A 57,671-nucleotide genomic window follows, 5' to 3' on the forward strand; every position below is an offset into this window, starting at 1 on the left:
GGATTCGCAGCCGGGCGAGCGCGCAACGGTTGATTCGGCGCAGCGCGGCGCGGCCAGGGCGGTCGACTACGCGCCGGGCGTGCGGATCGACTTTCGCGTGCCGAAGGTGGAGATCGCGTGTGAAGTGATCCTGCGTGAAGGCCCGCTGGAATTGTTCGCCTACAGCAAGGCCCCCGTGCCGAAGGAACACGAAAGCATTCTCAAGACGACCGCGCCGTGCAGCACGATTTACCAGGCACTCGGACTGATCGGCCTGCGACCGGGCCATACGGCGCGGTACTTCCCAGAGACCCGCACCGAGCGCGCTGCCAGCGGCGACCCGGTCGAAGTGCGTGTCCGTTACGAGCTGAATGGCCGCATGGTTGAACAGTCGGCGTGCGACTGGATGATTGACGTGGCGGCGGGGAGGCAGATGGTGCCGCGGGCGTGGGTGTTCTCCGGTTCGGAGCGCGATCAGGCGAATCGCCTGGCGGCGGACGAGGAGGGCACGCTGGTGACGGTGGTGGATTTCCCAAGTTCGCTGCTTTCGCTGGCCACGTCGCATTCGTCCAGCGACACGGATTTGTGGCTAAAGGCCAACACGGAAGCGATTCCGCCGCTTGGCACCGCGGTGACGTTGATCTTCCAGTCTGCAAAGAAATGACTACAAGCTGTTTCAAAACTCCCTCTCCCTTCCAGGGAGAGGGTTGGGGTGAGGGTGAATCAATTCGTTTGAACCACTTTTCCCCCTCACCCAACCTCTCCCCCCAAGGGGGAGAGGAGTTTTGAAACCGGTTCTACAACGGCTCGATGGTCGCCGATTCCATGATTTGCGGGGCGCTCGCGTCGAAGTCGCGCAGCGCCGTCCATCCGGCTTCCTGCGGCACGACCGCTTCGATCATCGCATGGCGCATCCACCGCATCGCCGCGTCGAAACACGGTTCGGGGAACCGCACCACCAGGGCGACGGGCGGGATGTGATCGGGGACGCGCGCGAATCGCACCTCCAGCCTGCACGGTGGTGACGCGCGACGATCCGCACGCACGCCTACGCCGTTCTCGCGATTGATTAGTGATTCATATGCGGCACGACCCACGCGCACATCTTCGAACCAGAAGACCGCGGCACTGGACCGTGACAGCGCCGCCGGCTCCACGCCGATCAGCGCCATCGTCCCGCGATCGCCGACGTGGTGAATGAGCAGCAGCGCACTGGTCGTGCCGGCGGGCGAAGCGGAAAGGAGTTCCATCGCCTCATGCGCCGTCAATCCAATGTGTCGAACCCCGTCGCACTCCACGACGAAGCGACCAGCCAGTTCTTCCGGGGAACTGCGTCCTGCGGCGGGCAATTCGCGCTGTGAATTGTCGTGATTATCCGGTGTCATGGTGCCTCGTCCCGTGCCCTTCCGCGCTCCAAATCCCTGCTCTCCGGGGTCTGACGAACCGCGTTTGGCTTGGCTTGCTTCGCAGCTTATAATAGAAAAACGGTATGCACGAGGATTGGAACCGTTGCGGCTTCAAAGTCGTAACGGTTTGGGCGCGGTTGTGGGGGGAGTCCGAAAAAATCAATCCCGGGAACTGGCTGGGCAGTGTGGTTGTATCAATCCCTGAAACCGTTGGGAACGGATGCCGACGGGACACGATAATAAACAAACAGGCCGTTCGGCGGCCGAAAGAGAATTGGCGACAAGACCTCGTCAAGGCTGGTGGCAAGGTCGTTGCTGAATAGGCTGGACAGGGTGTACATGGTCTTGGGACGAAGATTCCTGACGCTTGGGCTGCTGGGCATGGTCCTGATCTGGACGTCGGGCTGTGCCGTGCCGCAGCCGCGCGGACAGGGCATTTATCAGTATGTGACCGAACCGACGACCAAGGCGGGGTATCACCTTTACCTGCCGATGGACTACGTCCGCAACAACGGTCGGCATCCGAACCCGCGGATGAAGGGCTGGCCGCTGGTGATGACGTTCCACGGGATGAAGCCGTACGACAACGCGCTGCCGCAGGAGCGGGAGTGGGAGAAGGAAGCGGACATCTACGGGTACGTGGTGTGCGCGCCGGAACTGAACACAAGCGATTCGTTCATGGAGTATCCGCTGACGCGCGAGCACAGCTATGTGCTGCGCGACAAGGAGAACGTGATCGCCATCATGGAGCACGTGTTCCAGACGACGAACACGGATCGCAAGAAAGTTCTGGCGACGAGCTGGTCCTGCGGCGGCTACCTCGCACACTATTTTCCAAATCGCTTTCCCGATCGGTTCGCGTGCATAGCAGTGCGTTTGTCTAATTTCTCGGCGGCCCTGATGACCGAGGCGACGGTGCCGTTGTACAAGGACCGCGTGCCGGTGGCCATCTTCATCGGCGATGGTGATTTCCCCGCCTGCAAGACCGAGTCGCAGGACGCCGTCGCATGGTACGAGGCGCGCAAGTTCAAGACCGTCCGCGGAAAAATGATCGACAACATGGGCCACTCGCGCATTCCGCAGACGGCCGCCGCGTTCTTCGCCGAGCAGATCGGTCTGGAACCGTTGCATCCCGAAGATGCCGCGCGAACGGTCGCGCAAGTACAGATGACGGACTACTACCCGCCGCCGGCGCTGCTCGCGCAATTCGCGCCGCCGTCGACGCTCGGTCGGCCGCCGACTGCTCTCGCTTACAATGAGCCGGCCTCGCGCCGCAACTCACCGACGACGCCACCGGCGCCACCGAAGACGACGCCACCCGCCGCGCCCGGTCGCTCCGATTCAGCGGCGGCCCAGTCGGCATTCACCGGATCGAGCGCGGGCCGTGATTACCCGACCGGCCGCATGCCGACTTACGAGATCGTGGCCGCGCGAAATCGAACCGACCCACCCGCATCGCCGTCGGCGCGCCCGGAGCGACCCGCTCCCCAGCCGACCGCGAAGCCTTCGGCTCCGCAGGCAGCGCCGGTCCCGTCTCAAAAGCCGCGCAGCGAACCGCAACAGCCGACCCAATTGGCGTCGATCGCGCGCGAGTCCAAACCGACGCTGACGCCTGCACCCCGACACAATCCTCCGCCCTCCGCTGCGGCCGCCGTGAAGCCCGTCGCGCAGAAGGAAGTTTCGGCGAAGTCGCCTCCAGTGGAAACGCCGAAGCCGCCGTGGAAGGCTTCCGAACCGCCGATGTACGCAGCGCGTCCGGTGAGCCGAAACGAAGCTGCGAAGAACGCCGCCGCCGCGGAGGCATCGCGGAACGCCGCAGCACGGCAGGCGAATCAACGCGAAGCGGTCGCTCGTTCGACCAAGCAATACGGCGTCACGCCGTCATCAGGACGCATGCCGGGAACCGCCGCCGCGCGCCCGAGCCAACCGGCCAGCGCGTCGCGCGCGTTTTCAAATCAGACGCGAGTCAATCGCGTCAACGTACAATTAAACGGCCAGGCCGTCGGCACCAGCCCGCATTTCATTCAATATAGTGTTGAGCTTCCGAGGGAGAAGCTGGAAGGCGCGGACATCCTCTGGCAGGATAACGGCGTCTGGCTCAACGACGAGCCGAGCGGGCGCAAGATTCTCACCGCGCCGGGGCATCACAACATCTCGGTCATTGTCGTCACGCGCGATGACGTGGAGTATCGCGGCAACGCGACGGTGCAGGTGCTCGAACCGGGACCGGGTTCCGCGGCGTACTGATGTTGCTTGCCCGTCGGGCGGCGTGCCTGACAAATCTTCTTTGTCCATTCAACGCTGCGCGATCCGACGAGTGCGACCGGCCGCATGGTGGTGCAGGCCGTCCCCTTCGGCCATAATGGCGGCGTACGACACGGAGTCATTCCATGAGCGACACCCCGGCGACCATTTCATTTGACGATTTCGCGAAGATCGACTTGCGCGTGGCGAAGGTGCTGGAGGCGCGGCCGCATCCGAACGCAGATCGGTTGCTGGTGCTGAAGGTGGACGTCGGGAGCGAACAGCGGCAGATCGTCGCGGGCATTCGGCAGTTCTACGATCCGGAAAGCCTCGTCGGCAAGTTGATCGTCGTCGTGAAGAATCTTGCGCCGCGGGCGATGCGCGGCGAGGAGAGCCAGGGCATGCTGCTGGCCGCCTCGAACGAGGACAAATCGCAGGTCATCGTGATTTCGCCGTCATCCGAGATCGCACCGGGCGCTCGCGTATCCTAGAAGCTGTTTCAATACGCCCTCTTCCTTCCAGGGAGAGTGGTTCAGCGAAACCGAATCAGTGCTTCGAGTTTGGCGGCGGCTCGGCCGGAGTCGATGGACTCCGCGGCGAGTTGGATCCCTTCACGCAGGGAGTTCGCGCGCCCGGCGACAACCAGCGCCGCGCCGGCGTTCAGCAGCGTGTGATGGCGTGCGGGTCCGGACCGGCCCGATAGAACAGCACGAATGACGTCCGCGCTCGCGTCCGGGCTGTCGACCATCAGGTCGGCTGGATGGGTCCGCGGCAGTCCCGCTTCCTCCGGTGTGATCGCGTGCTCCGTCAAGCGTCCGTCGCGCACTTCAATGTAGCGGCTTGTCGTCGTCGTGGTCAGGTCGCAGAGGCCGTCGTCGCCGTGGACGACCCAGGCTTGGACCGCGCCGAGTCGGCGCAGGGCCTCGGCGATGCGCGGGAGCAGCTCGTCACGCGGGACGCCGACGATCTGCCGCGTGACGGCGGCGGGGTTCGTGAGCGGGCCGAGGTAGTTGAAGATCGTGGGCGTGCCGATGGCTCGGCGTACCGGCGCAACAATCGCCATCGCGGGATGCAGCCGTGCGGCGTGGAGAAAGGCGATGCCGATTTCGCGCAGGCACGCGCCCAGGCGCGGCGGCGGCAAGTCCGTGGGCACGCCCAGGGCTTCGAGCACGTCGGCCGATCCGCTGCGCCGGGAATGCGTTCGATTGCCGTGCTTGGCGACGGTTGCGCCGGCACCGGCGGCGACGAGCGCCGCGGCGGTCGAGACGTTGAACGTGCTGATGCCGTCTCCGCCGGTGCCGCAGGTGTCGATGGCATTGGGGTCGTCGCAGGACACGGACGCGACATGACGGCGCAGGACGCGGGCCGCGCCGACGATTTCGTCAACGGTCTCCCCGCGCGCCGCCAGCGCGCGAAGAAATCGCTCGACCGCGTCGGGCGCGAACTGCCCGGCCATGAGCGCCGAGAAGAGGGAATCGGTCCGCTCTGTCGAGAGCGTCTCGCCGTCTGCGACGCGGCGCGTGGCGTTGTCGATCTCCGTTGCCATACCGGGGATTGTACTCGCTTCGCAGCGCAGGCAGACGTCGTCCAGCCGTGGGACGGCGGCATTGCGCCGGATGGTTTGACCCCGATCGGGCGCGGGCGGATAATGCAGTGAATCGGTCACGCCCGCCGGGCCGCGGGCACATCAGGCGGAGGTGACCCATGCCGGTGCCGCTCCTGATTGATACAGATGTCGGAATTGACGACGCGGCGGCGATCGCGCTCGCCCTGGCGAGCGACGCCGTTGAGCTGCGCGCCCTGTGCGGCGTGGGGGGCAATGTGCCGCTGTCGCAGGTCATGACGAACATCGGCCGCCTTCTCACCGCCCTCGCGCCGCCGACGATGCCGATGATCGGTCGTGGCCTGGACCCGCCGCCGGCGCTGGGGCACGCATTGGCCGACCGGCGCGACATCTTCGGGGAGGACGGCCTGGGCGAGTGCGATCTGCCGGGAGCCGCGCCGGCCGCGCGAGACTTTCGCGTGGTCTATCACGAAGCGATCGAGTCGGCCGAAGGGGAGATCGTACTCGCGTGCCTCGGGCCGCTCACGAACTTGGCGGCGCTTTGGCGCGAGTCGCCCGAGCTGCTCCGGGCGGCGAGGCAGATTTATGTCACCGGCGGCGCGGTGTGGGCGCGCGGCGGGGCGGAGAAGGGCGTTGAGTTCAACTTCCATCGCGATCCGGCGGCGGCCGAATTGATGCTCGCGTCGGGCCTGCCGATCACGGTCTCGCCGCTCGACGTGACGTGCCTTGTTTGCTTCGATGAGTCGAACGTTGCGCGGATGGCGGCGAGCGGCTATCGCACCGGCGAGGTGCTCGCGCGCATGCTGCCGTTCCCGGTCGAGCACGATCCCGCCGGCGGCCCGGGGCGCACGGTATTGCCCGATCTCGTGACGCTTGGCAGCCTGATCTGGCCCGCGTTGTATCTCAAAACGCGAGCTCGACTGGAAGTTGCCACAAGCGGGACGGACGCGGGGCGTTGCAAGCCGGTCTTGGGCGGCGATCCCTCCCAGCGCGTCGATCTGCTGACGGCGGTCAACGCCGTCGATTTCCTCGAGAACGTGCTAGAATCGCTCTGCCACGAGGCGTTTGTCGTGTGAACGACCGCTCGGTTGAGTCCGCATGAGCGTCACCCTTCGCATCTCCGGCATGCATTGTGCAGGTTGCGTCTCCAGCGTGGAGCAGGCGCTGCGCGCCGTGCCCGGCGTGCGCGAGGTCTCGGTGCAGCTTCTCACCGAATCGGCCGACGTGCGCGGCGATCTGCCGCCCGAACGATCGTCGCAGCTTGTCGCGGCGGTGCGTGCGGCGGGCTACGAGGCGCAGCTGCTGACCTCGCCATCGGCCGCGACGCAGGCGCTGGTGAATGATTCCGCGGCGCGCGAACGGCTTCGACGGCATCGTCAGGCGCTTGTGCAGGCGATCGGTCTGACGCTGCCCATTCTGTTCCTCGAACACTTTCACCATGCGATGTGGCCTGATACGCGCATCAGCCAGATGCTCTTTCGGTTCACCGAGGGCGTGCTGATGGTCATGCTGATGGTCAGCCCGGCGGGCGCGCCAATCCTGGCGAGCGGGTTGCGCGCGGCGTGGCAGCACACAGGCAGCATGGATCTGCTGATCACGCTCGGCGTGCTGGCGGCTGCGACGGGGAGTGTGTACGGGTCGCTGGTGAACGACGCGGCGTACATTCATTTTCACGCAGCGGCCATGATTCTGGCACTGGTCTGCACGGGGCGATACCTGGAGCAGCGGGCGCGGGATCGGGCGGCGGCGGCCATCGCGTCGCTGGCGCAGCGTGCGCCGCGGACGGCGCTGGTGCGGCGCGGGGCGGCGCTGGTCAGCGTGTCCGTGGAAGAAATCACCGTGGGCGACGCGGTGAGCGTGCCGGCGCACACGGCGATCCCCACCGACGGCGAAGTCATCGAGGGCGAGGCGGCGGTCGATGAGAGCCTGATGACCGGAGAGCCGATGCCGGTGTCCAAACGGCCGGGGTCGACGGTGCTGGGCGGCACGCTGGTGACGGAAGGGATGATTCTCTACCGCGCGACGAGCGTGGGCCGGGCGTCGGCCATCGGGCGCATTCTGGAACTGGTCACGAAGGCGCAATCCGGTAAAACGCCGATGCAGCGCGCGGCGGATCGGATCGCGGCGGTGTTCACGCCGCTGGTGCTGGCGGCGGCAGCGCTGACGTTCATCGGCTGGTGGGCCTGGGGCGGATCGGCGTCGATGGCGGCGCGATCAGCGATCGCGGTGATGGTGGTGGCTTGCCCGTGTGCGCTGGGGCTGGCGACGCCGGTGGTGGTGATGGTGGCGTCGGGTACGGCGGCGCTGCGGGGGATTCTGGTGCGCGATGCGTCGATGCTCGAGGCCATGGGTGGGATTGATACAGTCGTCTGGGACAAGACCGGCACGCTGACCCAGGGCGCGCCGGAGGTGGAGGCATTCGAAGCGATCGGAGGATTTCCGGCATCGGAGGTGTTGCGTCTGGCCGCGTCGGTCGAGCAGCTCTCGACGCATCCCTTGGCGCAGGCGCTGGTTCGGCATGCTCGGCGCGGAGGCGTGTCGTTGGCTTCGCCGAGCACGTTTGAGAGTCGGCCTGGTCAGGGCGTCCGGGCGTCAGTGGAAGGCCGCGAGGTGTGCGTCGGATCCGCGGCGTTCCTGGCCGAGTGCGGCGTAAGCGGGAGTTCGCCAGAGCCATCGAGCGCCGAAGCTCCGAAGGCAGTTGGGCCTCGGGTGTTCATCGCGCTGGACGGAAAGCCAGCCGGATTGGTGTCATTTCGTGACACGGTTCGTCCGTCGTCGGCGTCGGCGGTGGCGCGGTTGCGGTCGCGGGGCATTGCGCAGGAGATGCTCACGGGCGATGAGGCAAGCACGGCTCGGTCCGTGGCGGATGCCGTTGGCATCGAGCGGGTCAGCAGCGCAATAAGCCCGGCGGGCAAGCAGGCGCGCGTGGAAGAACTGGTGCGCTCCGGCCGGCGCGTGGCGATGGTGGGGGATGGCGTGAACGACGCGGCGGCGCTGGCCAGCGCGACGGTGGGCGTGGCGTTCGCGGGCGGGGCCGACGTGACGGGCGAGTCGGCCGGGATACACCTGATCGGATCAACGCCGCATCTCGTGGCGGACGCGGTGGATCTGGCGCGCGTGGCGCGGCGCGTGATCCGGCAGAACCTGTTCTGGGCATTCGTTTACAATGCGCTGATGATTCCATTCGCGGCGACGGGGCGATTGCCCCCGGCGGCGGCGGCTGCGGCGATGGCGGCCAGTTCGCTCACGGTCGTCTTGAATGCCCTGCGCCTGCCGCGTGCGGTGGGCTGGCGACGTGCCGAAGCGGCGGCTGGAATCCGATCGGAAGAATCGGCATGAGGGTCTATCGAGGCGTCGCCGGGATTGATGACGCGCTGCGCGGCGCGGTGCTGACCGTCGGCAACTTCGATGGCGTGCATCTCGGGCATCAGCGCATTCTGCGCACGGCGCGGGCGCTGGCGCACGTGTCGTCGTCGGCGGTGGTGGCGATGACGTTCGAGCCGCTGCCGCTGGCGATCCTGCGGCCCGATGCGGCGCCGCCGCGATTGACTCCGTGGGACGAAAAGCTGGCACAGCTTCAGCGGGCCGGCGCCGACGCGGTCGTTCGACTCGATGCCGATTGGCCGCTGCTGTCGCTCTCGGCGGAGGATTTCGTGCGCGAGATTCTGGTAAAACGGATCCACCCGTCGTACATCGTGGAAGGCCCGAATTTTGGATTCGGCCGCGGGCGAACCGGGAACGTGGATACGCTGCGCACGCTGGCCTCGCGCGGCGGCTATCAGGTACGCGACGTGGAGCCGTACCGTCTTGAACTGCCCGGCGATGGACTGGTCGCGGTCTCCAGCACGTTGATTCGTCGATTGGTGGCCGCCGGCCGCGTCGAAGATGCGGCCAAGTGCATGGGTCGGTCGTACGCGCTGGTGGGGCAGGTTGTTCACGGCGCGGGCGAAGGGCGCAAGATGGGATATCCGACGATCAATCTGGAAGTGCCCGGGCAGTTGATCCCGGCGGAAGGGGTTTATGCCGGCTGGGCCGAGGTCGCAGGCATGCATCGTCCGGCGGCGATCAGCATCGGCACGCGGCCGACGCTGGGCGGCGGTGCGCTGGTGGTGGAGGCGTTTGTGCTGGAGGAATCCGGCGATTGGTACGCGTCGTCAGCGCGGCTGGAGTTCGTCAGGCGGCTTCGCGATCAGCGGAAGTTCGCGTCGCGCGAGGAGCTGACGAGGCAGATCACGCAGGACATTGAACAGGTGCGAGCGCTGACCGCGCGGGAGCCGATCGCCTGAATGAACCGACCAATCCTGATCGACGTGTCGCAAGTCGTCGCACGGCTGGAAGCCGCGCCGCGCGTGATCATTACAACGCACACGCGCGCCGACGGCGACGCAATCGGGAGTGCCGCTGGTTTGGCAAGGTTGCTGGCAGCGCGCGGGGCGTCGGTTGCGGTGATGTTGCACGAGCCGGCTCTGGAGCGGTATGCGTTCCTGACGGCGACCCAGCCGTGCGAGGTGTGGGAAGAATCGGGCATCGCGGCACGATTGAAGGCGTGCGATCTGCTCGTGATCGTGGACACGTGCGCGACGATGCAACTGGGGATGCTGCCGGCGGCGCTGGCCGAGGCGCGGGTAGCGACGGTTGCGATGGATCATCACGTGACGCGCGACCCGGTCGCCAACGAAGCGTGGATCGATGAGCGTGCGGCGGCTTGCGCGCAGATGATCGCGGAATTGTGCGACGCGGCCGGGTGGGCGATGCCTCCGGACGTGGCGACGCTGCTGTTCAGCGGGCTGGCGACGGACACGGGCTGGTATCGCTTTTCCAATGCGGATGCGCGAGTGTTTGAGACGGCGGCGCGGCTGGTGGCGCGCGGGGCGCGGCCGAGCGAGTTGTACGAGCGATTGTATTTGAACGAGCCGATGGCGCGGGCGCGGCTGCTGGGTGAGGTGTTATCGAGTTTTGAGCTGCTGGCGGGAGGGCGGCTGGCGGTGATTCGCGTGACGCAGGCGATGTTGCAGCGGAGCGGCGCGACGCGTGCGATGACGGAGGACCTGATCAACGAGCCGCAGCGCGTCGGCAGCGTCGTGGCGTGTGTGCTGGCGGTGGAGCCGGCGCCGGGTGAGCCGGTGCGCGTGAGCCTTCGCAGCAAGCGTGACGTAAATGTGGCGACGATCGCGGCGCGGTTCGGCGGCGGGGGGCACGAACGGGCGGCGGGCGTGCGCATGGAGGGTCCTTTTGAGGAGGTCATCGAGCAGGTGACCAATGCGGTTTGCCGAGCGCTGGAAGCGACGGCGACAGCGGGAGAGAGCGCATGAACCGGCCGGTGAGTTGGTCGCAGCTTGGCGGCGGGCTGGGTCGGCTTCCGGCGGGGCTTCGCCTGATGATCGGCACGTTTGTCGTAATCATCGGGCTGGGGTATCTGGCGGCGGTTGCCAACGTCTATTACAGCCATCGGCTGGCGGACGGGGCCGAGGGGTTGGGTCTGGGCGACATCCGGGCGGTGTATGGCGGGCTTCGCGCGGGAGATGCGAAGGCCGGCGGCGCGGCAACATCGCGCATGCTGACGATGGTTCGCGGTGCGATGCGGCAATACTTCGACTCCGACGAGGACTACGCGATTCTGGAGAAGTGGTTGGTCGCCGGCGCCGATCCCGCCGGGCTGGATGCGGGTGAGGGCCGGCAGACGCCACGTCGCGTATTGATTCGCAGCTGTCTGCGGTGTCATGCCGTCAGCACGGGCTCGGAGATCGCGCGGAAGGCGCCGTTCGGACAGGATGAATTCGACGCCGATGCGGCGATGCTCGCGCGGTTCACCGGGTCTGGCGGCAAGAGCGACGGGAGCACAGGCGTTGAGGCTGGCGAGTCGTCTAACAAGACGGGCACCTTCGCGCCGCCGCAGTACGACGTGCCGCGCCTGCTGCTGATCAGCCATCAACACATGCTTGCGATTCCGATTTTCACGATTCTCCTCGGGGGGTTGTTTGCTTTGACGCGGTGGCCTGCGAGGTTTCGGGCGGTCCTCGTGCCGTTGCCGATGCTGGCGACGCTGCTCGATTTTTCGGGCTGGTATCTGGCGCGGGTCTGGAGCGGCGGGGCTTGGCTGATCGCCGTCATGGGCGGCGTTTTCGGGCTGGCGTTTGGCGTGCAAATCCTCGCGATTCTGATTGATTTGGCGCGGCCGGCGAGCCGCGAGCCAAGCGCGTAAGGTGGGCAGAATCAGCCGTGGGAGTCGGGTCGTTTTGCGGGCCGGAATCAGCTTATAATGAGTTACGCACCGCCAGGTCATGCCGCAGCGGTGCGGGAGATGCCGATGACGGCTGCGTCGCACACCCATCCCGACGAGTTGCTGGAAAAACTCCAGTCGCTTCGCGCGAATATCGAGTCGGTGTTCATCGGCAAGAGCGAGGCGGTCACGCAATTGCTGATCGGTCTGATCGCGCGTGGCCACGTTCTGATCGACGACGTGCCCGGCGTGGGGAAGACGGTGCTCGCGCGAGCCGTCGCGCGGAGCATTGACTGCCGGTTTTCGCGGATTCAGTTGACACCGGATCTGCTGCCGTCCGACATCCTCGGCGTGAGCATTTACAACGACAAGACGGGGATGTTCGAGTTTAAGCGCGGTCCGGTCTTCACCAACATTCTGCTCGCGGACGAGATCAACCGCACGACGCCACGCACGCAGTCGGCCCTGCTCGAAGTCATGAACGAAACGCAGGTCAGCATCGACGGCCAGACGATGCGCCTGGATCAGCCGTTCATGGTCATCGCGACGCAGAATCCGTTCGAGTTCGAGGGAACGTACTTCCTGCCCGAGAATCAGCTCGATCGGTTCATTCTGCGTATACGGATTGGCTACCCCGCGCGGGAAGATGAGCGGTTGATTCTCCGCCAGCAGCCGGAGCGTGCCCCGCTGGAGAGCCTGACGCCGGTGATGCAGGCGGCGGATGTAATGCGATTGCAGGAACTGGCGGATCAGGTGCGCGTGGACGATGCCCTGATGGATTACCTTCAGGACCTGGTGGATGCGACGCGCCGGCACGATGCGTTTGAGATCGGCGTTTCGCCGCGCGGAGCGCTGGCGCTGCTGCGTGCGGCGCGGGCGTCGGCGCTGCTGGCCGGACGGAACTACACCGTGCCGGATGATTTCAAGACGCTGGCCGCGCCGGTGTTCGCGCACCGGGTCGTCAACAAGTCGTATTTGCGCGACGGGCATGCTGCGTCGAGCGATCAGATTCTGCGCGACTTGATCGAACAGGTGCGCGTACCGGTGTGACGCGCGGCGACCGAGAGGGCCGGCGCCGCGGCGGCGATGCCGGATGGTGCCCATGTTTCATCATGTATCACGCTGGCTTGCCGGGGTGCGACTTCTGCCCGTGCATCGGCTGGGGCTGGGTCGCGGGGGATTCTTTTTCATCGTCGGCACCGCGATGGTCGGAGCCGCCGGCCTGGATGCCGACGCCAATCTGCTCTTGATTCTGTTCGGTCTCTGCTGCGGCGGGATCGTCTTGAGTTTTTTCGCCGGCTGGCGGGGCTTGCGCGGTTTGCAGGTTGAGCGTGTGGCGCCCGAGACGGTCGTGCAGGGTCAACCGTTTGAGATCCGTTATACGCTGGTCAATCGGCGGGTCTGGGGTTGCGCAAGGGGGATTCAGCTTCAGGACATCAGCGCATCGCGCCATCGGCTGACCGTGGCGCAGGCATTGGTGCCGGCGCTCCGGCCGGCCGAGCAGATCACGCTGACGGTCCCCGCCGTCGCGACGATGCGCGGCCGAGTCAAACTCTCGCACTTGCGTTTGAGCACGCGCTTTCCGTTTTCGATTTTCACAAAGAGCCTGATCCTCCCGCGGCCGCAGGAGATCATCGCCTTTCCACGGTTGTGCCGGATCGCATTGCCGATTCGTCAGATCAGTCAATCGGCCGATTCGGCTTCAAGCGGGTTGCTGACGTCCCGCACGCGAGGCGACGATGAGTATTACGGGATTCGTGAATACCGATCGGGCGACAACCCGCGGCGGATTCACTGGCGGCAGAGCGCTCGCACCGGACAACTCATGATCCGAGAGATGTCGCGCTTTCAGGATCACCGCATCTGGTGCATCGTCCACACGCGCGTGGACCGGGGCGATGTGAATCAATCGGAGAACCTGGAGCGGGCGATTAGCGCCGCGGCAACGGTCTTGTGCGATGCGCTGGAGCAGGGAGCGCGCGTCGGGCTGATCTGCGACGGCCAGCCGTTCTGCGTCATGCCGCCGGGGGCAAGCCGCGCCTATCGGCCGCGCCTGCTGCGCGAGCTGGCGCTGCGCGCGGGCAGTCCGAACGCCGAGTTGGCCGAGCCGTTGCGCCGATTGGCGTGGCCGGCGCGGTGGCGTGGTCCGTGCTTGTTGTTCGCGGCGCGGGTGGATGACGATCTTCGAGCGGCGGCGGACTGGCTGGGGCGGCGTGCGGGGCCGACGGTGCTGCTGGCGCCGGGGACGCCGGCGTTTGAGACGCATTTTTGTTTTGAGGACAGGCCGGACTCTTCTGTTCCGCGGCGCCGCGGATCCAGACCTGCTTCGCGCAGTGACGCGATCATTCGGGGAGGTCGCGGATGATCGCACCCCGCTCGCTGATGCACGTCGGTCTGCTGGTGCTGTCGCTGGTCAACATGCTGCCGGCGCTGGAGGCCGAGGACGCGTGGTGGTATCTCGCGCTGGCGTCCGGCGCGGCGATGGTCAGTTTCGCGCTGTCGGGATCGAAATGGACTGATTCGGTGCGCCCGTCCATGATCACCGCGGGCGTGCTGTGTGCGGTTATTTATACCGTGTATGAAATGTTCCTGCGCACGGACGAAGCGCCGGTGTACATCCTGAACCTCGCGCACTTCATCATCCTGCTATGCTGCTGCAAGTTCTTCGAATTGCGCACGGCGCGCGACGCTGGCATCATCGTGCTCATGGCCTTTCTGCTGCTTATCATTGGCGCGTTTGTCAGCGCCAGCCTGTTGTTTGCCGTGGTGATCCTTATTGATCTTACATTCGGCGTCGCATGGCTGCTGGAGTTTCACACCCGATGTGAGGTTCAGCGTGTCGCCGCATCGGCCGCACAAATCCGTTCGATCGCTCGTCCGTCGCAAGAGGATGACATCGAAACACCGTTCACCCTGCGAACCCGACTCACCGGGGCATTGGGAAGCTCGCTCGGCCTCGCGGTTGTCGCCCTGGTGATCTTCATTGCCATTCCGCGCGGCTGGAGCACGGGATTGTTCGGGCGGATGCATCGGATGGTGCCCACCGCCGTCAGCGGGTTTACGGATGAAATCACGCTGCGCGACGCGGCGATCTTTGAGGATCCGACGCCGGTCATGCGGGTCCGATTCACGCAGGCCGGGCGCGTTCTGACCGATGAGGACATTCGCCCGTTGATGCGCGGCAGCACGATGGATCGCTATGTGCGCGGGCGATGGGAGCGGACGCACAGCTACGCACCCGCGCGGCGGCACGCGCAGCGCGGGATCAGCGTTGAGCCGCTCTTCAACGTTTCGACGCGCTACGTGCCCACCGATCTGATGGAGCAGGACATCACGCTGTTTCAGCCGACGCGCGGGAACCTGTTCGCGGCGTACCCCCCGGTCTACTTCGGCTCGAACGATTTCTCGTTCCTCCAGCAGGATCCGGTCGATCTGTGCCTGCACACGCCGCAGGTGCCGCGGCGCGACGTGCGCTATTATGTCTATTCTCTTCGCCCGGATCGCCCCGTTTTCAATCGGCGGATCGAGTTCTCGCCGCGGACGTATTACCGCCGGGACGAAATCTCCGTCATCGCGCCGCGGGTCATCGATTTCGCCGTGGAGCTATGCCGCGACTTCGGCAACGCACTGGACCCCCTTCAGCGCGAAACGATCGTGGCGCAGATCGAGCGCCATTTCGCCCAGGGGCCCTACACCTACACCCTCTCGCGCGGGCGGCCGCCGCACGGCGTTGATCCCGTCGAGGATTTTCTGTACACCTCACGAAAAGGACACTGCGAGTACTTCGCTTCGGCGATGGCCGTCGTCTGTCAGGCAGCCGGCATTCCTGCCCGCCTGGTCACCGGTTTCGCCGGTGGCGAGTTCGATCCGGCGTCGGGCACGTTTCAGTTTCGGCAGAAAGATGCCCACGCATGGGTGGAGGTGTTCATTCCTGAAAAGGGCTGGTTGCCCTTCGATCCGACGCCCGCTGTCGGCGCGCGGGAGATCAACCGCGGGGGTGGATTGTTGGCACGGATAGTTCACTGGGTTGATCTGTTGCGCGCGCAGTGGTCCTCGTCCGTGGTGTTGTTTGACGCGAACCGCCGCGGTGGACTGTTGGCGCGCTTCGGCGACTGGTTCAGGACGCTGGGCGCCGCCGGGCAGGACGGCTCGGCGATCGGAACGATCAAGGCGCTTCTCATGGGGCCGGAGATGATCCGGCCGATCGAACGCGTGATGTATTGGCTGCTGATGTTGTTGATCGCGGCCTTGCTGGTGATCCTCGTCCGTGTACTTTGGCTGACGACGCTGATCGTCCGTGCTTATCTTCCCGGTCCGAGTGGACCGGCTAGTCGCCACCCGCGACGGGCGGATGCGCGTTTTTACGATCGCCTGCTGGCCCTGCTGGAGAACAAAGGCCACGCCAAGCCCGTCTGCCTGACTCCGCTCGAATTCGCCCAGCGCCTCGCGCGGTCTCACCGCGACTTGAGCGAGATGCCGACTTTCGTACACTGGTTCTACGAGGCGCAGTTCGGCGCGCGCCCGCTGCCGCGCGATCGCATTCGGCGACTGAACGGTTTCCTCCAGCGATTGCGGGATGACCCCGCCTTTGGCACTCGGTGAAAGGGAGTTCCCATGCTTCGTAGCGATGTGCCCTTTGGGCTTACCGGTATCCTTGTGTGTTGCACGCTTGGTTTGCTGTGGCAGATCGGGTGCGATTCGGGGAAGCCCGCCTCTCCCAGCGAGCCCAAGCCGTCCGCGCCCGGTGAGGCCGCTCCATCCGCCGCGACCTTGTCGGGTTCGACCGGCCAGCCCGCGCAGCCGTCCCCGCCGGATCATTATGGCGACCGCGTGGTCGAGGGCATCGTGAAACTCGGCTCGGCCCTGCCGCCGGCGCGGCCGCTTCAGCTCACCGCCGATCCGGTCTGTGCCCGTCTGCATGGCGGCAAGCCGGTCTTTCCACAGGGGCGTGACGTGGGAGCCGAGGGCCTGCTTCCTCATGTGTTTGTCTATATCAAGCGAGGCATCGACGGCAAGTACACGCCGCCGTCCGAGCCGGTCGTGCTCGATCAGCGCTCGTGCATTTACGTCCCGCATGTCTTCGGCATCCTGTGCGGCCAGACCCTTTCGATCCGCAACGGCGATCCGACGGCGCACAACGTTCACGCGCTGGCCAAGAAGAACGAGGCCTTTAACATCGCCCAGGCCAACCAGGGCGCCCAGGCGACCAAGGTCTTCAACCGGTCCGAAGTCATGCTCAAGATCAAGTGCGACGTGCACAACTGGATGGAGGCCTATGCCGGTGTGCTGACACATCCGTTCTTCGCGGTGACAGCCGAGGACGGCGCGTTTCGCATTCCGCGTCTGCCGCCGGGCAAGTACACCGTCGAGGCGTGGCATGAGTTGTTCGGCACGATGTCGCAGGAAGTGGATCTGACGACCGCCGCCGGCGCAAAGCTGGAGTTTGTTTATAAGAAGTCGCCGTGATTCGACGCGTCAAGCAGGCGGAATGGGTTCATGCGTCCGCATGAATTCGCGTAAGCGGTCCCAAAGCAAAAGCCCCAGGCAGGATTGCCCGGGGCTTTTTGATTTGAGCACTTCAACGCAGCTCATGGCCGCATCGTCTCGAAACGATCATCGCATCCGACGGTTCGTTCGAATCCGTCTGCGGATGCCGTAGCCCACCGCCATGAGCGGCAGGAGGCCGCCGGCGCCGCAATTGCCCGCGCCGACGCCGCAGGCCGCGGGCGTCGGGATGGGCGTCGGCGTTGTGCCGGGACCGCCGGGGGCCGTGTCGCACAGGTCACCGATGCCGTCGTTGTCGCTGTCGCGCTGGAGCGGGTTGGCGATGTTTGGACAATTGTCAAGATTGTCCGGCACGCCGTCGTTGTCCGTGTCGGTCGGCGCAACCGGTCCGCCGCCGTCGCCGCTGATGCAGTCGACGAATCCGTCGCCATCGAGGTCGATGTCCGGCACGCCGCAGCCGCATACCCCCGGAGCGATCTTCGCCGGATCAGCCGGGCATCCGTCGCAGACATTGCCCGCTGCGTCGTTGTCGGCGTTGGCCTGATCGGAGTTGGCGACCGTCGGACAGTTGTCGCAGGCGTCGGCGAACCCGTCGCCGTCGCTGTCGATCTGGCTGGGGTTGAAGACGAACGGACAGTTGTCAAGGTTGTTCGGCACGCCGTCGCCGTCGGAGTCGTTGTCGCACGGATCGCCCATGCCATCGTTGTCGCCGTCGGTCTGGGACGGGTTGGCGATGAACGGACAATTGTCGCAGACATCTCCGACGCCGTCGGAGTCGGTATCGGTCTGCGTCGGGTTGGCGTCATCCGGGCAGTTGTCGTTGACGTCCTGGATCCCGTCGCCATCGGTGTCAATGAAAGCTTCGTTGACCACAACTTGCGTGGTCGTCTGTCCGGACAACGGCGGCGGACCCGACAGCGGGTTCGTGATGGTGAGCGTGACCGTGTACCCACCCGGAGGCGACGGATTGTTGTAGGTCTTCGTCACGACGGGCAACGTCGATGTCGTGCTATCGCCGAAGTCCCACAGGTAAGTCAGGTTCGGGTTGAGCAGGCCCTGCTCATCGCGCGAGGCTGTGCCGTCGAACGTCACGCGCAGCGGCGCCGTGCGATTCGGGTTGGTAAGATCGTCCGGAAACGTCACGGCAATCGCCGGGAACAGTTGCGGCACGACGTTCCCGTTGATCACCTGGATCGGCGCGCTGTAGGCCGTCTTGCCGGTCGTGACCATCGTAATGCGATCGGGGACGCCATTCGGATTGCCGTCGGTGAAGCTCCAGACGCGATAAGTCACGGCCGTGCCGGTGCCCGGATTGGTGGCCAGGCGCAGGCGTTTGTTAGTTGGTACGGACAGAATTGTATAGAAGCCGGGCGTAACACCCGTGCCGCCGGTGATGCGCACCTGATCGCCGGCGCGGAATTGTGTGGCGATGAAGTTCGCGTTGGGATCCTCAAGGATGAACTGGCCGCCGATCGTGCTGACCGTGGTGGACGCGCCGCCGCCGATCAGGGCATTTGAAACGATCGTGAACGCAAGGCCGGCCGAGGCGGCGTTGTACGGCACGCCGGTGACGGCATTGGCCTGCTGGCCGGAGAGGGTTCCTTCGACGCGCCAGACTTCGGCGCCGGCGGTCGAGTCGTCGATGCAGGTGACCGACCATCCCTCGAGCTTCGACGCCGCGATGTCAACCGCGATGGCGCCAAGCGTGCCGCGGCCCTTGTTGGTGACATCGGGCCGAGGCGTGGAGTTCTTCGGATCGACCACGCCGTCCTGGCCGGGGCCGGGGACGAGTCGCGCATAGAAGCGATACGTTCCGTCGCTCAAACTGTTAAGCGGAATCTGCCGCGTGTCGTTGACGACGCCGGGACCGCTTTTTGGGCCCTGGTTGAGCAGGGTGCCGTTGTAACCCGACGAGTCGTTGTCGGCGTAGATTTCGATGTTCGTCCCGCCGGCGAAGTCAAAGGCTTCGAACTGCAACGGGTAGGATCCGTTTGGCGCGGTGCCGCCCGGCGGGCGGATGAAGCGCAACTCGGGGACCTCACGCGAATTCCACAGGAACGTCACCAGCGAGTGCGTCGGCTGGGTGATGATGTTGGTGATCTGAATGCCGCTTTGCGGATTGACGCCGTACCAGTTGGAGTTCGGATCGGTCGTGGCGTTCCACAGATCGCCGGTGGTGAACGGATCGCCGGCGTCGCCCGCGTTCTCGCCGTTCTCCAGTTGGTGCAGGCCGTCGGCCTGGAGGATCGAGTAGGCGAAGTGGCCGCCGATGCGCTGTTGGAGCGGTAGACCTTCGAAGTTGGCCCCGAAGTCGGTATGCATGATCATCATGCCGTCGCCGGGGAGGATGCGAGAGAAATTGACCTGATCCGGGCTGATCGGAATCTGCCGTGTCAGCCGCCAGAAGTAGAACCGCTCGCCGGGGCGATTGAGATTCGTGTAGTAATACACCGCACGGAGCGGGTCGAAGGCGTAGTCGGTCAGCACAAGGGTCGTCAGCACGCCCGGCGAGACCTCGGTGCGGATGTCATTCGTCTGTATCCACGGCTCGTGCGGCGGGACGGCCGTCGCGCCGGTGCCCTGTTCCTTCAGGAAGGGCGCGGGGTGTACCAGCGCGCCCGACATGATGTCCCAGATGCCGACCGGGAAGTTCTCGATGCCGTTGATGTACACGTCGTAGTCGTACAGGTCGGGGTAGCCTTCCCAGACGTGCAGGAATTCATGAGCCATGAGGCCGATGCCGAAGTCGTTCACGACCTGGCCCGATTCGCCGACGCTGTCGATGGCGGTGACAAAGTCGGAGAATTGCGTGGGCACGGTCGCCGGCTTGCTCAAGGGCGATCCCGGCGGCAGGTTGTCGTTCACGAGCATCGGCAGATCCATCGCCGGCGCGGGCAACTGGAAGAGACCGCGTCCGCCGGCCGCCAGCCCGTCGGCGTAGAGATTGGGCGGCAGCAGGATCGTGCCGGAGCAGAACAGGGTGCCGCCGACGTCCATGGTCACGTCGTCGAAATCGAAGGCTTCGTCCAGTGCCGCGATGGTGTCTTCGGTCATGCGGCGGCGGTTGAAGGGATACCGGCTGCCAGGTCCGCCATCGTTGGGCGTCGTCGGGAACTCGTCGAGCGCGTAGTTTTCCGTGTTCAAGGCGCGAGACTCGCCGAGATCCAGCAGGCCGTCAAGGTTGAAGTCGCGCTTGATCGGACTGTTTCCCCGGACGATGTTGATGTCTACCTTGCCGAAGATGGTCGGTGGCGCGCTGGGCGGCTGGGTGTTGATGACAAACACGTTGTTGAAGCTGTCAATGGCGTAAATCTGCTCGGCCGGCTGATCGACGTTGGGCGCCAGATCCTGAACGGGCGGTAGCGTGGCCGCCATGTTCCCCGGCGTCACGTCGGCGGTGAAAATGTCGACGATGGCCAGTTGGTTCATGGAGCGCGTGATTCCATAGAGGATGCCGCCGAACTCGGCGCGAAACGCCAGTTGATAGACCGGTTCATCCATCACGCCGACGATGTTGCTGACGCCCGTGCCGGGGTCGATGATGTAGAGGTTGTCATTCAGGGCGCTGACGGCGAACATCATGCCCGAGCTTGAATCCACTTCGACGCTGGTCGGCGCGAAAAAGTCCACGTTAAAAGCGAATGTGCACTGTCCAGTCGTGCGGTCGACGGTATAGACGCGCCCGAAAAGCCCGAAGAGCTGCGTGGTCAGACAATACATCACGTCGGAGTTCGAGTTGTACGTCAACCCGAGAATGTCTTCATCATTGGGTATGCCTGTGAGCGAACCAATGATCTCCACGGGAATCGGCGTCGTGGACGTCATGGTCGGGAAGTCAAAGCGCAGCAGTTGCCGGGCCGACGGATTGGTGGTGTAGGTCTTCATCTCGCTGATCACATACGCCAATCCGCGTCCGCCCTCGAAACTGCTCGGAATGTTCGTCAGCAATTCGATCGACATCTGGTTGCCGGCATCAAAGCCGTTGGCGCCGTGGACGTTGTAGGCCCAGGGACCTGCCGGCGGAATCGTCCCGTCCGGACCGCCCGCGCCCGACGGCGTGCCGGTGCCGATGTCTTCTCCGTAATAATTCGTGCTCGTTGGGGAAGTCACTTCGCCAAGACGACCATCCCCGCCATACTGCGTTCCGCCGAACGTGCCGAGCGTGGAGTGGGCCTGCAAGTGATAACGCGACGAGGGCAGATCGGTGTATTCCGGCGGTCCATCGTAGAAATCAATGAAGCTGTCGCCGTTCGTATCGAGGCTGTCGGGGTAGATTCGCTCGCCGCCGCCGGATGGCTGACCCGGATCGACTGAACCGTCGCCGTATTCGCCGTCGCCCTGCGGATCGACCGGATCCACCGGAAACGGATCGAGCAGAACCGGCGGAGTGCCACTTTGGCAGTCGGCTCCGGGAGGAATCGGTACGCCGTTGAGGTCAACGGGCACACAAGGCACCATGGGTTGCGCGACACGAGCGCGCGAGCCGCCGGTGTTTGGATTAAACGCGATGGTCGGATCCGCCAGATTGTCCGTGGGCTGCTGCGGGTCGAACGGAACCATGTTCGGGATCGCGACCGGAAAATCCGGAGCACGCGGCGTCGGTGGAACGGCCACGCCGGCGTTCACATGCACTTCCTGCCAGTAATCGGCCCACCAGCCTTCGTAGTCCCACGGATAAACACTCAATGCCGGCGGCACGGTCGCCACGTCTGTCAGAAATTGATTGAGGTCAGATCGCTGAATCATCTTGCTGCCGGGACCGGTGGATTCCAGCCAGCGATCAGGGCCGTCGTACTGGTTGTTGCCGCACCGCGCGATCAGGGCTTGCACGTCGCCCGGGTAATTGTGACTGATGTAGTCGATCGCGAACTGGCGACTGATCGGATCGGGGTTCTTGGCGCTGGGGTCGAGCCTCACCCAGCGTTCCGGCGGATTGCTGACGGTCGGATCGTATTTGACAAGGAAATCCTCGTACGGCTCGGGGAAATCCCACTGCCCGTCGCGGTCGATGTCCGTGCAGATTTCAGTCTGCTCGATGATCGTGTTAAGGCCGTTGGCATTGCAGCCGGGGGTGCCCCAGCCACTCCGCGTCGGTTCCAGCAGCCGGTCGTAACGGCCGTTGTTGTTCAGATCGAGAAACCGCTCACCCGGCGTCCACCAGCCGTCGACCAGGCCCGGCGTGCGAACGGTCACCGGTGCCATGATATCGAGGGGCGTGCCCGTGCCCGGCATATTGCCGTTGTAGTCGATCAGGATCATCTGCTCGGCTTCAAGCAAACGCTCGCTGGCTCCTTGCGTAAACGTTCCGTCGCCGTCTAGGTTGCTAAATTGAATTCGAAAACCGTTCAGCGACGTCGCGCCGGCTACGTTTGTCGCGCCGCCCGGACCGCTCACCACGTCGCCGATCGGCAGCGCCGGCCACGGCACTTCCACCCAGCCGTACACGTCGCCGCTCACGGTCACCGTGCGATAGGAAATCTCGTGCCAGTACTCGGCGAACGACGCGACGTTAGGCTTGACCTTGTCGAAGTACTGGTCCCAGATCTGATTCCTATTCGCCAGCACCAGCGGGTTCCCGCCGACGCTCTTGCGCGGCACAGCCAGCATGACCACGAAGCGCCGCTCCTCGGCCGATGCCTGACGCACCGACGCAGGGAAGGCCGCTACCATGCCCACGATTGACAAATAAACAAACGTCTTCGTTATGCGAAGCCTGCGCCGCATCATTCGGTCTCCCACACTCATCGTCGACGGACGAGCTGTCCCCACTTGGCTCTCACGGCTGGTTGGCTCGCCTTGCCATCGCTTGCGGTGGCGGGGGCGCGATGGCCGCTCGGATTGGTCGGTGCTTCCGGGTTGTCTTGCGCAAACCACGACCACGTTCGGCTTGCCCACTACCGCTTTATTCTATCTCCCCGGGCACTGTCCACCAAAGCGGTAAGTGCCTCGTTCTTCAGAAAAACGGGCTTGTGATTGAATCTTCGGACCTGCCGTAAGTGACCGATAACGCAGTAGTTAGATGCAATCTCGGACTGCTCCACGCCGGAAAGCCTTCAGCCGTGTGCCGGATAGGAGCCGTGAACCGTCAGCCGTGAGCAAAGGGCCGCAGGGCAGCGGCCAGTGGACAATGGCTAGAACTGGTTTCAAAACTCCTCTCCCCCTTGGGGGTCAGGCTCGTGTATGTGCCGTTGTTTAACTGCTAGAACTGGTTTTAAAACTCCTCTCCCCCTTGGGGGAGAGGTTGGGTGAGGGGGAAAAGTAGCTCAAACGAAAGGATTCACCCTCACCCGAGCCTCTCCCTGAAAGGGAGAGGGTTTTTAAACAGCTTGTTATGAAAGGGAGAGGGGGTTTTGAAAGAGCTTGTAATAGTCAGTGGTCGGCGGCGGCCGTCGCGGCCGGCGCAGGGTGTGTCCTCGCCGCGGCGGAGTGGCGAATTGACGCATCGAGAGACCGCGCGGTCGCGGCTCGGATCGAGCGCGATGGGGGGGCATAATTCTGATATTTGACTATTTTTGATACTTATCGTGGCAGGCCTGGCAGGTCTGGCCCACTTTGGTGATCAGTTCCTTCGCGCCGGCCTCGTCCTTCTTCTTCAGGTTCTGCGCGAGGGTAACGCAGTCCTGTGCCATCTTTGCGGCCCAGGCCTGGTAATCGGCGGCCTCGTTCTGGTAGCTGTTGGCGTTGGCCACTTCGGCGAGAATCCACGCCGATTGCGATGCCTTGTTCCATTGCTTGTCGAGCAGGCCGTCCTTGATCTCACCGAACAATTTCTTCTGGCCCTCCATCATTTCGTGGATCGGCTGAACGGGTTTGTAGGCGCGGGCGGCGGCCGGTTTCGGGTCTTCCGAATAGCCGAGTTGGGTTGCCGCCAGGAAAGCGCCGAGGCCCAGCAGGGCGACGATCAACGCGCGAACACGTACCGGATTCATGGTCATCCTCCGTAAGGATCGGTCAGAAAACTACCCTGTTCCGACGCGGTGATTGTCCGTGAGACGCGCCGCGGCGTCAAACCTGGGCGCATTGAGCGCGCGACGCGCAAAAAAAACGGCCGTGACGGACTCCCGCTTGCCGCCACGGCCTGTTATCTGGAGCCTCGACCCTCTCCCCTCGTGGTCGAAGGCCCCATGCACGCAATGTGTTCCATCCCCGAAACCGAAAAGCACCTCGCGATTCAAACTGCGCTTAGTGAACGATGCACCCGCCGGGGCGGGCAGCCGCGTTCTGCGAGGACCATTCAATGCGATGCACGAGCACACCGGGACCGCGACGCCTTGCCGGCTCGCGCAGGTAGATTCCACTCCACCCTGCAACCGCCGCAGGAAGCGGCATGTTCGGCGTGGCGGGTCCCGGTCGCTCGCGTCGCATCGGCTCTGCTTCCCCGTTTCCGGATTTCCAAAGACAACCGATCTCGCAAAAACCCATCCAGCGTAGCGCGCCGGGCGACGCGATTGTTCGAGCGGGCCGCATGGTCCTGTTGACTTCGCCTTCCATCGTGTCGCTCCGCCGGCAGCCTGTCATGGGCAGTGTCGGCTCGCTCAACACGCGACGAGCGCGGAGCGAGCCAACCGGGAGGACGAGTTCCCCTGCCCAGGATCAATCCTTGCGCGGCCTGTCGGTGCATGCCGTTCGCCCGAATCGGCGGCGATGAACTGGCGCGGCCATGGTGTCGGGCGGCCGGCGAGCGGACGTGCGAGGAGGCTTGCCGGCGGATCAACGTTTGTCTTCTTGCTCGTCACCCGGAAACGAAAGCCGGGCTCGGATTCTCACCGAAGGCGTCGGCGTTTGAATCGGTCGCTCGCGGTCTCGGGACTGGCTCCGCCGCGAGAATCGACCGGCGTCTCACGCCTTCTGTGCTATTCTTCCCTTTCGTCTTGTAAAGACAAGTCCGCAGTTCGGTTTTTTTCGCCCAATTTTTGCATCGTTGGCCGTGGAATGCGGCGTGCGTGCATAGGCACGCGCAGATGTGTGCGAAACTGGGCATTCATTCGCAGAATCACGGTGCGGGAGGCCCCGCCTGGGTCGGTGGGAAAATGAGGAGCGCGGGCTGCCTCAACGCCGGCTGGCGCGGATCGTGGCCTGCGGCGCTTCGATGCGATTGGTATTGCGATTCCAAATCAAGAGCGGCCCGCGCCACATGCTCAATTTCTGCGTGCGTTCGTCCTGATCGGTGATGCTGGCGTCGGCTGATGCGCTGCCTTCGACGCGCACTTCGTTCGTGCTTTTCAGGAATTGCACATGTTCGCCCATGACCGTGCGCGTGTTCTCTCGAAGAAGCACGGCGTGCCGCGCGATGAGACGTTCGAGGTCCGTGGCGCGCGCCATCGTGTCGCCGCCGGCCGCCGCGCCGCGCCGCGTGCTGAACTCCAGCAGCAAATTGCCGCATGTGAGACTGCCGCGCCGTCCGTCGCCGAGGCTGCGCATCGCGCGCTCGGAAATGTTGAATGCGGAAGCGAGCTGGTCCTTGTTGACCATTTGCCGGCCGCTGCGATGCTGCATCTCGACGTCGCGGTCGAAGGCGACGAGGCCCCGATCGACGATGTAGTCCATGCCGTTGCGCCACTTGACGATGGTCTGACTCGGTCCGTCGCTGCGCATGGAACTCATGAGCGGTCCGCTGCTCGCGCCCGATGCCGCTTCGCGCCGCCGCGCGCTGGCCGTGGCAAATTGATAATCCTCCACGCCGAGCATGCCCGCGCCGGGGACGGACATCTGCTCGCGAAGCAGATCGGTGGTGATCTGATCGCCGAAAATGCTGATGCGGCTAAGCAGTCGGCCGCGCGCGGGGTCGGGCGTAAAGGGCATGTCGATGGAGCCGGCGTAGCGGGCCAGGGCCGCGGTGAAGGCGATGCACGCATCGCCCGGAACCGCGCGCAACACCGATGGTGTTCCGACGATGGCGGCGAAAACGGAGACCTGCTTCAATCCGTAATCGGTCGGCTGCAACAGGTAGCTGCTGCCGACGGCTTCGGCGTGGCCCTCGGCGACGATGAAGACCGGTCGCGGTCGCTTGCCTGGAAGCCCCGTGACGCCACGGCGGGACTTGGGTGCATCGGGGCGGGCACGACCGGTCGCGGCGCGTGCCAGCCAGAACTGATCCAGCCAGCCGGTCGCCTTCGCGACGGTCTCCGGTTCGGGCGGCGCCTTGCCGAATCGCACGGTGAGCTTGTCGCAATCGACGGTGAAGCCCTCGGACTTGGTGCGGACCTTTCCGAGAAAGACGCCGTAGTTCTTCGCCAGGCGAAACTGGACTTGCTCCTTCCAGCCGATGTGGACTTTTGTCGGTTTGCTCAACTTGCGACCGCCGAAGTCCTGCCGGCTCAAGAGCCACGCGCGGCCCGGCCCCGGCACGTCGATCGACTCGTTGTCCAGATCGATGTCGATCTTGTGGCCGTAGACGGCGATGTCGGTGTAGGCGGCGCCGGCCCATTTCTTCGGCGAGGCGCTTTCGATCAGCGCTTTGACCAATTGCTCGCCGTTGCGGATCGTCGCTTTGAGTATACTTGCGTTGGTGATCTGGAGGCCTTGCTCCGGGTCGGACACGTACACGTCGCCCTGGGCGTCCAGTTCCTCGATGCCCAGGCGCGGCTTGTCCTGCACCGTGCGGCCGTCGGGCAGGGTACGCGGCGGCGGCGGCGGGGTCATGGCCATGACCGCGTGCATTTTCTGCGCGCGAAACTCGGCGCGATTCTGCCGCGCCGAGACGTTGCCCTCGGCATCGACGACGTGCGGCCGACTCTGCCCGTCGGCGCAGAGCATCATGGTGGCGGAGAGCTTCTCCGCGAAGATCATGTCGCCCTTCTGGTGGAGGCGAACCGCGCCCGACATGTCCACGTGCTGAATGTTGTCGGCGATTTGATCTCCGGAGCGAGGCACGCCGAAGGTCACCGCGACTTCGTCGGCGGCGAGCGAGTCCTCGCCCTGATTCAATAGGACGTTGCCGTGAAACCACGCGCGGCGGAGGAATTCCTTGTTCCTGGTTTCCGGTTGACCGGTGGCCGGGTTGATGCGTTCCACGTTTCGCTGGCCCAGTTCGATATCGACGCCGCGGGTCCAGCGAATCTTGACCGAGTCGCGCGGTTTGTGCTTCGTGCCATCGCCGGAGTCCGCCGTGACTTCCGATGTGGATTCACGAGCGTCCTCGCTGCCGTCGTCAAACATGCTGCCGGCGCCGTCGACGTGCGCCACGCCGCGCTTCTGATCGAAAAACACCTCGCGGCCCGTCAGCCGCCGCGCCGCCGACAAGGCCAGTTCCACCGGCATCGCGTCATCGCCCGACAACCAGACCTGCCGCCGTTCGTGACGATAGACCAGTTGCTTGCAGTGCCCCTTGCCCTGATCGCTCTGGATTCGCACCGGGTTGCCGATCGCCACGCAATCGAACCGTCGCCCCGTTTGCTCCGCCGGGTTCATCGTGAGCGGGCGCAGCTCCAGCGGGCCGTCCCAGGTCAGCAGCAGGCGCGTGCGGTCTTCTTCACCCGTGTTTCCATCCGCTGACTCACCCGGCAGCGCGGAGGCCATGCCCGAGCGAGATGCTTCCGCCGTGGGCGGCGAGCCGACGGATTGCGCAGCGGTCTCGGCGGGATTCCCGCGAAAGGTCATGTCTTCCCGCGCGGCTTTTCCAAAATCGAAGTTGATCTCCAGGCGATCGGCTTCGATTTTGCCGACCGTCTTCAATCCGTCCTGCTGCTCGACGACGACGTGGTTGTTGAACACGGCGCGATAGGTGTGAATCCGCGGGCGCTTCCCGTCGACCAGCAGCGCCTGGGCCGCATCCGGCGCGCGAAGTTCGCCCGACGTGCCGCCGCGCGCTTCGGCCTGGAGCAACGTTACGGCGTCGGCGAACTCGCCGGATGACCGCGTCGGCGGGGTGTTCTTCGTTGCCGGCTTTGATGGCGCGGCGTTCGCGGGTGAGTGATTCGTATCGCCAATCGACATCGGCTGATTGGCCTTCGCGACAAGCCCCTCGGTGCGAATCGCCGTGGCCGCTTCCTCGGCGCTGACGACCTCCACCGACATCGGCTTCATTGCATACGCGCGTGGAATTCCCCGATTGGCGTCGCGCAGGGCGGCTTCCTCCCGGCGTCGACTTTCAGCGCTGCGGTCCTTTTTCTTTTCCTTGCCGGGATCGCGCTCGGTGCCCGGCAGCCCGAAGTCCACGATTCGCCCGCCCTTGCGCAGCGTCATCGAGCCGCCGTGCGCGAAACGCAAGACGTCGATCCGATTGTCCAGCTGATCCCACTGCACCTTCAGTCCGCGAACCTTCTCGATGCGCGCGTCGGCGCTGTCCACCACGATGTCGCCTTCGGACACCAGCTCGGCATCGTCCAGATCGAAGCGCGCCTCGCCCAGGCTGACGTGAATCAACTCGTCCGGGTGCGCGTCGCGCTCGGCTTTGTCCGGATTGGCCTCACGCCAGGCGGCCGTTGTCCGATCCACGACGACCTTCACGTTGCCGCGCAGCCAGCCGCGCTTCGGTTCGATGCGGTCCTTGCTTTTGCGCGCGAGGGTGACCTCCGCCTCGTCGCTGCTGATGTAGGTGATCTCGCCCTTGCTGGTGAAGATCTGCACGAGCAGTTTCTCGACGTGGAAGACCTGGTCGGCCGTCGGTTCCCATTTCACGGCTTCGAACTGGTACTTCAACCGGCCCGTCACGTCGTCGTACACGCGCACGACCGTCTGATCGCCGGGGCTGAAGGCGAGCTGGTTTTCGCTGAATTGCTCGGTCGCCTGGGTCGTGACCGGCTGGGAGACGAACTTGCGGACGACTTCGTCGGTGTTCTGCGAGCGCGTCTGCGTCACGCGCCGATCGCCCATTGAGAACACAAAATACGAAGCCAGTCCCAGCAGGAACGTCGCCGCCGCGAGGATGATCTTTTTCCGTTTCGTGGAGTCCAATGGCATCGTCAGTCCATTTAGCTGGTTCGACCGGCGGTCGCGACCGTGCCTACCGGTCGCCGCTCGCCCGGAGTCCGTTCCGATTCAATCGCATCAGCCGTTCCACTGCTTCAAGCACGGCGCCGTCTCCGCCGGCGCGCCGCGTCACAAATCGCGCAAGCCGCTTCACCGCCGGCACCGCGTTCGCCACGGCGATCGGCACGGCGCAGCGCCGCATCATCGGAATATCCAGTAAATCGTCTCCGACAACGGCCGTTGCGTCCGGCGATGCGCCCAACACCTTGCACGCTTCCAGAAACGGCTCCACCTTGTCGGCCACGCCCTGACGTACAAATGACACGCCCAGATCCGCCGCGCGCCGCGAGACCGCGGTCGAGCTGCGACCGCTGATGATGGCGGCGTGGTAACCGGCCTCGCGCCAGCGACGGATCGCGCTCCCGTCCAAAACGTAAAAGCGCTTGATCTCCTCGCCGCCCGGGCCGTACATCAGGTCACCGGGCGTCAGGACGCCGTCCACATCCAGTACCAGCAGGCGTATCTCGCTCACGAGAAGGAATCTTAGCCCAGCGCCTGATAAAGGTCTGCCTTCAAATCTTCCACCGATTCCAGGCCGATGCTCAAACGGATCAGCCACGTCGGTCGGCCGCTTTGCGGATCGGGCACTTCGATCGGGATCGCGAGGCTCTCGTAGCCGCCCCAACTGACGCCGATGCAGAACAGGCGAAGGCGATTAATCACTTCAAACGTCCGCTCGCGGGTCGCTTCACGCAGGCGGAAGCTCATCATGCCGCTGTGGCCGCGCATCTGCCTCTTCGCCAGGGCGACCTGCGGGTGCGCTTCCAGACCGCTGTAATTCACCGCCGCCACCCGTCCGTCGGTCTCCAGCAACCGGGCGATTTCGCGGGCGCTGCGCTGATGCCGCTCCATGCGAAGCGCCAGCGTGCGCAGCCCGCGCAGCAGCAGCCAGCTCGCGAACGGATCGCACATGCCCCCCAGCAGCTCTCCCTCCTGTTTCGCCAGGTTGTCGATATACGCCCGCGATCCGACGACCAGCCCCGCGACCACGTCGCTGTGCCCGCCGATGTACTTCGTCGCCGAGTGCAGCACGATGTCCACCCCGAGCGCGAGCGGGTTCTGGAAGTATGGCGTGGCCGTTGAATTATCGCAAATTGTCGCAATGTTGCGCGATCGCGCCAGCGTCGCCACGGTCGCCAGGTCCTGCAACGCGAAGACGAGGCTCGATGGCGACTCCAGGTAGATCAATCGCGTGTTCGGACGAAGCGCGGTCTCGAAGTGCTCCACCTCCGTGCCGCGCACAAACGTCGTCTCGATCCCCAGCCGAGGCAGGTACTGCGACAGAAACTGCCGCGTCGGCCCGTACACGGATTCAATCGTGACGACGTGATCGCCGCGCTTGACGCAGGACAGAATCGCCGCCGACACCGCCGCCATGCCCGAGCCGAATGCGCGACAGGCCTCGCCGCGCTCAAGCTGGGCGACTTTTTTCTCAAGCAGCGTTGTCGTCGGATTCGAAACGCGCGAGTAGTCGAAGCGCGCGGAATCCTCGCGCCGTGCCACGAAACTCTCGGCATCCGGGTAAGTGAACGTCGAACACTGGTAAAGCGGCGGCGCGGCCGCGCCGTGGTTGATCTGCCGTTCTTCGGCGAAATGCACGCAGATGGTTTCAAAACCCGGCTCGCGGCTGGTTGTCACGTGGGCAGGCTCCTGTCCGGCGTCTATTCTAACCGCGAGCGCTTTCGCTGATAATGCGCGGCGCGGCCGTTCGAAAGCGGCTTGATCGGCTCGGATTGCATTGGCGAAACAGGCGGTTCGGCGTGATCGTCATCATTGATAACTACGACTCGTTTACGTACAACCTTGTGCATCGCTTCGGCGAGATCGGGCTGGAGCATCCCGCGCTGCGCCACGAGATCGTCGTCCATCGGAATGACGCGATCACGGTCGATCAGATCGAAGCCCTGCGGCCGACGCACATCGTTATCTCGCCGGGGCCGTGTACGCCGAACGAGAGCGGCATCAGCAATGACGTCATCCGGCACTTTCACACGCGTGTGCCGATTCTCGGCGTCTGCCTCGGCCATCAGTGCATCGGGCATGTCTTCGGCGCGACCGTGACCCGCGCCGAACGCATTATGCACGGCAAAACCAGCGACGTCTTTCACGATGGCCGGACGCTGTACGCGGGCCTGCCCAACCCTTTCACCGCGACGCGCTACCACTCGCTGGCCATCGTGCACAGTACGCTTCCGGATGATTTCGAGGTCTCGGCTTGGACGGAGCAGAACGAGTGCATGGGGGTGCGGCACAAGGTTCACCCGCTGGAAGGCGTGCAGTTCCATCCCGAGAGCTTCCTGACCCCCTGCGGCACCCAACTGCTGGCCAACTTCCTTCGCAGAACCCCGGGCGGCTGAAGAATCGGTGATGGCAAGCCGAATGGACTTCCCGGACCTGTTTCGCCTGCAATCCGACTTGGTTAGCATGGGTATACGTCTATGGTCCTGTTGCCGGAAGTGCGGTAACTAGTTGAGAGTGCAGCGGGAACCGCCTGTTTTTGCGTTGTTTTGCCGTAATTCTTGTTGACTGCTAGGCTTAGATGCCGATAGGGCCAACTGGCAGCCCCGTTTTTCGCTTATGCCAAGCTTCACCTACACCGCCCGCACCGTGGAAGGCAAGACCGTGACCGGCATCGTCACGGCCGACAGCCAGCAGCATGTGCTGCGCACGCTGGATGAGCAGGCGCTGTTTCCGGTGGAGGTGCGAGAGGGGGGCAAGGCAACGCGTGCCGGTGGATCGAAGAAGAAAGTATCACCGAGCCGGACGGCGGTGGTGTATTCGCAGTTCGCCGACCTGCTCCGCGCGGGCGTGCCGGCGTTGCGGTCGCTGGATGTGCTGTACCGCCTGCAATCGAACCCGGTGCTGAAGGAAGTGCTGAAGGAGGTGCGCGAGGATCTGTCGAGCGGGCAGACCCTCGCCGACGCGATGGAGAAGCACCCCAACGCCTTTAATCCGCTGCATGTGTCGATGATCCGCGCGGGCGAGAAGGGCGGGTTTCTTGAAGAAGTGCTCGGCCGCATCGCGATTTTTGTCGAGCGGCAGAACGAGCTGCGCAACAAGGTCATCGGTTCGATGGCGTACCCGGTGATTCTGATGACGGTCGGTACGGGCGTGGTCGTGTTTCTGTTGTTGGTGGTCGTGCCGAAGATTCGCAGTTTTCTGCGGGGTGATTTGCCGCTGTTGACGCAACTGGTCTTCGAAATGTGCGATCTCCTGCGCGATTACGGCCTGTGGATTGGCATCGCCGGAGCGGTCACGCTCGTCGGCCTGGTCGGGCTGTTCCGCAGCGAGAGCGGTCGCGCGTTTCTCGATCGCGCGCAGTTGAAAGTGCCCAAGCTCGGCAAGTTGCTCGTGCTGGTGGCCGTGTGCCGGTTCTGCCGCATTCTGGGCACGCTGCTGACGAACGGCGTACCGATTCTGCAATCGTTGAAGATCGCACGGGATTCGGCCGGCAACCGCCTGTTGATGGCGACGATCGACGACGCGATCGAAGCGGTGCGCAAGGGGGCGTCGCTGGCGGCGCCGCTGGGTAAGAGCGGTTTTTTCCCGCTGGACATCGTGGACATCATTGCCGTTGGGGAGGAGAGCAACAACCTCGACAACGTGCTGATTACGGTGGCGGATTCGTACGAAGCGCGGACCGGCCGGGAGATTGATCTCGCCGTGCGGCTGCTCGAACCGGTGATGTTGATTATCATGGCGGTGGTGGTTGGCTTGATCGCGGCGGCGCTGTTGCTGCCGATTCTGAATATGAGCTCGGCGGCGGGTTAAGGCCCGGTCGGCGCGAGGAAGTGAAAAAGGGTCCGTGCTGCGGGCCGGACAAACCGTGAGGAGATGGTGACATGTGTAAGACATTGAAGAAGAACAATCGGCGGCGCGGTTTTACGCTGCTGGAAATCCTGCTGGTGGTCGGCCTGCTGGCCCTGCTTGCGGCGATTGCGATTCCGAACTTCATCGGCGCGGGCGAGAAGGCCAAGCAGAAGATGGTGCTCGGCGTCATCGGGCCGAACGGTACGCTGATGCGCGCCATCACGCAGTTCAAGTTTGATACGGGCCAGTTCCCCGAGAGCCTGAAGGATTTGATCGAAAAGCCCAGCGATGACGACATCGCCAAGAAGTGGACCGGGCCGTACATCCTCGACAAGTCCGGTCTGAAGGATCCGTGGGACCGCGAATACAAGTACAATCGGGAAGGCCAGCACAACGAAAACGGCGTCGATCTGTGGAGCGTCGGCCCTGACGGCAACGACGGCAGCGACGATGACATCGTGAACTGGGAAACCGACAAGTAAGCTGGAACAGCGAATTGCGAAGCGCGAAGAGCGAAAACGCAGGACACGTCTGCGGCGCGGCGAGCAGCAATCGCCGCGGGCGGGGCCGCCGCGCGTTCACGCTGATCGAACTGGTCGTCGTGCTGACGCTGATCGTCGCGCTCTCGCTGCTGGCGATGCCGGCGATTGAGAACATCATGATCGGTTCGAACCTGCCCGAGTCGGCCGGTCGCGTGCGGTCGCTCCTGGCCATGGCGCGCAGCGGCGCGGTGAGCGAGGCCCGGCGCGTGCGCGTGCGGTTTCTCCCGAATCAGCAGCAGCCGATTGTCGAGATCGAACGCGATCCGATCTTCCAGCCCGGTCTCTATGAGCAGATCACGGCCGCCTGGACCCAGGAGCCGATTTTGCTGGGCGATGTGCAGGTGCATTCCGTCGCGCTGGGCCGGCCGGAGTTCCTCAAGCCCGTTTCGGACGACGTGGACCCGCGGAGCGATGCGAGTGACACCGCCACCGACGGTGCGACGCAGGCCGATGTGGCGAACGTGCAGGAAACAGGCGAGACGCTCTCGCTTCGCACAGCGGTTGAAGAGGAAGAGGTTGACATCAATCGCCCGTCGATCATCTTCGAGCCGGATGGTTCGACCGATTGGGCGATGATCACGGTGTCACAGGTCATGCCCGGCGAGGAGGTTCCCGACGGCGCGGATCAGCGATGGATCATCGTCGACGGACGCACGGGCATGATAACCGTTCGCACGGCGCTGTCGGCCGAGGAGTTGGCGGATCCCACTTTGTACGTTCAGCGCGAAAAGCTGGCGCTGCCGGATCTGGCGGAATTGACGGACAACCCGTTGAGCTTCGCCGGGCCGGGGTTGGGGATGCCGACCGACGAGACCGGCGCGACGGACGGCGCGGACCTGTTTGGCACGGGCGCCGGCGGGCTGGCCGGTGGATCGAGCGCCACCGGGTTTGGTTCGTCGAGCGGTGAAAGCAAGACAAAGGAGCCGCGGGCGGATTCTCGCGGGGGAGATCGTCCGGCGCGCGGCGCCCGACCGGGGTCCGACGGCCAAGTGGGCGATCTGCGTCCGTCGCGTCAGGAACGTCGCGGTGGAAACGCGACGAAGAACACGGGCAACACCGGCGATTCGCAGCAGCAACTCGACGAAAAGCTATCCAATAGCAATCTGACCGACGAAGAAAAAAAGAACATCCGTGACACGCTCGGCGGCGGCCGGCGCGGGCGATGACACGGGGTGGGCGCCGCCTACCCTTTCTTTCCCCGGTTTCCACGGGCGGATCGGGCAACCGGCCCGGACGGCCCTTTTCGCCGCGTCTTTTCTGATTCCTTAAAGAACACATCACCAGAACTTAACACCCGCGAAATGCGCCATTAACGGCCGGGGGGTAGTCTGCGCTGCGAGTGATGGGGGCGCAACAGCAAGTTTGCGCAGCACAGAGAGTGATGCACATCATGAACGCCAAGAGAAACATGAACAAGACGAAACAAAAAGACACGCGGCTTGTAGCAATGAAGGAGGCGATGCGGTCGCGCGGGTTCACCTTGATTGAGCTATTGGTCTCCATCGCGATCATCGCGCTGCTCATCTCGATCCTCGCTCCGGCGCTCGGCTCGGCACGCAAGAGCGGCCAGGCCGTCAAGTGCATGGCGAACCTTCACCACGTCGGTCAGGCCATGGCGGGTTATCTCACCGATAGCGGTGGGGTTTATCCTGTTGCCTATGTGTATCCCTACGATTCGGCCGGCAATTACGACCTGATGTCGCAGGAAACCGTCAACGATCACCCGAACGGTTACGTTCACTGGTCGCATTTCCTCTACAGCAACGGGCAGGCGCCGAAAGAGGCGTTCATGTGCCCTTCGATGAAGAACGGCGGATCGCCGCGCACCAATCCGGGATCGTCCGATTGGGAGATCGGCCAGGTGGATCAGAACGGATCCGGCGGTCCGAACCCGCTGGAAGACAAGCAGTCGCCGCGGATCGCGTACGGCGGCAACGCGGGTATCTTCCCGCGCAACAAGTTCACCACCACGATGTCAAACGGGCCGCGCATCAATCGCTTCGTGAATGAGAAGGAGATCAACACGGGGCGGACGATTCTCGTCGCCGAGTTCAACGACAACTGGAAGGTGCTCGGCGTGGAGGAGGGCGGCGGTGTTCTCTCGAAGAGCCACCGCTCGATCAACCCCTTCTGGAGCGCGACGAGTGGCTCGGATGAATATGCGACCGATCCGCAGTTCTCGGCGTTTACCTATCGGCCTGATGCGAACTACGGCCTGCGCAAACAGAGCGACGCGGCCGTGGGCTGGATCGACCAGCCGGGCGTGAGCGAGGTCAACGCGGTCGGTCGGCACCACCCCGGCGGTGACAAGTGGGGCGGAACGGCGAATTTTCTGTACGCCGATGGCCATGCCGAACGGCGCACGGTTCTCTCGACGTTGAAGGGCGCGGAGTGGGGCAACAAGTATCACGCGATCACGGGAGACAACCGCGTCGCGAATTGACGCGCGAGAACGAAGCAAACGGTGGGGGGCCAATCGCGCGGGGTGGGCGCGGACGAAAAAGCTAAACGCACAGGCAACGTGCGAGCGGAAGCGCCATGGACCGCGCACGCGCACAGTCCCCGCGCTCAACAAAGTGGGATGGACGAAACCAGGGAACCCGAACACGGGAGGACGATCATGAAGCGAAGCGGATGGAACTGGAATCGGCAGGTGGCGGCAACGCTGCTGGCCGCGGCACTGACGACCGCGCTGGGTGCAGCGCGGGTGCTGGCGGATGCGTGTTGCATGCCGAACGGAACCTGTCAGACGGTTGTCGATCAGACGGCGTGCAATACGGCCGGTGGCTGCTGGCAGGGTTCGGGGTCGAGTTGCGTGGGACGGTTCTGCCCGGTGGTGGATGCCGTGAACGTCGGGGCATGCATCAACCCGTTCGGCGGTTGCAGCCTGGCCACGGAGTTGGACTGTCTGTGTCTGAACGGCGCAAACCTCGACAACGCCAACCAGAGCTTTTGGGCTGGTGCGGGGACCGATTGCGGAACGCTGCCCAGCGTGAACTTTGAGCAGGGTGGCGGCCAGATCAACATCAGCGGCGCGACGCTTTTCGCGCCCTTCTTCCAGAACGCCGCGACGACCAACGACTGGATCAATCCCGACAATGACACGATACCGTGCAGCGGCGACGGCTGGAGCCAGTTCAAGGACACCAACTGCAACGGCAGCGTTGATTTCATCGGCGGGGACCGCTCGGATCAACTCTCTCGCGCGTACCAGTGCGGCCAGACTTGGTGGGGTTACTGGCTCGTGCAGTATCGCAGCGTCGGATCGGTGAACGGGTACACGGAGTTCATCGACTATCAATTGCTGAATCGCCTGCCGACGACCGTCCCGACGGAGATCGGCATCATCAATCGCTGCCAGTGGGCCAGCGGCGGCGCGAAAACCGGACCGTGCGCCGGCTGCGAGTCGTACTGCCTCGTGCCGACCGGATCGGGCGATATGAATTGCGATGGGAAGTTCAATGGGCAGGATGTCGATGGATTCCTGGAGCGGCTGTTGAGCGGCATTCAGCCGCCGTGCGCGCCGCCGGAGCGGGCCGACTTCAACGGTGACCTGGCGGTGACCATTGAGGATATTCCGGGATTTGTCTCGTGCATGTTGACGCTGGGCGGCTGCTACCAGAACAGTTCGGCCAGCGGCCAGACGGGCACGCCGGTCTGCCCGAACAGCATCGACCTCGCCTGTCTGGACGTACCGGGCAAGTGGGGCACCGTCGGCCCGGCGGGCACCGGCGCGTTTAACAAGCGACCGAACCAGCCGGGATACGGCCAGAACCCTGTGCCGTCTTCCACCGGGTTCATCAGCCAGCTCGCGTCCCTGACGCGGCAGGTGGACCCAAACAGCGCCCCCGTGTCGCTCAACTTCAATACGGTCAATCCCAACGGCAACACACTGTATGACACACCGGTGGCATTTGTGGCGGTCGTGCCCATCAGCACGCAGGGCACCGGCGTTCAAAAGGTCCGATTCACCGAATTGCAACACTTGCTGGTAACCGGGCGCATGCCAAACGGCGAAAACCTCGTTGGCACGACACGCGACGTCGGCTCCGGCACACGAAACGCCTGGTGCAATCCGCTCGGCATCGACCCGGCTTGGGGCATGGGCGACAACGAGGGCAGCGAGATCTTCAACGAGAATCCCGACGCCCGAGGCCCCGGCGGCCACCTCGGTTACGTGATCGGCGGGACGAACAACGTCTTCCACTACTCCAACAACTGCGGTAGCTCCAGCATCAGCGAGCGCTGCACCCAGAACCGCCGCCTTGCGATCGGATACACCGGCCTGTTCGGCAACGGACGGGCCATCACCGATGCGGTCGCCGGCAACTATGAGATTCTCGATGTCTGCAAGGACATCGACGGCGATGGCGATGGATTCATCGACAGTAACTGCACACCGCAGGTTTGCGACGCCGTGGCCAGTGATCCGCCGGGATGCAACGGCGGCATTCCGCCGTTCAGTCCGCCGGCCTCGTGGCGGCCTTCCAACGACGGTTTCGTGCGGCCAAGCGTGAACACGATTATCGACAACAGTCAGGCCGCGTGCGCCTACACCATCGGCGGATTCGCGACGTTTGTAAGCCGGGGCGATCCGGAGAGCGGCCGAAATGGCAACACGAATCCTGCGATGGCCAATCTGCGAGCGCGGGATTATCTGCGCAACATCAAGGACAGCATCGCGGCTTATGTGCTGAATCCAACCTTCCCGACGAACCAGCAGATGCCGGGTTCGTTCCTCGCATCGACGTTCACGCTGCCGGTCGGTTTGGACTACGTTCAGGACCTGGACATTCCGACGAAGTTCGCGCCGAACACGGGATTGATCCAGCCCGTGCAGGATGCTATCCGCTGCACGACGACGCAGGTCACGCCGGCTTACGGCGTTAGCGTCGCCAACAAGACGCCGCAGCGCGTGAATCAGAACCCCGGCGGCGCGTACCCCGGTTATCCCGGTGGACCCGCCTACAGCGACGGCAGCATGAACGGCCAGTACGCCTACAACGGCGCGACGTTCGCCGCGGCGCTGAAGATCGGCGGCAACGTGAACCTGAACGACCGCAACGAAGTCATGGGCGACTTTGACGTGTCCGTCGGCCAGAAAAAGGTTCGCAACAGCAACGACATCGACGAGATGATGGTGGCCCTCTGCGATCCGCGCGCGTTTGAATTGGGCATCAATCACGGCGGGCCGACCGGCGCACTGGCGATCGACCACGTGATTCCCGAGATCATCGGCGACTTCACCGGAGACGGGAATTTCAACGCCGCCGACGCGCGATACTTCGCCGATGGTCTGGCCATCGATCCGATGACCGGCAAGCTCGATCGCAAGCTCGGCTTCACGCTCGTCGATCAGGGCTGGGCCGCGACGTCCTGCGGCGCCGGCAATCTCAACTACTTCGGCACGACGCTGAAGACCGCCAAGCCCTACGCACCGGGCGACAGCCGCGGCGATGTGGCCGGCAACGCTCCGGTGGCGGGTGCCAACCCGGTCGGTCACGACGGTTGCATCGATGCGGACGACATCGACTACCTCTGGTCGAACTTTACGACCAACTGGGCCGATCTGTCGCAATCGATCAATACCGTGCTCAACCGCCGCAAGGACTTGAGCTGCGACATGGACGGCGATCTGGATGTCGATGCCGCGGATGTCACGGAGCTGGTTGAGACGATTCTTTGTACAAAGGCCGGCGACGCCGACCTCGACGGCGACGTGGACGCTGCCGACCTCGCGATTGTGCAGGGCAACCTGGGCAACGTCGGAGGCTGGGCGGCGGGCGACTTCAACGGCGACGGCTTGATCAACGCCGCCGACGAGTCGATCTGCATGTTGAATCAGGGCTTCACCAGTCCGTGTGCGCCGCTGACGGGCACGCCCTGTCCGTGATCACCACCCCATCGCGCCCGCGGCGGGTCGATCGGAGGGGATCGGCTTGCCGACGGGTGCGTCGGGAAGAACAAACCATCACTCCCTTGCTGCGCGGGTCGGGCATCTTGCCCGGCCCGTGCTCTTTTGTGTGGTGGGCTTGACGGCGTTACTCGACGGCGGCGGCCTCGGTCGACGGCGCGGAATACACGGCCAGCGTATGCACGGCCATGCTTAAGAAGGGTTTGTAAAGCGTCTTCACCGCGGCGCGATATTGATCGCTGTCAATTGTTTTGATGATTCCCGCGACCGGGAGGAAGTCTTCCTTGCTGACGACCTTTTCATCCGATAGCAGCGACCGCTCCGCGAAGTAATACCCGAACGCGTCGGCCTTGGTCACCCGCAGGATCGACCATTTCTCCAGCGACGCGAACTGCCGATACACGCTCACGCGCACGCGGACGCGCACCGCGGCGTCGACGTCCAGTTCCTTCACGAGGTCCTGCTCCACTTGTTCGATCGTGCGCAGATCCGTCGTTCCGAGGATCACGTCGTACCCCGTGGCCGGCTCGACCACCAGCAGGCGCGGCACACCGACGTCTGTCCCCGCGACGTTGAACGCATGGCCCAAGTCAACATGCCCCGGCTTGCCGAGCTGGAGCTTCTTGAACGCCTCCGTCGCGCGAATCGATTCCATCGGTACCATCTGGAATCCTTCGGCCTGCATCTGCTCCAGGAAATGCTTGTGAAGCTCATCGGGAAATTCCTTGCGCATCGCCTCGTCGAGTTGAACGCGGATGCGCCCCGCGCCGGCCAGCGAGGTCGCCAGGCCGATCGGGATGAACTCGTGAATGACCACGCCCGGCTGATTGTCCGCCAGCGATTCCAGCTTCTCGGTCACGTATTCGACGGCGAACTCCACCAGCGCCACCTTGCGGAACCCGCGCACCGGCGGCTGATTCGGCTGCGGCTCCCAGTAGGACGCGGCTGCCGATTTCACCTTGGCCGGCTCGTCGAGACCGGCGTCGCTCAACTTGGACGGCGGCTGATGGCAGCCGATGGCGGTGACAAGTGACAGAGCAGCAAGGGTGAAGAGACAACACAACCGTACGGGCATTCGAAAGCTCCTTTGAAATCAAGGGGGGCGTAGTCAATGCGGGGTCGCCCTCCGTGGCGTTGCACGGTCAGGGAACATAGCGTGGTAATCCGTGAAAAGCGAATCGCAATCGGCGGACGAAGGAAGTTCAGGCCAAACCGACGGGCGCAGGACCGCGTGAATTTCCATCGAGTTTGCGGTAGACTTCGCGGCCTATGTTGATTTCGCTCAACTGGTTGCGCGATTTTGTGGATGTGCCGCATTCGGTCGATCCGAAGGAGCTGGCCCTTCAATTCACGATCACGACGGCCGAGGTCGAGGGCATCGAGCATTTGACGCCGAACTGGCAGGGGCTTGTCGCGGGGCGGATTGAATCGCTCGCGCCGATGCCCGGCGAAGCGAAGTTGCAAAACGTCACGGTCCTGACCGATCGCGCGCATGAGACGTTGACGACCGCGCCGGGCTTGAAAGTTGGCGACGTGGTGGCGTTCGCGCCGCCGGGGGCAACCGTCGGCGGTCACGTCATCGGTACGAAAGACCCGCAAGGCCGCGCGGCCGAGGGGATGATTGTCGCGGGGCAGGCGGTGGGGTTGATGCAGATTGGCGCCAACGCGCTCTTCTGCCCGCCGGGGACCGCACCGGGTTCGCCGATTGATCCCGCGCCGTTTGACGACTGGATCATCGAAATCGACAACAAATCCATCACGCACCGGCCCGACTGCTGGGGCCATTACGGCATCGCGCGCGAGGTGGCGGCGATGTTGTCGCTGCCGCTGCGACCGTATGACGTGACGCCGGGGATGCAACTGGCGTGCGGGCTTCCGGCGATCGCGATCGAGATCGACGACGCGGAGAAGTGCCCGCGGTACACGGGTCTTTTGATGAAGGGGCTTCGAGCACAGCCGTCGCCGCTGTGGATGCAGGTGCGGCTGGCGCACTGCGGCATGCGGCCGATCGATCTGATCGTGGACCTGACGAATTACGTGATGTTGGAGCTGGGCCAGCCGATGCACGCCTTCGACGGGGAGAAGGTGACGAACATTCAGGTCGCGACGGCCCGAGCAGGGGACACATTCAAGACACTCGACGGCGTGACGCGCAAATTGCCCGACGGCACGCTGATGATTCAGTGCGGCCGCAGGAACGTCGCCATCGCGGGGGTGATGGGGGGGGCCGAGTCGGAGGTGAGCGCGACGACGCAGACCGTGCTGCTGGAAAGCGCGAACTTCGACGCGGCGACGATCCGTCGCGCGGCGACGGCGATGGGCCATCGCACCGAGGCCAGCGCGCGGTTCGAGAAATCGCTGGACCCGGCCAACACGGTGCTGGGCATCGCGCGGTTTCACAAGCTGGCGGAAGCGCAACTGCCCGGGCTGACGCTGGCCAGTTCGTTGAGTGACTGCTACCCGCGCCCGCGCAAGATCCCCGTCATCACGCTGGACTGCGACTACGCATCGAAGCTGATCGGCCAGACGGTGACGCCGCAGCGCGTCACGGAGATTCTCACGAAGCTGGCGTTCAACTGCGGCCAGGATGGCTCCAAGGTTCACGTCACCCCGCCGAGCTGGCGCGCGACCAAGGACATCTCCATCGAAGCGGACGTGATCGAAGAGGTCGCACGATTCGTCGGCTACAACAACATCGAACCGAAACTGCCCACGATGACGGCGCGCTACTTCGAGCCGTCTCCCGATCTGGCCCTGGAACATCGCACGCTCGATTATCTCTGCGTCGGCGGCGAGTTCAGCGAAGTGTTCAATTACATCTGGTACGAAGACCACTGGTGTCGGCGGATCGGCTTCGACGCGGGAGAGTGTATCACGCTCCGGAATCCGGCGGCGGAAGGGTGCGCGCGGCTGCGTAAGACGCTCCTTCCCGGTCTGCTGGCGATGGCGGATCGCAATCGCCACCACTTCGCGCGGTTCAGCCTCTGCGAAATCGGCACTGTCTTCTTCCCGGGGCGCCAGGAAGTCGAAACCAGCCAGCAGCGAAATCTCGGTCTGATGGCGGCCGAGGCAGGCCGCAAAGCCGATGGCATCGTGTGGGATCGCCTCCGCACGGCGCTGGACGGCTGGGCACGCCAGGTGTTGGACACCTCGGTGGAGTTTCAAGCCGTGTCAGGCACCGCGCCCTGGGAAGACACCGATCGCACGGCGGCGATCTGCATCCGCGGCGAAGTCATCGGCCGCGTGTCGGTCGCGCCGCTGGCATGCCGGCTGAAGATGGACGAGCGGTTGAAAGCGTGGGCCTTCGCGACGGCGGAGCTGAACCTCTCGGCGGCGGCGGCGAAGCTGGAGCGACCCGCGAAGCTGCCGCCGGTGCCGCGTTTCCCGCAGGTAGAGCTGGATTTCAGCGTGCTGGCCGATGCGAAATCCCGCTGGGAGTCGGTGCGTACAAAACTCGGCGCGTTTCGGCATGTCTTGTTGCGGCGCGTGTCGTACGTGGAATCGTACGAGGGCGGGGCCATCCCCGCGGGCAAGCGAAGCCTGACGCTTCGCGCCCAGATCGGCCACGCCGAGCGCACGTTGACGGATGACGAAATTCAATCGTTCACCAGCGACTTCAAGGCGCATCTGTCTGCGAGCGGATTGACGCTTCGCGCCTGATGGCTGGCAGCTGTGCTGTGCGGGCGTCTTGTCAGCGCGGGGAAGAAATCTTCGGAGCAAGGTCCATGGATCAGGGACGATCCAACAGCCGAACCGCATCATGGCGCGCAACGCTTACTTGCGCCGGCGTTCTCATCTGCATGGGAACGTTGGCTCGGGGTGCGGACGCGCCGCCGCCCGACGCGCTGCGCGTGCGCGGCATTCTCGATCGCGACACCCTGTGGAGTGGGCATGTTCTGATCACCGATGACACGAGTGTTCTGGGCGCGACCCTGACCATTGCTGCCGGGACGTTCATCGAGTTCGCCGCTGCACCCAACCGCGCGCGCGGTCCCACGCTGACCATCGGGTCGCAGACCGGCCTGCCCGGCTGGCTCACCATCACCTCGACGCACGATCGGCCGATTGTGATTCGCACGCGTGAGGGCCGACCGAACGGGGCGATGGTGATCCACGCGCGATCGCTCGATCAGCGTCGCCGTGCGGCGGGAACCGATGAGAATTCGTTCGGTTTGGAAATCGCACATTTCGCGTTCGAATGCTTGGGCAACGCAGACCGCCCGGCGGTCGAATTGATTCTGAACGACCCCGACAAGAGTGTTGAGGTCTATGACTGTACATTCGATCAATGTGGGCGGTTTCGCGTCGTGACGATCGGCCCTGCCCTGGTGGATTTTTCCCACAATCGAATGACCCGGCCGGCGGGAGCCGTCGCGCTGGAGTTCGATCGTACCACGCGATACATTGCGGCGGCGACCCAAAGGCCCATGCTGGCCCAATCTGACGAATCCTCGTTGACGATCCATGAGAATCATATCGCGGGCGTGATCCGCTGCGTCGGCGTGCCGATCGAAATTCGGGACAACGTGCTGATCGGCGCCAGCGCCGGCGTCTTGCTGGAGGGTGATTCCGGCGGCCGCGCGGTGCTGCAAAACAACTACGTTCATCGAACGTCGCAGCAAGTTTCGGATGGCGGATCCTGTCTCGACTGCCGCGATCCCTCGGCGAACATTCTCAACAACGTTTTTCGAGGCGGGTCCGTCGTGGTCGCGCGGGGAAGCCGGTTCATGTCGAACAATGTCATGATCGCGGCGATGGAGATGACGACCGAGCAGGGCCGCCGCGTGCCCGCCCGGTCGCTCGTGGACCACCTGCCGGCCGGCGCGACGTTTGAATACAACCTGCTGATGGGCGAGGCCGATACGATGCTTCGCATCGGCCAACCTGCCGTCGCTCCGTACGGCGACGATCGAACGGACCGGCCCGGCGACGCCGGCGTGACGATCATCCGCAACAATACGTTTGACGGAGGACCGATGGGTTCGCGGGGTGTCGTTCTTTCGGAGGCGGCGGTCTGCGAAGTGTATGACAACGTCTTTTCGTCCACGTTTCCCGCCGTGGTGGATGAAACACTCGGCGCAGCCAAGATCCGGGTTCTGGACTTCAATGCCCGCGACGCGACGGCGGAGCGGGCCTATCGAAAAGTGCGTCTGCCCGATGGTGCGACGCCGGGGATCCGGGACGTGCAGATTGCTCCTGGAGCTTTCGCGAACAGATCGGGCCTGTTGCAGCACCTGGGCGAGCTTGAGAAGTCGCTCGCCGGTGAGCAGATCGGCGCTGCGACGGCTTACATCCGGATTCGAGCCCGTTTTGCCCCGCCCCCCGGAAGCCCGGTGATTGCCGCCGGCCGGCCCGATGAGCGCGGCGCGCGCCGAACAATCGGCGCAATGGAGCCATAGCGTGAAGTAGCAGCAGCGAATCGAGGACGCGCCCTACGCCTGGGCCGGCAGCGAGGCTTCGCCTTCCTTGCGGTCGATCTTCGGCTTCTTCGTGTCGAACGGAATCGTCAGGTGGTACACTCCGTTCAACAGCTCGCTTTCGACTTTGAACCCGCACTTGTGAAAGACGCGCAGCATGCCCTGATTGCCGATCAGCACGTCGGCGGTCAGGCCGGCGATCCGCCGGGAACGCGCCACTTCGACCAGCGTGTTGAGCAGCGCCGTGCCGATGCCGCGACCCTGGTAGTCGTCTCGAATCAGAAACGCCGCGTCGGCGAAGTTCGTGCGCGGGTCTTTCGCATAGTGCGCGATCGCGATCATCTCGGCGTCTTCCTGCTGCGAATCGAGCACGACCAGCGCCATGTCGGCGTCGTAGTCCACCCGCAGGAACTCCTGCAACTTTTCATGAGGCATGGCTTTGATCATGCGGAAGAACCGATAGTGAATCGACTCGGGCGAGAGCTTGTAGAACATCTCCCGCAGCTTCGGCTCGTCGGTCAGCTTCAGCGGACGCATGAACACGCGCTGACCGCCGCGCAGGTCGATCCACCGCTCCAGCTCCTCGGGATAGACCGGCATCTTGAACGGCATCTCGATCTGGTCGGCATAGATCAAATGCCGCGCTTTCGCCTCGGCCAGCAGCCACGGCCGGAATCGCGGATCGGCGATGTTGATGAGCGCCAGCGCACGTTCGCGCACGCTCTTGCCGTGCAGGAAGGCGATGCCGTGCTCGGTGACGACGTAGTGCACGTCGCCGCGGCTGGTGACCACGCCCGCGCCGGGCTTGAGGAACGGCACGATGCGCGAGACGCCACCGCCCGCCGCCGTCGAGGGAAGGGCGATGATCGGCTTGCCGCCCTTGGAGCGGGCCGCGCCGCGCGTGAAATCAACCTGCCCGCCGATGCCGCTGTAAAAGGTCGTGCCGATCGAGTCGGCGACGACCTGGCCGGTGAGATCGACCTCGATGGCGCCGTTGATGGTGATCATCTTGTCGTTCTTGGCGACAATGAACGGGTCGTTGACGTATTCGGTGGGGTGGAACTCGACGAGCGGGTTGTTGTCGATGAAATCGAACAGCTTCCGTGTGCCGAGGACGAAGCTGGCGATGATCTTGCCGCGATGCAGGGTCTTCTCCGCGTTGGTGATGACGCCCTTCTCCACGAGCGGGATGATGCCGTCGCTGAACATTTCAGTGTGGATGCCCAGATCGCGGAACTCGGTGAGAAAGTGCAGCACGGCATCGGGGATCGCGCCGATTCCCAGTTGCAGCGTCGCCCCGTCTTCGATCAGATTGGCGATGTGCCGGGCGATCCGCCGGGAAAGTTCGTCGGGCTGGCCAAAGCGAATCTCCGGCAGGTCATGGCTGGTCGGCACGAGCACGTCGATGTCACGCACGTGGATGAAACAATCGCCCAGCGCGCGCGGCATGTTGGAGTTGACCTGCGCCACGACGATCTGCGCCGTCTCGGCCGCGGCCTTGATCACGTCGGTGGCGACGCCGTAGCTGCAATAGCCGTGTTCGTCGGGCGGGCTGACGCTGATGAGCGCAACGTGGATCATCATCCGACCGGTGCGAAACAGCGACGGCACCTCGGAGAGAAAGATCGGCGTGTAATCGGCGAGACCCTCGTTGACGGCGTCGCGGATGTTCGGCCCCATGAAGAGGGCGTTGTGCCGAAATCGCCCGGCCAGCGGGGCTTCGGCATAAGGTGCCTTGCCCAGCGTCATCAGGTGGACCAGCTCGACGTCGGTGATGTCATCGCGTTGGCACAACGCGCCGACCAGATCCAGCGGCACGGCGCAGCCCGAGCCGATGAAGACGCGATGGCCGTCCTTCACCACGCGGACGGCTTGCGCCGCGGTGGCGACTTTCTCGGCATATCGGGTTTGCCAGTCGGGTTGTTCGGTCACAGTGGACGACCTCGTGTCACAAAGAGCGGTCATGGCGTCAGGTCCAGCTTAGGACGATTCGTTTGAACGTCTCGCCGCGCTCCTCGTAGTTCTTGAACCAGTCGTAGCTGGCGCAACCGGGCGAGAGGAGCACGACATCGCCGGGCCGCGCCAGATCTCTTGCAAGATGAATGCCGCCGGCGAAGTCCGTCGCGACGTGCAGCGCGGGTGAGTCGGCAACTTGTTTGGCCTCAAGCAGTTGCGAGCGAATCGCTTCCTGGGTCTCCCCCATGCAGATAACGGCTCGGGCGCGACGGACCGCCTCGACGCACATGTCCGAAAACGGAATGCCCTTGTCCGAACCGCCGGCCAAGAGAACCACCGGGCAGTCGAATGCCCGAAGCGACGTTGCCGCCGCCTGCGGCGTGGTGGCCTTTGAATCATTGAAATACCGCACCCCGCGAAACGCGCGAACGAATTCGAGGCGATGCGCGAGTCCGCGGAATTCCGCAAGCGCGCGCGAAATCACGTCCGGCGACACCTGCAACAACTGCGCAACAGCCGACGCCATCGCCGCGTTCTGGAGATTGTGCGCCCCCGGAACCTGCAATCGTACCGGGAATTCAATCGGTGCGTCGACCGCGCTGCGACGCATTTGAACCCGGACGCGATCCGGTGGCGACGTGCCGGCGCGAATCAGCCCGCGGTGATCACGCCAGCCGTTGGGCAGGTGGCGGAGCTCGGCGTCGTCGACCGGGAGGATCAACCAATCGCCCTCACGCTGGTGCGCGTAGATTCCGGCCTTCGCGGCTGCGTAGTTGGCCATCGTGCCGTGTCGATCGAGGTGGTTCTCGCGCAGGTTTGTCAAGGCAGCGATGTGCGGGCTTCTGCGAATGCATTGCGCGTCTTCGAGCTGAAAGCTCGAAAGCTCCAGCACAACGAGATCGGCCGGCGTCATCGCGGGCAGTTCGTCCAGCAGCGACTTGCCGATGTTGCCGCCAACCCAGACGCGCCCGTGCCGCCAGCCCGGCTCGCGCTCGGCGCGCTGGAGAATCTCCCCAAGCATCGCCGTCGTCGTGCTCTTGCCGACCGAGCCGGTGATGCCGACCAGCCGCGCGGGACAGCGCTCCAGAAACAGATTCATCTCGCTGGTCCAGGGGATTCCCCGCCGGACCGCCGCCTGGTAAAACCCCGCCTTGCGCTTATCGACGGCCGGACTGACGACCAGCAGATCGCAGCCGTCCAAGTCGCGCTCATCGTGCCCGCCGAGACGGAACCGCACGTCGACATCGGCCAGCGCGGCGATGCCGGACTGAAGGTCCGCCTCGGATGCCATGTCAGTGACACATACCCGCGCGCCCTGCCGCGCCAGCCAGCGCGTCACGCCGATGCCGCCGCCAAAGCGGCCCAGCCCCATGACGACGACCCGCAATCCCTGAAAACGCTCGATCATCCCGGATGCTTGCCGCGCGAGGCGATGTCGCTCCGCATCATCGCGCCCTCGAATGAAATCCGCCGTGCGGCCGCGTAGGCACGTTCGCGCGCCGCCGCGAGATCATCCCCCAGCGCCGTCACGCCCAGCACGCGCCCGCCATTTGTGACGAGTTGCCCGCCTCGCAACGCCGTGCCTGCGTGAAAGACCTGCACGTCGGTCTCGCTCCCCGCGGCATCCAACCCCTCGATCACCTGCCCGCGCCGATACTCGCCAGGATACCCGCCCGCCGCCATCACCACGCACACCGCCGGCCGCGCGTCCCATTCCAACGTGACCTGATCCAGCCGGCCCTCCACCGTCGCCAGCATCGCTTCAAGCAGGTCGCTTTTCAATCGCATCATCAGCGGCTGCGTCTCCGGATCGCCGAATCGGCAGTTGAACTCCAGCACTTTCGGCCCCCCGGCCGTCAGCATGATCCCTGCATACAGCACGCCACGATAGGGAATCTCCTGCCCCGCGAGCGTGTCCAGCACGGGCACGAACACATCGCGCTCGATGATGCGCAGATCGGCCTCGGGGATCGGCGGCGCGGGGGAGAACGCACCCATGCCGCCGGTGTTCGGTCCGGTATCGCCATCGCCCGCGCGCTTGTAGTCCTGCGCCATTTCGAGGAGGTAGATCGTGCGGCCGTCGATCAGTGCCATGATGCTGACCTCGCGGCCCAGCAGCAGGTCCTCGATCACCACGCGCTCGCCCGCCGGCCCCAGTTCGCGATTCAGCATCAGCCTTTCGAGCGTCAGCAGGGCGTCGGCCGGATCGTGATGCACAAACACGCCCTTGCCCTTCGCGAGGCCCGCCGCCTTCACCACGACGCCCTCGTCGCGCGCGGAAACGTACTGCCGCGCCATGTCGTAGCCACGCTGAAACCACGCGGGGATCTGTTCGTCCTTGCTCGGTCGGTCGGCGCGGCCGGCCTGGCGCGCCTGGGCCAGCTCCTGATCGGTCGGGCCGAAGATGCGCGCTTCGGCCGTCGGCACGCCGGCTTCGCGCATGAGCTGCTTGGCGTAGGTCTTGTCGCCTTCGAGGCGGGCGGCGGATGCGCACGGGCCGAAGAGGAGCAGCCCCGCGGCGGCGAAGCGATCGGCGATGCCGGCGCAGAGCGGATCCTCCGGACCAACGACGGTGAGGTCGATTTTCTCGTCGCGCGCGAAGCGCAGCAGGGCGTCGAGGTCTTCAGCGGGGATGGGGACGTTCGTCGCGAGCGAAGCGGTCCCGGCGTTGCCCGGAGCGCAGAAGAGTTTGGGCCGATGGGCTGATTGAGACAGTTTCCAGACGAGGGCGTGCTCACGCCCGCCGCTTCCGACGACGAGGACTTTCATTCCATGCTCCCGCACGGTTGAGCGCTTGGTCGGCTCAATCGTCGCCGGGGCATTCTATCGTGGTTTACGACGTCATGTAGCGGTCGGCGTCCCTGCCCAACCGGGAGCAAATGAAAAGGCCGCACGGGGTTGAACCGCGCGGCCTTTGGAGGGTCAGCTTGCGTCGGGCGTCGGTCGAGTCAGTTTGCCCGGCGCCGGCGGACGAGCGTGAGCATGCCCAGACCCAGCAGGGCGAGCGTGCTCGGCTCGGGTACCTGAATCCGCATGAACGCCTGACCGACGTTGGTGAACGGCGAGGCCGGCGTATTGCGCAGGTCAGCGAAGAAGTACAGCCAGCCGTCGTTGGTCAGGAACATATCGTCGTTGTTGAAGACCGACAGGAAGACGTTGTCGTCCAGCAGACCGTTGCCGTCGAGATCGACCGGGTCGCCCTCGCGAAGGACAACGTTGGATGTGACGCCATCGCTCCAGACGAGAACGGCGTTGCGATCCAGGTCGGAGTTATCGGTGACGCCACCGTAGACGTAGTGGCCGACATCGTTGGCAGCCATGGCGAAATAGAGCGCCGCGAAGCTGGCATCGTCAAACCGCTCGCCGGGCAACCCGCCGGGAACGAGGTCGAAACCCTTGGAGACGACGTTGCCGTTGTAGACAACCCAGTCGTCATCGGGCGAACCATTAATCGTTCCGCGCGACATCCAGTCACCGCCGGGGAACATGAACGACTCGACGAACGACAGGACGTTGCCGAGGCCCCCGCCGGGTGAGGATCCCTCGTTCAGCAGGACCTGGTTGTTCTTGGCGACGATGGCGTCGGTCGTGGTGGTGCCGTTCGTGTCACCCTGGGCAAACCAGTCGGAGGTCGTCGCATGGTAAAACGCATCGCCAGCGGCCAGCGTCTGCCAGAGGTTGCCTCCGGGCGTCGGCGGGTTCACGGCGGTGACGCCATACTGCATGGCGACGCTGTCCATGTCCTGAAGGAAGACGGCCGTCGTCTGGCCGGTTGGTGGTCCGGTGAGCGTCGAGCGGAACGAGACCTTGTTGTTGTTGTCGATGCCGGGAGTGTCGAGCGTGGCGCCTAAGCTGGCGCCGGCGATCAACGGGCCGACTGCCGTGCCCTCGCGTGCCGCGATGGACAGGGTACCGCCAATGCTCTTGACGATGACTTCGTCATCCGTTGTCGCGCCACTCAAGTTACAGGTAAACGCGAAGTTGCCGGCGTCGTTGATCGAAACGCGCTGATCGATGGAAGCCGATTCACACGTCCGGCCGCCGTCCAGCGTCGTGACACCTTCCTGGAAGACCGTCATGCCGGTCGTGCCCGAGCCGACGATGATGACTTCGTCTGTTGCGGTGTTACCCGTTTGGGCGAGCGCGGTAAGAATCCAGTAGTTTCCATCCGCGCTTCGGTAGGGACGGTCGAACTGGCTGGTCAAGCCGGGGTTGAACGATATCCCCAGTCCTGGAACGAGATTCGTCGGATGCCCGGCCAGGTTCGAGTAAATGCCCGTCGGCGGGAATGCCATCGCGCTGGCAGCCACCAGCGAGACAAGGATGCCCGCGATCAACAGTTGCTTCCTCATGATAACCCTCCGCGTGCTTCTCATTCGGCCGCATTGAACGACGTTCAGTTCCTGGATCGCCTTCCCGATCACCGGGCCGGCTGGGATGCAAACCGCGAGACGGAGCGACCGCTCCGCGAGGCGCTTCACCACCCACCATGTTACCGTGAACAAAGGCCGGAATTCAACCTTTTCCTTCGAATCCATCGAGAACTATTGCACTTGCCGGCCGCCGCCCGGTGATTGCTAAGTACGGCTGCGACAAGGAGTTTGGAGGCGGCTGGTGGGTGGCGACGGCGGATTGCGTTGAGCCGGTCAAAAAAAACAGCTACGATGGGCGCGTTCATTCGCGGGTGTAGCTCAATGGTAGAGCACCAGCCTTCCAAGCTGGACGTTGCCGGTTCGAGCCCGGTCGCCCGCTATGAGGAACCGTCCTCCCCATCGATTTCGCCCATGCAGGAACGGTTCCAGTTCGAATTGCCTACGCCGGGCCGACTTCCTCATCGCGTCCTCGCGACAATTAACACAAAAGTATAAAACCGCGCTGCGGCCTGTGCCGGACGCCAGCCGTCGATGAACGCCGACCAGGGAACCAGCAAGCCGATCTTCGTGCGACTACTCCCGATGCGCACGGGGTAGGCCCAGCTTGAGGGGCTTTTCCTCGGCGCAAAGGGGCGTGCTACGCCCGGGGGCCGAGAGCAGCTCGGCGATCGTGGTGGCGGCGAAGGTGTACTGGACCCTTTCAATCGCTTCGTCCAGTCGCTTGTGCATGGGGCAAAGGTTCGTGCCGTGCGATTCGATCCCGAGTGGGCAACAATCGATGCGCCGGATCGGATCAACGGCGTCGATGACTTGCAGCACGGTGATCTGATCGGCCGGCCGCGATAGAACAAACCCGCCACCGAGGCCACGTTTGGAGACGACAAGTCCGGCCTTGCGAAGCGTCTGGAGGACCTTTGGGAGGTAGCCGGGGGGAACTTTGGTCGTGCGTGCAAGGTTCGGGGTGACCACCGCTTGTCCCTTCGCCATGGCGATCGCGACAACGGCTCGCAAGGCATATTCAGCAGTAGGGGAAATCACGGGGGATCCTTTTTGGTTAATTGGACCTTGACATCCAGTTTAGCGGGACTATAGTGGGGACGTAAAGAATGTATTTGGACCCAAATACTATGTTTTAGCGGGAGTGGACTTCCATGCACAACAAACGCCTGTGGCTGGCCTTCGGGAGCGTCGTGGTCGGGTCGTTCATGGTACTCGGGTACTTCGGAGTGGAGTTGTATCGCGCGGCGCCGCCGATCCCTTCGCGCGTGGTGACCACGAGCGGCGAGGTGCTGTTTACCGGGGCCGACATTCGCGATGGTCAGAACGTATGGCAGTCGATGGGTGGCCAGGAAGTTGGAAGCATCTGGGGTCACGGGGCGTACGTTGCGCCCGACTGGTCGGCCGATTGGTTGCATCGCGAGTGCGTGTGGTTGCTGGAGCATTGGGCGAGCCGGGATTATTCGACGACGTTCGATGCGTTGGCGGTCGAAGTTCAGGCGGCGCTCAAGCAGCGTTTGGCAACGGAGCTGCGCACGAACACATACGACCAGGCGCGCGATGAGCTCGTCGTCTCGCCGATTCGTGCGCAGGCGATCGCGGCCTTGAGCGCGCATTACGCATCGCTATTTGGCGGTGCCCCGGAATTGGGCGAATTGCGCGAGGCCTATGCGATTCCCGCCAATGCGATCAAATCTCCGGAGCGCATGGAGAAGTTGAACGCATTCTTTTTTTGGGCCGCGTGGGCGTGCGGTACGAATCGGCCCGGAACGGATATTACGTACACAAATAACTGGCCGGCGGAGAGCCTGATCGGCAATCGGCCGACGGGGTCGATCGTGATCTGGTCGGTGGTGAGTTTCGTGTTGTTGCTGGCGGGCATCGCGGCGCTGGCGTGGTATTTCGCGTCGCAGCGTCAGAACGACCACGACGACCATGCGGTGCCGGCGCGGGATCCGCTGCTGGCGCTCGATCCGACGCCGTCGATGCGTGCGACGCTGAAGTACTTCTGGACGGTGGCGGCATTGATCGTGGCACAGGTGGGGCTGGGAGCGGTGACGGCGCACTACGGTGTGGAAGGGTCGGGGTTTTACGGATTCCCGCTGGCCGAGTACCTACCCTACGCGGTAACGCGAACGTGGCACACTCAACTTGGGATTTTCTGGATCGCGACGGCTTGGCTGGCGACGGGATTGTTCATCGCGCCGGCCGTGTCGGGGCATGAGCCGCGTTTTCAAAAACTCGGCGTGAACGTCTTGTTTGTCTGCCTGCTGGTGATCGTCGTCGGATCGCTGGCGGGGCAATGGCTGGGCGTGCGGCAGCGGCTGGGGTACACGGCTAATTTCTGGTTCGGGCACCAGGGGCTGGAGTACGTGGATCTGGGTCGATTCTGGCAGTTGTTCCTGTTCGCGGGATTGTTTATCTGGCTGTTTCTGATGGGCCGTGCCATGTTACCGGCACTCAAGCGGCCCGGTGCAAACCGCAGCTTGCTGGGCATGTTCTTCCTGTCGTCGACGGCGATCGCGTTGTTCTACGGTGCGGGGTTGATGTGGGGCCGGCAGACCAATCTGGCGATCGTGGAGTACTGGCGATGGTGGGTCGTTCACCTGTGGGTCGAGGGCTTCTTTGAAGTCTTTGCCACCGTTGCCATCGCCTTTTTGTTCACGCGCATGGGTCTGCTTCGCGCTGCTACGGCCTCGGCGGCCGTCCTGTTCTCCAGCACGATTTTCTTGAGCGGGGGAATCATCGGAACGTTCCACCACCTGTACTTCACCGGAACGCCGACGGCCATTCTCGCGTTGGGCGCCACTTTCAGCGCACTGGAAGTCGTGCCGTTGGTGCTCATCGGCTTCGAGGCCTATGAAAACCTGACGTTGAGCCGCGCGCGACCTTGGGTGTCGGCCTATCGCTGGCCGATTTACTTCTTTGTCGCGGTGGCGTTCTGGAACCTGGTCGGCGCAGGGTTGTTCGGGTTTCTCATCAATCCGCCGATCGCGTTGTATTACATGCAGGGGCTGAACACGACGCCGGTGCACGGGCACACGGCGCTGTTCGGCGTGTACGGCATGCTGGGCATCGGGCTGATGCTGTTCTGTCTAAAAGGGCTGGCGACGCGGAAGGTCTGGAGGACCGGTGTGCTGTCGTTCGCGTTCTGGTCGATCAACATCGGCTTGGCGTTGATGGTGCTGTTGAGCCTGTTGCCGGTCGGTCTGCTCCAGACCTGGGCGAGCGTCGACAAGGGGATGTGGTACGCGCGTTCGGCCGAATTCCTTCAGACGGATACGATGGAAACGTTTCGCTGGCTGCGCGTGATTGGTGATACCGTGTTCGCAGTGGGGGTCATGGCGCTGGGCTGGTTCGTGCTGGGCTTGAAGACCGGCTGGAGCCTGCGGGAGGAACTCGAAGCGACACTGGATGGGCTGCCGGCGCCGTCGCTGCCGGGGCGGTGAACCGGACTGATTCGTCGCGCGACCGCTGACTGGCGGCGCGATGACGCACCTGCTGAAAAAGAAACGGGGCGACGCGCTGGTTAGGCGGTCGCCCCGTTTTGAATCAATCCATTCCGCCGGTTGCTCGGCGGCGGGAAACGCTTACTCGTAGCAGCCCGGCGGGTCGCTGTTGCAATAAGCATCCAGTTGATCCTTGAGGGCCAGCAGTTGGTTCTTGGTCGAACCCGTCGTGTTGCTGCCCGGCGGGTACTGGCACAGCTTCTGGTTCGCCGTGGTGACCACGGAAGCGATGTTCCCGGGTTGCGAACCTTTGAGCAGGTTGAACTGGGTCGCAATGACGAACTTCGCCAGGTTGGTCGAAGCGTTGTTCGCGGCCTGTGTCCCGTTGGGGGTCTTGTTCGACAGGATATTCATGAGTTGCGTCTTGTTGTAGGTGACGCAACCGACCTGCAACGAATTCACTGGCCAGGCATTCGGATGGTTCTTCCAGTAGCCCGGTGTCTTGGGGCACGGACCGGCCGAGACGACGGTGATGCGCTGGGTGCACGTGACCTGGTTGCCGCAGCGGTCGCGGCTCTTCCAGGTGCGCGTGATGACCCGCGGGCAGCCGCAACTGTTCGACGAGTCGCAGTACGACAGCGTCGGGCACGGGTCGCAGTTGTCGCTGGTCGTGGCGTAGCCCGTGACGCACGGGTTCGTGCTCTGGCCGCAGGTCACGGTGATATCCGGCGGGCAGGTGATCGTCGGCGGTGTGTTGTCCACGATCGTGATGCGCTGCGTGCACGTGGTGGACATGCCGCAACTGTCGGTCGCACGCCAGACGCGATTGATGATCTTCGGGCAGTTGCCCGAGACAAAATCGCAGTAAGTCACGGCCGGGTTGGGGTCACAGGCGTCGTAGGCCGTGGCCGTGCCGGTGTTGCTGGGCGACGTGGACTGGCCGCACTGGAGCGTGACGTCCGGCGGACAAGTCAGCGTCGGCGCCGTGGCGTTGAGGATGACGATCAACTGCTCGCACTGCGAGGAGTTGCCGCACTCGTCGGTCGCGGTCCACGTTCGGGTGATCATGGCCAGCGCGGGGCAGGTGCCCTGGGACGGCTCGTCTTCGTAGGTCAGTTCCGGCGCGGCATCGCAGTTGTCGGCGATGGTCGGCGTGCCGGTGACGCTTGGATCCGTACTCTGGCCGCAGTTGACCACGGTCTCACCCGGACAAGTCAGGAACGTCGGGGCTACTTCATCGGTAATCGTGATGATCTGCGTGTTCGAAACGCTGTTGCCGCAGCCGTCGGCGGCCGTCCAGGTTCGCTCGATGACGCGATCGCCTGCGCACTCACCGGGGATTTCGTTATCAACGTAGGTGACGGTCGGAGCGGGGTCGCAATCGTCATGTGCGCTGGCCTCGCCGGTGTGGGCCGGCAGGGTCGGCTCATCACACGAGAGATTGATATTGTCCGGGATCGACAGCGTCGGAGCATTCGAATCGGTGATCGTGACGAGGGCCTCGCAAGTGGCGGGCGGAGAGACGCCGTCGCTGACCGACAGGAAAACGCTGCACGAGATGTTGCAGGTGCCTTGCGTGGTGATCGTGAGGGTCGGGTTGACGGCCGTTGGATCGCTGATGACCGCGTTGGGGCAGTCGGTGGACCAGGAGTAGGTCAACTGATCGGCATCGGGATCGTCCGACTGCGAGGCATCGAGCAGAATGGTTGTGACGCCGCCTGCACACTCGGCCTCGTAGGGGCCGTTGGCGGAGCAGAAGGGCGGTTGGTTGAGGCGCGGGATCGGTGCGAGAAGGCCCTTGGCCTGGCCGTTGAAGTCCTGCTCGAAGGAGCCGACAAAGTTGGATTGCTCGGAGGTCAGGGTCACACCGATGTCCTTGTTGACAAAGAAGAGCGGTGCGAGCACGCCGCCGGTGACCTGGAATCGGAAGTCGAACTCGTCGGATGCCGTGCCGGTGTCCTGGTGGCCGAAGCCGAGGACTTCGCCGGTCAGAAGGATGCCGGCGTAATCGACCGAACCGTTTCCATCGGCATCGACCTCGCCCTGGACGACGAGATCGTCACCGGGGATGCCGCTGGCGAGGTTGCCGAAGTTGTCGACCTGAATCGAGATCGAGAGGACCTCGTTCGGCGGCGAACCGGTCGGGTTGACCAGCCGCGGCGGGGTGGACGGCGAGAAGCGAATGGCGATCGGCGTCGAGACGACGCGGAAATTCTGACTGGCGGCGAAATACGATGTGGACGACGGCGCGGTCGAAACGTAGTTCAGCGAGGGAAATGACCCGATCAGCGAGATGCCGAGCAAGGCCGCCAAACAGGCACTTGTGTAAAAGGCGCCGAGCAGCGCCGAGCCGACCGTTGTGCTTTTTCGAATACGCATGTGTTTTTCCTTTTTTTTGTGCGCAGAGCGTGCGGAGTCAGACCGGCCGCGCGCGGGCGCGGACTCGTGCCTTTGATTCAACACAAATCAAGTCAGGTTTTCAGGCCCGTTTTTCTCCGGCCGGATATCCACCACGGCGTGCATGGTCCGCGGCGGACTCAACTCCAAGGCACCGTTGTTCAGTTCGCGGGAGATCGTCGTCGAACCAGAGCCAGCGCTGCCAGCCCGAAGAGGGCGAGCGCCGTCGGCTCGGGAATCGGCTTAATGTCAGATTGGCCGTTGCCAAATCCGGGGCCGAAGCCGCCGGTGTTGTCGAAGCTCGCGGCGAACGACCCGGTGAACGCGCCGCCGTAGTTGGCATCGAAGTCCAGGCCGATCAGCGTACCCGGTACGCCGTAGTAAGCCGGAATGGCCAGATCGCCGCCGGTCAGTTCAATCACGAATTCGAGGATATCGTAGTTCGCGGGCGTATCGCCAAAGCCAAAGGCCGCGACGGTCCCCGTGAGCAACGGATTGACCAGGCCGTACGTAATGCTGTTGAGCGTGACGCTGCCGGTGACGGAGAACGAGCCGCCCGGCGTGAGCACGCCGGTGTTGTCGACCAACGCGCTCAAGAAGAAGTTGTAACCCGGGGCCAGGATGGGATTGTTCGGAACGATGCCGTCGTCCATCTGCTGCGCGAAACCCTGCGCCGAGAACGTTTGGGTGCCCGCGTTGTAATCCACGTCGATGAAGCCGACGGTGATATCCGGCGGCGGAAGGAACGTCAGACCGAGCAACGAGGCATTCGCCTCAATTGCAATCGCCAGAACCAGAACAAAAGATGCAGCCCAATTGCGAACACGCATTATCAGTTTCCCCTCTAATCGAAACCTGTTCCGTGCGGTCAACCGGCGACCTTGTGTCTGACCGGCACCGCTGTAAGTCTTTCCACTCCAACCTTACG

At 64.1% G+C, this 57,671-nt stretch carries 37 protein-coding genes and 1 tRNA gene (1 of these 38 running past the window's edge); 23 read left to right on the forward strand and 15 right to left on the reverse strand.

Annotated features, from left to right (window positions below):
- Positions 1-643, forward strand: the 3' portion of a protein-coding gene (locus HRU71_12460; protein QOJ04247.1) for a hypothetical protein. 80 nt of this gene lie to the left of the window's left edge; 643 of the gene's 723 nt are visible here — the last part of the coding sequence; its start codon lies off the left edge, out of view; its stop codon occupies positions 641-643.
- A gap of 133 nt (positions 644-776) precedes the next feature.
- Here HRU71_12460 and HRU71_12465 read toward each other — a convergent pair whose 3' ends face one another.
- Entirely contained in the window at positions 777-1,364 is a 588-nt protein-coding gene (locus HRU71_12465) for a hypothetical protein (protein ID QOJ04248.1), read from the reverse strand.
- Positions 1,365-1,468: 104 nt separating this feature from the next.
- Here HRU71_12465 and HRU71_12470 point away from each other — a divergent pair, with 104 nt between their 5' ends.
- The 3 genes from HRU71_12470 (at position 1,469) to metG (ending at position 4,120) form a co-directional block, all read left to right on the forward strand.
- Positions 1,469-1,708, forward strand: a complete 240-nt coding sequence (locus HRU71_12470) for a hypothetical protein (GenBank protein QOJ04249.1) — start codon at positions 1,469-1,471, stop codon at positions 1,706-1,708.
- 22 nt (positions 1,709-1,730) lie between these two features.
- Positions 1,731-3,632 carry a hypothetical protein gene (locus HRU71_12475; GenBank protein ID QOJ04250.1) on the forward strand — a complete coding sequence of 634 codons (1,902 nt, stop codon included), beginning with the start codon at positions 1,731-1,733 and terminating at the stop codon, positions 3,630-3,632.
- A 143-nt stretch (positions 3,633-3,775) separates the two neighbouring features.
- Positions 3,776-4,120, forward strand: a complete 345-nt coding sequence (gene metG / locus HRU71_12480; protein QOJ04251.1) for a methionine--tRNA ligase subunit beta — start codon at positions 3,776-3,778, stop codon at positions 4,118-4,120.
- Positions 4,121-4,161: 41 nt separating this feature from the next.
- Here the strand turns inward: metG and trpD are convergent, their stop codons facing one another.
- The gene (trpD, locus tag HRU71_12485; protein ID QOJ04252.1) at positions 4,162-5,175 is read right to left on the reverse strand and encodes an anthranilate phosphoribosyltransferase; all 1,014 of its coding nucleotides are present in this window, start codon (positions 5,173-5,175) and stop codon (positions 4,162-4,164) included.
- Positions 5,176-5,333: 158 nt separating this feature from the next.
- Between trpD and HRU71_12490 the strand changes: the two genes are divergently transcribed.
- The 9 genes from HRU71_12490 (at position 5,334) to HRU71_12530 (ending at position 16,879) form a co-directional block, all read left to right on the forward strand.
- Positions 5,334-6,269 carry a nucleoside hydrolase gene (locus HRU71_12490; protein QOJ04253.1) on the forward strand — a complete coding sequence of 312 codons (936 nt, stop codon included), beginning with the start codon at positions 5,334-5,336 and terminating at the stop codon, positions 6,267-6,269.
- A gap of 22 nt (positions 6,270-6,291) precedes the next feature.
- Positions 6,292-8,532: a cation-translocating P-type ATPase gene (locus tag HRU71_12495; GenBank protein QOJ04254.1), complete on the forward strand. Its 2,241-nt coding sequence runs from the start codon at positions 6,292-6,294 to the stop codon at positions 8,530-8,532.
- Complete coding sequence (locus HRU71_12500; protein QOJ04255.1) at positions 8,529-9,479, forward strand: bifunctional riboflavin kinase/FAD synthetase; 951 nt, start codon at positions 8,529-8,531, stop codon at positions 9,477-9,479. Before HRU71_12495 ends, HRU71_12500 begins: the two co-directional genes overlap by 4 nt.
- On the forward strand, positions 9,480-10,505 hold the full coding sequence (locus HRU71_12505) for a bifunctional oligoribonuclease/PAP phosphatase NrnA (GenBank protein QOJ04256.1): 1,026 nt from the start codon (positions 9,480-9,482) through the stop codon (positions 10,503-10,505).
- Complete coding sequence (locus HRU71_12510; protein QOJ04257.1) at positions 10,502-11,395, forward strand: hypothetical protein; 894 nt, start codon at positions 10,502-10,504, stop codon at positions 11,393-11,395. The genes HRU71_12505 and HRU71_12510 overlap by 4 nt, the downstream gene beginning before the upstream one ends.
- Before the next feature lie 105 nt (positions 11,396-11,500).
- Positions 11,501-12,463, forward strand: coding sequence for a MoxR family ATPase (locus HRU71_12515; GenBank protein QOJ05008.1), 963 nt, complete (start codon positions 11,501-11,503; stop codon positions 12,461-12,463).
- Between the two features lie 52 nt (positions 12,464-12,515).
- On the forward strand, positions 12,516-13,778 hold the full coding sequence (locus HRU71_12520) for a DUF58 domain-containing protein (GenBank protein QOJ04258.1): 1,263 nt from the start codon (positions 12,516-12,518) through the stop codon (positions 13,776-13,778).
- Positions 13,775-16,015 carry a DUF3488 domain-containing protein gene (locus HRU71_12525; GenBank protein QOJ04259.1) on the forward strand — a complete coding sequence of 747 codons (2,241 nt, stop codon included), beginning with the start codon at positions 13,775-13,777 and terminating at the stop codon, positions 16,013-16,015. Before HRU71_12520 ends, HRU71_12525 begins: the two co-directional genes overlap by 4 nt.
- A 12-nt stretch (positions 16,016-16,027) precedes the next feature.
- The gene (locus HRU71_12530; protein ID QOJ04260.1) at positions 16,028-16,879 is read left to right on the forward strand and encodes a hypothetical protein; all 852 of its coding nucleotides are present in this window, start codon (positions 16,028-16,030) and stop codon (positions 16,877-16,879) included.
- 147 nt (positions 16,880-17,026) lie between these two features.
- Here the strand turns inward: HRU71_12530 and HRU71_12535 are convergent, their stop codons facing one another.
- The 5 genes from HRU71_12535 to HRU71_12555 form a co-directional block, all read right to left on the reverse strand.
- A complete protein-coding gene (locus tag HRU71_12535) occupies positions 17,027-22,588 on the reverse strand; it encodes a thrombospondin type 3 repeat-containing protein (GenBank protein QOJ04261.1) in 5,562 nt (1,853 codons plus the stop codon).
- 836 nt (positions 22,589-23,424) lie between these two features.
- Positions 23,425-23,847 (reverse strand): cytochrome c, encoded by a 423-nt coding sequence (locus HRU71_12540; GenBank protein QOJ04262.1) that lies wholly within the window; start codon positions 23,845-23,847, stop codon positions 23,425-23,427.
- A gap of 1,120 nt (positions 23,848-24,967) precedes the next feature.
- Positions 24,968-28,813: a hypothetical protein gene (locus HRU71_12545; protein ID QOJ04263.1), complete on the reverse strand. Its 3,846-nt coding sequence runs from the start codon at positions 28,811-28,813 to the stop codon at positions 24,968-24,970.
- Positions 28,814-28,862: 49 nt separating this feature from the next.
- Complete coding sequence (locus HRU71_12550) at positions 28,863-29,360, reverse strand: HAD hydrolase family protein (GenBank protein ID QOJ04264.1); 498 nt, start codon at positions 29,358-29,360, stop codon at positions 28,863-28,865.
- 11 nt (positions 29,361-29,371) lie between these two features.
- Positions 29,372-30,526 (reverse strand): PLP-dependent transferase, encoded by a 1,155-nt coding sequence (locus tag HRU71_12555; protein QOJ04265.1) that lies wholly within the window; start codon positions 30,524-30,526, stop codon positions 29,372-29,374.
- Positions 30,527-30,648: 122 nt separating this feature from the next.
- On the opposite strand from HRU71_12555, the gene HRU71_12560 reads away from it, so the two are divergent.
- From HRU71_12560 to HRU71_12585, 6 genes are all read left to right on the forward strand, one after another.
- The gene (locus tag HRU71_12560) at positions 30,649-31,245 is read left to right on the forward strand and encodes an aminodeoxychorismate/anthranilate synthase component II (GenBank protein ID QOJ04266.1); all 597 of its coding nucleotides are present in this window, start codon (positions 30,649-30,651) and stop codon (positions 31,243-31,245) included.
- A 220-nt stretch (positions 31,246-31,465) separates the two neighbouring features.
- Entirely contained in the window at positions 31,466-32,659 is a 1,194-nt protein-coding gene (locus HRU71_12565) for a type II secretion system F family protein (protein QOJ04267.1), read from the forward strand.
- 71 nt (positions 32,660-32,730) lie between these two features.
- Positions 32,731-33,180: a type II secretion system major pseudopilin GspG gene (gspG, locus tag HRU71_12570; protein QOJ04268.1), complete on the forward strand. Its 450-nt coding sequence runs from the start codon at positions 32,731-32,733 to the stop codon at positions 33,178-33,180.
- 14 nt (positions 33,181-33,194) lie between these two features.
- Positions 33,195-34,406 (forward strand): prepilin-type N-terminal cleavage/methylation domain-containing protein, encoded by a 1,212-nt coding sequence (locus tag HRU71_12575; protein QOJ04269.1) that lies wholly within the window; start codon positions 33,195-33,197, stop codon positions 34,404-34,406.
- A 224-nt stretch (positions 34,407-34,630) separates the two neighbouring features.
- Complete coding sequence (locus HRU71_12580) at positions 34,631-35,683, forward strand: prepilin-type N-terminal cleavage/methylation domain-containing protein (GenBank protein QOJ04270.1); 1,053 nt, start codon at positions 34,631-34,633, stop codon at positions 35,681-35,683.
- Between the two features lie 177 nt (positions 35,684-35,860).
- Positions 35,861-39,133, forward strand: coding sequence for a hypothetical protein (locus tag HRU71_12585; protein QOJ04271.1), 3,273 nt, complete (start codon positions 35,861-35,863; stop codon positions 39,131-39,133).
- Between the two features lie 148 nt (positions 39,134-39,281).
- Here HRU71_12585 and HRU71_12590 read toward each other — a convergent pair whose 3' ends face one another.
- Positions 39,282-40,229 (reverse strand): hypothetical protein, encoded by a 948-nt coding sequence (locus HRU71_12590; GenBank protein ID QOJ04272.1) that lies wholly within the window; start codon positions 40,227-40,229, stop codon positions 39,282-39,284.
- Between the two features lie 194 nt (positions 40,230-40,423).
- On the opposite strand from HRU71_12590, the gene pheT reads away from it, so the two are divergent.
- Together pheT and HRU71_12600 are read left to right on the forward strand one after the other, a co-directional pair.
- The gene (gene pheT, locus HRU71_12595; GenBank protein ID QOJ04273.1) at positions 40,424-42,814 is read left to right on the forward strand and encodes a phenylalanine--tRNA ligase subunit beta; all 2,391 of its coding nucleotides are present in this window, start codon (positions 40,424-40,426) and stop codon (positions 42,812-42,814) included.
- Between the two features lie 65 nt (positions 42,815-42,879).
- Positions 42,880-44,553, forward strand: a complete 1,674-nt coding sequence (locus tag HRU71_12600; GenBank protein ID QOJ04274.1) for a hypothetical protein — start codon at positions 42,880-42,882, stop codon at positions 44,551-44,553.
- Between the two features lie 33 nt (positions 44,554-44,586).
- Here the strand turns inward: HRU71_12600 and HRU71_12605 are convergent, their stop codons facing one another.
- The 4 genes from HRU71_12605 to HRU71_12620 all read right to left on the reverse strand — a co-directional run bounded on the left by HRU71_12605 (position 44,587) and on the right by HRU71_12620 (position 50,879).
- Positions 44,587-46,536, reverse strand: coding sequence for a GNAT family N-acetyltransferase (locus HRU71_12605; protein QOJ04275.1), 1,950 nt, complete (start codon positions 46,534-46,536; stop codon positions 44,587-44,589).
- A 4-nt stretch (positions 46,537-46,540) separates the two neighbouring features.
- Positions 46,541-47,935 (reverse strand): UDP-N-acetylmuramoyl-L-alanine--D-glutamate ligase, encoded by a 1,395-nt coding sequence (gene murD / locus HRU71_12610; GenBank protein ID QOJ04276.1) that lies wholly within the window; start codon positions 47,933-47,935, stop codon positions 46,541-46,543.
- Positions 47,932-49,296 carry a phosphoribosylamine--glycine ligase gene (gene purD, locus HRU71_12615; GenBank protein QOJ04277.1) on the reverse strand — a complete coding sequence of 455 codons (1,365 nt, stop codon included), beginning with the start codon at positions 49,294-49,296 and terminating at the stop codon, positions 47,932-47,934. Before purD ends, murD begins: the two co-directional genes overlap by 4 nt.
- A 179-nt stretch (positions 49,297-49,475) precedes the next feature.
- Positions 49,476-50,879 (reverse strand): PEP-CTERM sorting domain-containing protein, encoded by a 1,404-nt coding sequence (locus tag HRU71_12620; GenBank protein ID QOJ04278.1) that lies wholly within the window; start codon positions 50,877-50,879, stop codon positions 49,476-49,478.
- A gap of 328 nt (positions 50,880-51,207) precedes the next feature.
- On the opposite strand from HRU71_12620, the gene HRU71_12625 reads away from it, so the two are divergent.
- A tRNA-Gly gene (locus HRU71_12625) sits at positions 51,208-51,279 on the forward strand.
- Between the two features lie 194 nt (positions 51,280-51,473).
- Here the strand turns inward: HRU71_12625 and HRU71_12630 are convergent.
- Positions 51,474-51,938, reverse strand: a complete 465-nt coding sequence (locus HRU71_12630) for an Rrf2 family transcriptional regulator (GenBank protein QOJ04279.1) — start codon at positions 51,936-51,938, stop codon at positions 51,474-51,476.
- A gap of 113 nt (positions 51,939-52,051) precedes the next feature.
- Here HRU71_12630 and HRU71_12635 point away from each other — a divergent pair, with 113 nt between their 5' ends.
- Complete coding sequence (locus HRU71_12635) at positions 52,052-54,346, forward strand: nitric-oxide reductase large subunit (protein QOJ04280.1); 2,295 nt, start codon at positions 52,052-52,054, stop codon at positions 54,344-54,346.
- A 141-nt stretch (positions 54,347-54,487) separates the two neighbouring features.
- Here the strand turns inward: HRU71_12635 and HRU71_12640 are convergent, their stop codons facing one another.
- Positions 54,488-56,725 (reverse strand): hypothetical protein, encoded by a 2,238-nt coding sequence (locus tag HRU71_12640; protein QOJ04281.1) that lies wholly within the window; start codon positions 56,723-56,725, stop codon positions 54,488-54,490.
- A gap of 179 nt (positions 56,726-56,904) precedes the next feature.
- On the reverse strand, positions 56,905-57,573 hold the full coding sequence (locus tag HRU71_12645; GenBank protein QOJ04282.1) for a PEP-CTERM sorting domain-containing protein: 669 nt from the start codon (positions 57,571-57,573) through the stop codon (positions 56,905-56,907).
- Positions 57,574-57,671 lie beyond the last annotated feature (98 nt).

Source organism: Planctomycetia bacterium (genome assembly GCA_015200345.1).
Lineage (GTDB): Bacteria > Planctomycetota > Phycisphaerae > UBA1845 > UTPLA1 > PLA3.

Bases quoted from the DNA above. Each gene is read 5' to 3' on its own strand.
- HRU71_12515 (QOJ05008.1), top strand. From the start codon at position 11,501: ATGACGGCTGCGTCGCACACCCATCCCGACGAGTTGCTGGAAAAACTC.
- HRU71_12645 (QOJ04282.1), bottom strand. From the start codon at position 57,573: ATGCGTGTTCGCAATTGGGCTGCATCTTTTGTTCTGGTTCTGGCGATT.
- HRU71_12505 (QOJ04256.1), top strand. From the start codon at position 9,480: ATGAACCGACCAATCCTGATCGACGTGTCGCAAGTCGTCGCACGGCTG.
- HRU71_12620 (QOJ04278.1), bottom strand. From the start codon at position 50,879: ATGAGGAAGCAACTGTTGATCGCGGGCATCCTTGTCTCGCTGGTGGCT.
- HRU71_12465 (QOJ04248.1), bottom strand. From the start codon at position 1,364: ATGACACCGGATAATCACGACAATTCACAGCGCGAATTGCCCGCCGCA.
- HRU71_12500 (QOJ04255.1), top strand. From the start codon at position 8,529: ATGAGGGTCTATCGAGGCGTCGCCGGGATTGATGACGCGCTGCGCGGC.
- trpD (QOJ04252.1), bottom strand. From the start codon at position 5,175: ATGGCAACGGAGATCGACAACGCCACGCGCCGCGTCGCAGACGGCGAG.
- HRU71_12585 (QOJ04271.1), top strand. From the start codon at position 35,861: ATGAAGCGAAGCGGATGGAACTGGAATCGGCAGGTGGCGGCAACGCTG.
- HRU71_12520 (QOJ04258.1), top strand. From the start codon at position 12,516: ATGTTTCATCATGTATCACGCTGGCTTGCCGGGGTGCGACTTCTGCCC.
- HRU71_12510 (QOJ04257.1), top strand. From the start codon at position 10,502: ATGAACCGGCCGGTGAGTTGGTCGCAGCTTGGCGGCGGGCTGGGTCGG.
- HRU71_12535 (QOJ04261.1), bottom strand. From the start codon at position 22,588: ATGGTAGCGGCCTTCCCTGCGTCGGTGCGTCAGGCATCGGCCGAGGAG.
- HRU71_12590 (QOJ04272.1), bottom strand. From the start codon at position 40,229: ATGCCCGTACGGTTGTGTTGTCTCTTCACCCTTGCTGCTCTGTCACTT.
- HRU71_12470 (QOJ04249.1), top strand. From the start codon at position 1,469: ATGCACGAGGATTGGAACCGTTGCGGCTTCAAAGTCGTAACGGTTTGG.
- purD (QOJ04277.1), bottom strand. From the start codon at position 49,296: ATGAAAGTCCTCGTCGTCGGAAGCGGCGGGCGTGAGCACGCCCTCGTC.
- HRU71_12640 (QOJ04281.1), bottom strand. From the start codon at position 56,725: ATGCGTATTCGAAAAAGCACAACGGTCGGCTCGGCGCTGCTCGGCGCC.
- gspG (QOJ04268.1), top strand. From the start codon at position 32,731: ATGTGTAAGACATTGAAGAAGAACAATCGGCGGCGCGGTTTTACGCTG.
- HRU71_12495 (QOJ04254.1), top strand. From the start codon at position 6,292: ATGAGCGTCACCCTTCGCATCTCCGGCATGCATTGTGCAGGTTGCGTC.
- HRU71_12540 (QOJ04262.1), bottom strand. From the start codon at position 23,847: ATGAATCCGGTACGTGTTCGCGCGTTGATCGTCGCCCTGCTGGGCCTC.
- HRU71_12635 (QOJ04280.1), top strand. From the start codon at position 52,052: ATGCACAACAAACGCCTGTGGCTGGCCTTCGGGAGCGTCGTGGTCGGG.
- metG (QOJ04251.1), top strand. From the start codon at position 3,776: ATGAGCGACACCCCGGCGACCATTTCATTTGACGATTTCGCGAAGATC.
- pheT (QOJ04273.1), top strand. From the start codon at position 40,424: ATGTTGATTTCGCTCAACTGGTTGCGCGATTTTGTGGATGTGCCGCAT.
- HRU71_12600 (QOJ04274.1), top strand. From the start codon at position 42,880: ATGGATCAGGGACGATCCAACAGCCGAACCGCATCATGGCGCGCAACG.
- HRU71_12605 (QOJ04275.1), bottom strand. From the start codon at position 46,536: ATGACCGCTCTTTGTGACACGAGGTCGTCCACTGTGACCGAACAACCC.
- HRU71_12580 (QOJ04270.1), top strand. From the start codon at position 34,631: ATGAACGCCAAGAGAAACATGAACAAGACGAAACAAAAAGACACGCGG.
- HRU71_12525 (QOJ04259.1), top strand. From the start codon at position 13,775: ATGATCGCACCCCGCTCGCTGATGCACGTCGGTCTGCTGGTGCTGTCG.
- HRU71_12490 (QOJ04253.1), top strand. From the start codon at position 5,334: ATGCCGGTGCCGCTCCTGATTGATACAGATGTCGGAATTGACGACGCG.
- murD (QOJ04276.1), bottom strand. From the start codon at position 47,935: ATGATCGAGCGTTTTCAGGGATTGCGGGTCGTCGTCATGGGGCTGGGC.
- HRU71_12565 (QOJ04267.1), top strand. From the start codon at position 31,466: ATGCCAAGCTTCACCTACACCGCCCGCACCGTGGAAGGCAAGACCGTG.
- HRU71_12530 (QOJ04260.1), top strand. From the start codon at position 16,028: ATGCTTCGTAGCGATGTGCCCTTTGGGCTTACCGGTATCCTTGTGTGT.